Raw genomic sequence first — 57671 nt, forward strand, 5'->3', positions numbered from 1 at the left:
GTCCGGCCCGCGACCAGCGCCGAGGACAGGCGTCGCGATCTCGGTACCGGCGCCGTACGCCCGGAATCCCGTTCCGCCGACCCGGGGCAAGGCTCCGCACAGGAGCCTGCGCGGGGCTCCGTAGGACAGGAGCAGTGGCCTGCTCAGGACGGCGTACGGCCTCGACCCGCCGCCGAGGACGCGGGGGCCGAGCCGGCCCCTGAGCGCGTACGGCCCCTGCCCGCCCCCGGCGGCGTACGGTCCCGGCCCGTCGCCGAGGACGCTCGCTCCCTTGCCGCCCCCGACGACGACCCGGCGGATCCCACCCCCGGGACCTCCCCCCGACCGTCCTCGATGTCGGACACCGGCAGCTTCCATCTGCCGCCGCCGCGACCCGCCACCACGGCCGGTTCCCCGCGGCGACCGCAGGCAGCGCATCCGCTCCAGCAGCCCCGGAACCCCCAGACGGGGCAACCCCAGCAGATGTGGCCGGAGGCCCAGGCTCCCACTCCCCCCGTCCCGGTCCCGCTCCCCCCGCCGACGGCCGCCCCGTTCTCCCGGGCGCCTTTCGACCCGACCCCGACGCCCACTCCCCCTACCGCGCCCCTTCCCGCGCAGGGGCCCTCCCAGCATCGGCCCCCGGCCCCGATCCCGTCCGCCGCGATGCCACAGCACGCGTACGCCCCGACCGCTTCGTACACCGCTCGATCCGTTCAGCTTCCGCCCCGGACGGCGGCGGTTCCGGAACGCCGAGGACGACGCGCACGGCCGCGTCCGGGGCCGCCCGCCAAGGTCGCGGTGCCGATGCTGCTGCTCGCCCTGGCCTGTTTCGCGGTGGGGTTCTGGGCCCTGACCCGGACCTGACGGGACGAACGGGCCCGACCCGTGGTCCGAGCGGGGAGCGTTACCAGCCCTGTGGAGCCCCGTGCTCCCAAGATGCCGGTGCCGACGTCGGCGGCGGCGCGGGAAGCGAGGCCGGGGCCGTGTCCGCGTCCTCCGGGGCCGGCCCCGGAGTCCGCACCGCACGACGGCGCGCGAGCAGGGTCCACACTCCGAGGATCACCATCAGCAGGCTTCCCGCGCCGATGCCGCCCGCGGCGACCAGCTTCATGGTTCCCCTTCGGCCGGCGCCGCCGCCGTCCCCGGTGCCCGACGCGCCGTCGTCGGCCGCGTTGCCGGAGTTCCCCACCGGGACCGCGAACACGTCCCGGGGCGTCGCCCGCCCCGCGTAGGCGGGCCCCGTCCGCGCCGCTCCGGCCACGCGCACGCGCAGTGTCAGCCCGAACGGCCCCTCGCCGAAGCGGTCGGCGACCTGCGCGGCGAGATGGACCACGAGGTAGTAGGAGCCGGCGAACCGCATGCCGCTCACGCGGTCGTTGAGGGCGTAGCGGTTCTCGTAGGCGACGGGGGGAAGGGGGTCGAGCGCGGCGGAGCGCTGGCTGCCGTCGTATCCGGAGCCGACGCCGTCGACGAAGCCGCGTACGGGGTTGTAGAGGGACATGACCAGAGCGGTGCCCATATAGCCCTCGCCACGGCTCGCGCTGCCCAGGTCCGCGGTGGCGTAGAACCGCTGTCCCCAGTCGACCGGAACCTTGTAGAACCGGGTCTGCCCCGGGCTGATGTCGTCCTTCCAGACTCCCTGCCCGAGCGGGACGGCGACGCTGAACCCGGCGCCCCCCGCGCGGTGCTTCGGGGTCCCCACGAGGGCGTCGGGCGACGCGGAGTTCCAGACGTCCGGTGCACTCGTCGGACCGGACGCCGTCTTCAGACCGGGCTCCGAGACATAACTGAGCTCCAGGTCCCACGGGCGGGACGAGGAAGCCGGCGTGCCGGCCGAACCCGTCGTACCGCCCGTGGTCCCCGCCGCTCCGGTGCGTTCGACGACCACGTAGTACGTTCCCGCCGACTGGCAGGCGTACTGCTTGCCGCTCGTTTCACGGGACGCCCAGGCGGCGACGGGGTGCGGGCTCTGGGTGGCGCCGAAGTGGACGGTGCCGGAGAACGAGCAGTTGCGGCCGTTGTCGTCCTGCAGGGAGACCTTGAGGCCGTCCGAGTAGGAGACCGTCGCGCCGCGCCGGGGGACGGCGGTGGCGGCGACGTACGCGTTGGAGACGGCATCGAGTTCGAGGCGGTAGTAAAGCCTGCCGTCCCTCCCCGCAACTCCTACGGAACTCTTGTACGTGCGGCCCGGCTCCAGTCGTACCGCGTCCGTCGAGTCGCTCGTGCCCGTGACGGTGGTGGCGTCCTCGGCGAAGGCGTACGGCGCGGGCGTCCCGTCGGCGGCCGCCCTCGCGTCTTCGGCGGAGGTCCGCGCATCGGCGGCCCCGGGATCGGCCGCGACGGCCCGGCCCGCGGGTGCGAGGGCCACACAGAGCGCGGCCGCCGCTGCCGTGGCCGCGAGCATCCGGCCGTGCCACGAACTCGCGCACCGGCCCCCGCCCCGCCGGCCCTCCGTGCGCCGCCCCATCACGCGCCACCCCTCGTCGTAGCCCCCTGGCGCGGACCATCCTGCCCCGTCGGCCACGGCGACACCCGGGCTACCAGTGGGAGCGGCCGAAAGGGAGCGGCCGCAAGTCCATGCTTTTTGCCCGTGCAACGGATTCGCTTGCTTTCGTGAAGCGACAGGGCTCCGGGAAACACAAAACCCCGACCGCGAGGCGGCCGGGGTCTGCTCCGAGACTGTTGTCTGTACTCACGAACCCGTGGGCACGGAGTCAGTCGCCTCCGTCCACAGATCCTGCTCGGCGCGATCCGCCTGGATCTGGCGGTACACGAGGAGCCCGCCGATGGCGGCCAGTGCGACCAGGAGAAGCTTCTTCACCGCGCGACCTCGTCTTTCGTTGACGTAGGGGACTTCTGGCGCCCGACTATACACACCGACCGATATCGATCGGTGACCTGGATCAGCCCTCAACTGCGGCCCCACGCACAGCGATAGAACGGGATGCGACCGCTCCGATCGCAGGGTGATCACACATCACAGAAAGTGACTTTCGAGGGCATCTACGTATTTTCCTGGTCGTTTGCGGCCATCCGGGTGGTGTTCATCTGAACATCAACGCGCCACGGGTGCAGGTCCACCACTTCACGGCCCGCATACACATCATGAGGAAAGTACGCAAATCGCCCGACCCGAAAGTGAGGGGCCGTGACCCAGAACAAGGTCATGAAGCTGTGGACCGCGATCGTCACCGCCTTCCTGGCGCTGTGCACGACGCTCGGATTCGTCACGACCACCGCGGCCGCCGCGGTACCGCAGGCCGGCCCGGCCCGCAACGCCGAGACCTCGGTGACCGCCCCGGCGATCGCCCCGGCGACGGCCTTCTGGGCCTGGTCCTACAGTCGGGCCCTGCCCCCCACGATGAAGCAACGGATCCGGGCCGAGGCACACGGCTCCTCGCCGAGCTGCCGCCACCGCGCACCGGCCGGCGACGACACGGCGGACGCCGCCGCTCCCGGCAGCCTGGAAGGCCTCGCAGACCCCGGCACCTGTTCCGGGCCCGAGACCCTCGTGGCGCCCGGCACGCAGCCCGTGGAGGCCCTCACGCCCGCGGTACCGCTCCAGCGCCGAGAAGCCCGCTGAGACGAGCGGGAGCACCGCACGAGGAGTCGGTACGGACGGACGTCGATACGGCAGATGTCGGTACGGACGGAAGCCGGAAGTCGGTACGGACGGAAGTCGGTACGGACGGACAGCACGGGACACCGTCCCCAGACACTTCTCAGGTCTCCCGGCCCCGGGCTCCATGAACCCCGCGGCCCTTTGCCCCTCCTCGCGTCTCGCGGCTTCCTGCCCTCCTTGAACCCCGCGGCCTCCGGCCGTTCTGCCCGCAACCCCTCACAGACACCCTGACGTAGCGGCGAACTTGCGTACAAAGCACCCAGGGCAAAGGCCCGGCGACTCGGAAGAGTCGCCGGGCCTTCGACATTGCGCCGCCGTGAGCCCTCCTGCGCACATCGCGTACCGGCTCCTTCGGCCAGGACGCAGGCGTCACGATCACCGGTGGGTCACCAGGCCGATGTCCAGGATCGGAATCTCCGTGCGGCAGGACCGATCACATGCGCCCGCGGAAGAACCCCATCCGGCTTTCAGGGCTCAAAGGAACCGTCGACGTGGCGGTGACTTCCGTCGGACGGCCAAAGGACCGCTTCGGCCCCCAGCCCCTCGTGAAGGCCCCCGCACGGAATACGCAAAGGCCCCCGACCGTGAACGGTCGAGGGCCTTCATGCTGTGGGGCTAACAGGATTTGAACCTGTGGCCTCATCCTTATCAGGGATGCGCTCTAACCAACTGAGCTATAGCCCCGCCGCGCTCTGCGGAGTGTGTCCCGCGCGCTGACCTCTGAAGATTAGCGCACGACGCGGCCAGTCCCAAAATCGATAGTCAGAGGGCGTTTGAACGGACCCTCACTCGTCCTCTGCGAGGGTCAGCTCGACGCCGCCGACGAAGCCGGCGGAGAGGTTGTAGATGAACGCTGCGAGGGTCGCCAGGGCGGTCGCGAGCACCACGTCGATGACCGCGATGATCGACGTGAACAGCAGGACGTGCGGGAGCGAGAGGAACGACTGGAGGTCGAAGCCGTTGGACTCGTTCGAGCCCGTCGCCTCCGAGATCGTGCCGCCGACGGTCGAGAAGACGCCCATCGCGTCCATGACCATCCACAGCACCGCGGCCGCCACGATCGTGCAGATACCGAGCGCGATGGAGAGCAGGAAACTGACCTTCATCACCGACCACGGGTCGGCCTTGGCCACCCGCAGCCGCGCCTTGCGCGTGCGCGGCGTCGTCCGCGCCCCGGTGCGCGGCCGGCGGACCGCGCCCGAAGGCGGCTGCGCCGGGTACGCCTGCGGCGGATGATACGGCTGCGCGGGCTGCTGCCCCTGCCGCTCGCCCGGCAGCGGAGATGCCGCCGGGGGCGATACCGGCGGCGCGCTCGGGGTCACGGGCGCCCCGACCGGGGCCGCCTGCCCGCCCGCGTACTGCTGGGCCTGCTGGCCTCGGGTATCCGTCACAGTTCCCCCCTGGGATCCATGAGAGTCATGGGAGTCGGTCTCATCCATGGCGGTGCCACGGCCGCCGTCCGTTTCCGTACCGGTCGATCCGGCGCCCGTGGCTCCGCTCACGACGACTCACTCCTCGCGCTACTCGGCCGAGGACGGCTCGCCCTCTTCCGTACCGATGGCCTCGACGCCTTCGACGGTCTCGTCCACGGCGTCGTCGCCGTCGACTTCCTCCGCCTCACGACCGGCCTCGGCGTTACGAGCGATGCCGACCACGGCATCGCGCTTGCCCAGGTTGATCAGTTGGACGCCCATGGTGTCACGGCCCGTCTCCCTGACCTCGTTGACTCGCGTACGAATCACACCACCGGACAGTGTGATGGCGAGGATCTCGTCGGTCTCCTCGACCACCAGCGCGCCGACGAGGGAGCCGCGGTCCTCGACGATCTTGGCGGCCTTGATACCGAGGCCGCCGCGACCCTGGACGCGGTACTCGTCGACGGCGGTCCGCTTCGCGTACCCACCGTCTGTGGCAGTGAACACGAACGTACCGGGTCGAACAACATTCATCGAGAGCAGCTCGTCGCTCTCGCGGAAGCTCATACCCTTGACGCCCGAGGTCGCACGGCCCATCGGTCGCAAAGCGTCATCCGTCGCGGTGAACCTGATCGACTGCGCCTTCTTGCTGATCAGGAGCAGATCGTCCTCGGCGGATACGAGTTCGGCTCCGATCAGTTCGTCGTCGGATCCGTCCTCCGTCTCACGAAGGTTGATCGCGATGACGCCGCCCGCGCGGGGCGAATCGTAATCCTTGAGCGGCGTCTTCTTGACCAGTCCGCCCTTCGTGGCCAGCACCAGATAGGGCGCCGCCTCGTAGTCGCGGATCGCGAGGATCTCGGCGATCGCCTCGTCCGGCTGGAAGGCCAGCAGGTTGGCGACGTGCTGGCCACGCGCGTCACGGCCGGCGTCCGGGAGCTCGTACGCCTTGGCGCGGTAGACCCGGCCCTTGTTCGTGAAGAACAGCAGCCAGTGGTGCGTCGTCGACACGAAGAAGTGGTCGACGATGTCGTCCTGCTTCAGCTTCGTGCCGCGGACACCCTTGCCGCCCCGCTTCTGCGAGCGGTAGTCCTCCGTCTTGGTGCGCTTGATGTAGCCACCGCGCGTGATGGTGACGACGATGTCCTCTTCGGCGATCAGGTCCTCGATGGACATGTCACCGTCGAAGGGCACCAGCTTGGAGCGGCGGTCGTCGCCGAACTTCTCGACGATCGCGGCGAGCTCCTCGCTGATGATGCCGCGCTGACGCACCGGCGAGGCCAGGATCTCGTTGTACTCGCGGATCTTGGCCTGGAGCTCGTCGTGCTCCTGGACGATCTTCTGGCGCTCCAGAGCGGCCAGTCGGCGCAGCTGCATCTCGAGGATCGCGTTGGCCTGGATCTCGTCGATCTCCAGGAGGCCCATCAGGCCCTCTCGCGCGATCTCCACCGTGTCACTGCGCCGGATGAGCGCGATGACCTCGTCGATGGCGTCCAGGGCCTTCAGGAGGCCGCGCAGGATGTGCGCGCGCTCCTCGGCCTTGCGCAGCCGGAACTTCGTCCGGCGGACGATGACCTCGATCTGGTGCGTCACCCAATGGCGGATGAACGCGTCCAAGGAGAGGGTGCGCGGCACACCGTCGACGAGCGCCAGCATGTTCGCGCCGAAGTTCGTCTGCAGGTCGGTGTGCTTGTAGAGGTTGTTCAGGACGACCTTGGCGACGGCGTCCCGCTTGAGGACGATCACGAGCCGCTGGCCGGTACGGGAGCTGGTCTCGTCCCGTACGTCGGCGATGCCGCCGACCTTGCCGTCCTTGACCAGGTCGGCGATCTTCTGGGCGAGGTTGTCGGGGTTGACCTGGTACGGGAGTTCGGTCACCACCAGGCACTGGCGGTTCTGGATCTCCTCGACGTCGACGACCGCGCGCATCGTGATGGAGCCACGGCCCGTGCGGTACGCCTCCTCGATGCCCTTGCGGCCCACCACCAGGGCGCCGCTCGGGAAGTCGGGGCCCTTGATGCGCTCGATCAGGGCGTCCAGGAGCTCCTCGTGGGAGGCCTCGGGGTTCTCCAGGTACCACTGGGCACCGGCCGCGACCTCGCGCAGGTTGTGCGGCGGGATGTTGGTGGCCATACCGACCGCGATGCCCGCCGAGCCGTTGATCAGCAGGTTCGGGAAGCGGGCCGGCAGGACCGTCGGCTCCTGGTTGCGGCCGTCGTAGTTGTCCGTGAAATCGACGGTCTCCTCGTCGATGTCGCGGACCATCTCCATGGACAGCGGCTTCAGCTTGCACTCGGTGTACCGCATGGCGGCGGCCGGGTCGTTGCCGGGAGAGCCGAAGTTGCCGTTGGAGTCCACCAGCGGCATCCGCATCGACCACGGCTGCGCGAGACGGACCAGCGCGTCGTAGATCGAGGAGTCGCCGTGCGGGTGGTAGGTGCCCATGACGTCGCCGACGACGCGGGCGCACTTGTAGAAGCCCTTCTCGGGCCGGTAGCCGCCGTCGTACATCGCGTACAGGACGCGGCGGTGGACGGGCTTGAGACCGTCCCGCACGTCGGGCAGCGCGCGCGACACGATGACGGACATCGCGTAGTCGAGGTACGAGCGCTGCATCTCGGTCTCGAGCCCGACGGGCTCGATACGCATGGCGATGTCGCCCGCTTCAGGATTGCTCGGTGTGTTCTCGTCGGTCATTGCTGGTGAAGATCCTTTCTGACGCGGTCAGCTGAGACCGACTCAGATGTCGAGGAAGCGGACGTCCTTGGCATTGCGCTGGATGAACGCGCGGCGCGCCTCGACGTCCTCGCCCATGAGGACCGAGAACAGGTCGTCGGCCTGGGCGGCGTCGTCGAGCGTGACCTGGCCGAGCACGCGGTGCTCCTGGTCCATGGTCGTGATGCGCAGTTCCTCGGCGTTCATCTCACCGAGACCCTTGAAGCGCTGGATCGAGTCCTCGCGGACCCGCTTGCCCGCCTGGCGACCGAGCTCGATCAGCGCGTCGCGCTCGCGGTCCGAGTACGCGTACTCGAAGTCGTCCCGGCCCCACTTGATCTTGTAGAGCGGCGGACGGGACAGGAACACGTGCCCGGCCTCGACCAGCGGCCGCATGAAGCGGAACAGGAAGGTCAGCAGCAGGGTGTTGATGTGCTGGCCGTCGACGTCGGCGTCCGCCATCAGAATGATCTTGTGATAGCGGAGCTTCGCGATGTCGAAGTCCTCGTGGACTCCGGTGCCGAAGGCGGAGATCAGCGCCTGGATCTCCTGGTTCTGCAGGATCTTGTCGATCCGCGCCTTCTCGACGTTGAGGATCTTTCCGCGGATCGGGAGGATCGCCTGGTACTGCGGGTTCCGGCCCGACTTGGCCGAGCCGCCGGCGGAGTCACCCTCGACGATGAAGATCTCGCACTTGATGGGGTCGTTCGACTGGCAGTCGGAGAGCTTGCCCGGCAGGGACGCGGACTCCAGGAGGCCCTTGCGGCGGGTGAGGTCGCGCGCCTTGCGGGCCGCCACGCGCGCGGTGGCCGCCTGGATGGACTTGCGGATGATGTCCGCGGCCTCGACCGGATTGCGGTCCAGCCAGTCGTTGAGGTGCTCGTAGACCGCCTTCTGGACGAAGGTCTTCGCCTCCGTGTTGCCCAGCTTGGTCTTGGTCTGGCCCTCGAACTGAGGCTCGCTCAGCTTGACCGAGATGATCGCGGTCAGACCCTCGCGGATGTCGTCGCCCGTGAGGTTGTCGTCCTTCTCGCGAAGCAGCTTCTTGTCGCGCGCGTACTTGTTGATGAGCGAGGTCAGCGCCGCACGGAAGCCCTCCTCGTGCGTACCGCCCTCGTGGGTGTGGATGATGTTGGCGAAGGAGTACACGCCCTCGCTGTAGCCGCTGTTCCACTGCATCGCGACCTCGAGGGACAGGCTCTTGTCCTTGTCCTCCGCTTCGAGGTCGATGACGGTGGGGTGAACCGCCTCTCCCTTGCGGGAGTTGAGGTACTTCACGAAGTCGACGATGCCGCCTTCGTAGTGGTACGTGACGGTCTTGACCTCGTCCTTCTCGTCGGCGCCCGCCTCGTCCGCCCCGGCAACGGCCTTCGCCGAATCGCGCTCATCAGTGAGTTTGATCGTCAAACCCTTGTTGAGGAACGCCATCTCCTGGAAGCGCCGCGAGAGCGTCTCGAAGGAGTACTCCGTGGTCTCGAAGATGTCCGCGTCGGCCCAGAAGGTGACCGACGTTCCGGTCTCGTGCGTGGCCTCGTGCTTGGACAGTGGAGCCGTCGGGACGCCCAGCTTGTATTCCTGCGTCCACCGGTGGCCGTCCGTCTTGACCTCGACGGAGATCTTGCTCGACAGGGCGTTCACCACGGAGACGCCTACGCCGTGCAGACCACCGGAGACCGCGTAGCCGCCGCCGCCGAACTTGCCGCCCGCGTGCAGGACGGTCAGCACGACCTCGAGGGCCGGCTTGCCCTCGGACGCGACGATGCCCACCGGGATGCCGCGGCCGTTGTCGACGACGCGTACGCCGCCGTCCGGAAGGATCGTGATGTCGATCGTGTCCGCGTGGCCGGCGAGCGCCTCGTCGACCGAGTTGTCCACCACCTCGTACACGAGGTGGTGGAGTCCACGCTCACCGGTCGAACCGATGTACATGCCGGGTCGCTTGCGGACCGCGTCCAGACCCTCGAGGACGGTGATGGCACTGGCGTCGTACGAGGCTGTGACCTCGCCGTTTACGCCGATGTCGGTGGACGGGATGTTCTCGTTGGGGTTGCCGGAATCGGCCACGAAGCGCCCTTTCTGGCACAGCACAAGCCGAACTCCCGGCGGGTGGCCGGAGCGGCTGCGGCGTGTTGCGGTGGTAAGCCTTGGTCAGCGTTGCTCGGTGCGTCCCACTAGTGGGGCGGGATTAGCTTCCAGTCTACCGGTAGCGCCGACAGTGATGGGGGTTTGCCGGTACCTGAGTCCGCATGTGCCGCCCTGAACCGGTCTCGCCCGACTCCCCATATACGGACCCGGGCCCAAAGAGGCTTACAGCGGCACTCAGCGCTTCGAGGTGTCAACCCTTGGCTACTGACGAGTCAGGTCGATGTCCGCCATGGCGTTCGGTTGCCCGCGGCGGTCGGACGGAGCCCGTGGAGGGGCGTCCTTCCGGACGGTCGCGGTGCGCTCCGGTCCGCCTCTGATACGCCGCTGACCAGCGACGATCGATGGTTTGTCAGATCAGCCGACAGGGGTGGCGGGGCGCGGCGCCCGGCGGCGGCCGCCGCCACGGCGGATCCGGGAGGACAGCGAGTCACTCGCGAGCGGGGTCGGCGGAGGACCTGAGCGCGAGGCACGGGGCAGCCGCATCCGACGTACGGCGACCGCGCGCATGCCGATCGGGGGCGCACCGTGGCCCGGCCGCGCCGCGGGCGACGGCTCGAATTCGTTCGCTGTCAGCCGGATCCGCGGCCCGGCGTGGTGACGATCACCGGCGGCCCGAGGCCGGAGCGGCCGACCTGGCGCCGACCGGCGCCGCCCGAGCCTGCCGCGCCGGACGATCCGCCGCGATGGTGCTCGGTCGCGCGCCGGAACAGCCGCAGTCGGGAGCGGACGGGTCCGGCGGCCCGGAATCCGTCACGATCAGCGGCGGTCGAAGGACAGGGCGACGTTCTCGGCGATGTCCGCAGGTACCACGCCGCCGGTCACCGCCTCGGGTGAGCGGCGTCAGGACGCGTGGCTGCCCTTCGCGGACCTGCCCGCCGCCGTCCGCCGGTCATCCGTAGGTGTCGCCGGGCCCCGTACTGCCCGGGGCGCGCAGCGGCCCGTACCGGCGCGGGGGGCCCGTCGGCCCCTGCACCTTGAGCAGGCGCACGGTGCCGTGGCCGAGGTCCTGGTTCAGCCGCGCGACCAACTGCGGTGCCAGCAGGCGCAGCTGGGTCGCCCAGGCCGTCGAGTCGCACTGCACCGTCAGCACCCGTTCGGCCGGGTCGTCGTCGTAACGCAGCGGCACGCAGTGGTTGGCCAGGTCGTCACCGACGATCTGCGGCCAGCGGCCCATCACACCGCCCACCGCGGCCGGGGCCTCCCAGCCGCGCTCGCTGAGCAGCCGGTTGATGGCGGCGCCGAGCGCCATGGGGTCGCGTCCGTCGGCACCCGAGCCGGAGCGCAGACCACCACCGCGCCGCGCCTGCTTCTTCTGCTGGGCCGCGTCCCCACGCGCGCGTGCCTGCTCCTTCGCGGCGCGCAGCGCCACGCGCGCGAGGTCGACACCGGACGGCTCGGGGGTCTGCTTGCGGGGTGCGGCGCCGGACGCGCCCTCGGCACCCGTTCCCGATGTGTTCTCCGTCATACGCGCTCCACCGTGCCCTCGGACACGGCGTACCGCGTCCCGGCCAGAACATGCGGCACGTCGTCGTCCACGGCCGCCGTCACGAGGACCTGCTCGCCGGGTGCGACAAGTTCCGCCAGGCGCTCGCGCCTGCGGCTGTCCAGCTCCGCGAACACGTCGTCGAGGATCAGCACCGGCTCGTTGCCCTCGGCCCTGAGCAGGTCGTACGAGGCCAGGCGCAGCGCCAGCGCGTACGACCAGGACTCTCCGTGGGAGGCGTATCCCTTGGCGGGCAGCTGACCGAGTTTGAGGACCAGATCGTCCCGATGGGGTCCTACGAGGGTCACGCCGCGTTCGATCTCCGGCTTGCGTGCCTCTTCCATGGCTGTCATGAGCTGGGCGTAGAGCTCCTCGCGGGCGTGGCCCACGATGCCGGGCGAGGACGCCTTGTACTCCAGGGCGACGGGCCCGCCGCCCGGCGCCAGCTGCTCGTAGGCCTTGTCGGCCAGCGGCTGGAGCGTGGCGACCAGGTCGAGCCGCTGGGCCAGCAGCTCGGCGCCCACGCGCGCGAGGTGCTGGTCCCACACTTCGAGCGTGGACAGGTCCATGGTGCGGCCGCCGTGCCGGCGGGCCAGCGCGGCCGACTTCAGGAGGGTGTTGCGCTGCTTGAGGACCCGGTCATAGTCGGACCGGACGCCCGCCATGCGCGGGGAGCGGGCGGTGATCAGCTCGTCGAGGAACCGGCGTCGCTCTCCGGGGTCGCCCTTGACGAGGGCAAGGTCCTCGGGCGCGAACAGGACGGTTCGTACGATGCCGAGTACGTCACGGGGTCTGACCTGCGAGGACCTGTTGATGCGGGCGCGGTTGGCCTTGCCGGGGTTCAGCTCCAGCTCGATGAGCTGCTGGCGCTCTCCCTGGCGGACGTTGGCCCGGATGAACGCCCGGTCGGCGCCCATGCGGACGAGCGGCGCGTCGGAGGAGACGCGGTGGCTGCCGAGGGTCGCGAGATAGCCGACCGCCTCGACCAGGTTCGTCTTGCCCTGTCCGTTGGGACCCACGAACGCGGTGACGCCCGGATCGAGCGGGACCTCGACCCGGGCGTACGAGCGGTAGTCGGCCAGCGACAGATGCGTGACGTGCATGGTCGTTCGCCGACCTCCCCCAGCGTGGTGTTTCGGTTGGTCCCCGGGGTCCGGGCCGGACCCCGGTTCTCGGGTTTCGTCCCCGGCTGTGGACAACCGGGTCACCCCGGGTGCGGAGAACCCGGGGCGTCGATCAGGCCTTCTCGACGGCGTGGCCGCCGAACTGGTTGCGCAGCGCCGCGATCATCTTCATCTGCGGCGAGTCGTCCTGCCGCGAGGCGAAGCGGGCGAAGAGCGACGCGGTGATCGCGGGGAGCGGCACCGCGTGGTCGATGGCTGCCTCCACGGTCCACCGGCCCTCGCCGGAGTCCTGTGCGTAGCCCTTGAGCTTCTCCAGGTGCTCGTCCTCGTCCAGCGCGTTGACGGCGAGGTCGAGCAGCCAGGAGCGGATGACCGTGCCTTCCTGCCAGGAGCGGAAGACCTCACGCACGTCCGTGACGGAGTCGGCCTTCTCCAGGAGCTCCCAGCCTTCGGCGTAGGCCTGCATCATGGCGTACTCGATGCCGTTGTGGACCATCTTCGCGAAGTGGCCCGCGCCGACCTTGCCCGCGTGCACCGCTCCGAAGTCGCCCTCGGGCTTCAGCGCGTCGAAGACCGGCTGGACCTTGGCGACGTGTTCGGCGTGGCCGCCGTACATCAGCGCGTAGCCGTTCTCCAGACCCCAGACACCGCCGGAGACGCCGCAGTCGACGAAACCGATGCCCTTGATGCCCAGCTCGACGGCGTGCTTCTCGTCGTCCGTCCAGCGCGAGTTGCCGCCGTCCACGACGATGTCGCCGGGCTCCAGCAGGGCGGCCAGCTCGTCGACGGTGGACTGGGTGGCGGCGCCGGCCGGGACCATGACCCACACCACGCGCGGCCCCTTGAGCTTGCCCACCAGCTCTTCCAGGCTGTGGACATCGGCGAGGTCCGGGTTGCGGTCGTATCCGATGACGGTGTGACCTGCGCGGCGGATCCGCTCGCGCATGTTGCCGCCCATCTTGCCGAGGCCGACGAGACCGAGCTCCATCAGTTGTTCCTTAGGGGTATGCGACGTGACGTGAGGGCACTCTCGTACCTGGTCCGAGCCTAGACCTGGGGGTACCACCCACGCCTTTCGGGCACCGGGGGACCTCACGCACATCTGTGGGCATAGCCGCTCAGACGTATGCCCCACGCGTGGTGCGGCCCGCCGGGCCCGTGGGGACCGGCGGGCTCCGGGGTCAGCCGGACAGACGCACCGGCATGATCAGGTACTTGTATGCCTCGTCCGCCTCGGCGTCCAGGGCGGGCCTGCCGCTCAGCAGGGCGGGCTTCGTGGACGTCGTGAAGGAGAGCTGGGCCACCGGCGAGTCGATGGCGCTCAGGCCGTCGAGCAGGAACGTCGGGTTGAAGGCGATCGAGACGTCGTCGCCCTCCAGCTGGGCGTCGACCCTTTCCACAGCCTGTGCGTCGTCGCTGGAGCCGGCCTCCAGGATCAGCACGCCCTGCTCGAAGCTGAGTCGCACCGGGGTGTTCCGCTCGGCGACCAGGGCCACACGCTTGACGGCCTCCACGAAGGGGGCGGTCTCGATGACGGCGATGGAGTTGAACTCCGTCGGGAACAGCGAGCGGTACTTCGGGAGGTCGCCTTCGAGCAGACGGGTGGTCGTACGCCGCCCGGCACCCTCGAAGCCGATCAGGCCCTCGCCGGAGCCGGAGCCGGACAGCGCCAGGATCACGCTGTCGCCGCCCGTGAGGGCCTTGGCGGTGTCCAGGAGCGTCTTGGCGGGCACCAGGGCGACCGCGGACGCCTCCGGGTTCTCCGGCTTCCACAGGAACTCGCGGACCGCGAAGCGGTAGCGGTCGGTGGACGCCAGGGTGACCTTGTCGCCCTCGATCTCGATGCGGACACCGGTGAGCACGGGGAGCGTGTCGTCCCGCCCGGCGGCGATGGCCACCTGGGCGGCGGCCGAGGCGAAGACCTCACCGGGAACGGTGCCGGTGGCCGACGGCATCTGGGGCAGTGCCGGGTACTCCTCCACAGGCAGGGTGTGGAGTGTGAACCGCGAGGAGCCGCAGACCACGGTCGCCCGTACACCGTCTGTGGAAATCTCCACCGGCCGGTTGGGAAGCGCCCGGCAGATGTCCGCGAGGAGGCGGCCGGAAACGAGGACCGTGCCCTCCTCGTCGATCTCCGCGTCCACCGAGACCCTCGCCGAGACCTCGTAGTCGAAGCTGGAGAGGCTCAGTGCGCCCTCCTCGGCCTTCAGAAGAAGGCCGGCGAGGACAGGCGCCGGCGGACGGGCCGGGAGGCTGCGTGCCGCCCAGGCCACTGCCTCCGCGAGTACGTCGCGTTCCACCCGGATCTTCACCGTTGCCGCCTCCGTCTGTTGCCGGCGCTCTCGCCCTGCTGGCCTTCGTCGTCTCACTCGGTGTCGCTCGGACCGCTGAGGGGAAGGACACCGGGGAACAGTCTGACGCACCGCGCTGACAGTCGGCGCCTCTCGGGGTCAAGTCGTGCCGAGCGGCACTTGAGCCTCCGACGGCGAGTTGTGCACAGCCCCCACTTCGAAACGGTTCTCAGGCTCTCTCTAGTTGGTCTTAGTAGTAGGGCCTGTGGAAACCGTGGATAACCCCGTTTTCGCAGCTCAGATGCGTTTTTTTGTCCACCGACCCTGTGGGCGGAGGCGGTGGACAACCGGGGGTGTCTGTGGACGGCGGAAAGTTCTGCACACTCGATCCACAGCTTGGGGTCACTTCTCCCCAGCGCCGTCCCCAGCTTTACCCACGTTCCCCACAGGCCAATCCGGCACCTCGGTGTGACGCCTTTCACTCGACGCGGTGAGATGGCGCGGCGCGTTGCCGAACAGTGGACAGAGGTGTGGAGAAGCTGGAGATCGCTGGGGACAACTGGCCCCGGCCTGTGGGTCACCGGTGGACAACTTCCCGCACAGCCTGTGGATCCGCTCTTCGTCCACAGCCTGTGGAGAGTCTTCGTCCACGAATCCACAGGCGGCTGACCTGGTCTGATGGTCTTTCAACAGTGCTACCTGTGGAAACGATCTGGACAACTTCCCAGTCCCCAGGATGTGGATGGAAGAAAGTCACCACATCTGTGGAGAGTGGCCGTAACCAGGCTCGGATTCGAACAGCAGGTGTCGGGCCGGTAGCGGTGAAATCGGGGCGGGAACCCTCGGAAACGGGGGTCGAACCCCTCAAGAGTCGTGAACGAAGCCTTCGGAGGGGGTGTTTGGACCTCGTCGAGCGCGCGGCTGGGCCGTTCCGGGAACGACCAAGGGCGCCCCGGGAGGATGTCCCTGGGCGCCCTTCGGCACGTACGACCGTGTGTCGGCCCGGCGGAGCAACTGCGACCGACCGCCGCCGGCCGCGCTCGCCGACCGCGACTGCGACTGCGGAGCCGGCGCGGGTGCCGGCCTCCGTCAGCCGTTCTTGATGCGGTTCGTGAGCTCGGTGACCTGGTTGTAGATGGAGCGGCGCTCGGCCATCAGCGCGCGGATCTTGCGGTCGGCGTGCATCACGGTCGTGTGGTCGCGGCCGCCGAACTGCGCGCCGATCTTCGGCAGCGACAGATCGGTGAGCTCACGGCACAGGTACATGGCGATCTGCCGCGCCGTCACCAGGACGCGGCTGCGCGAGGAGCCGCACAGGTCGTCCACCGTGAGCCCGAAGTAGTCGGCGGTGGCCGCCATGATCGCGGTCGCGGTGATCTCGGGGGCCGAGTCCTCGCCGCCCGGGATCAGGTCCTTGAGGACGATCTCCGTCAGACCGAGGTCCACCGGCTGCCGGTTGAGCGACGCGAACGCCGTCACCCGGATCAGCGCGCCCTCCAGCTCGCGGATGTTGCGCGAGATCCGGGACGCGATGAACTCGAGGACCTCCGGCGGGGCGTTGAGCTGCTCCTGCACGGCCTTCTTGCGAAGGATGGCGATACGGGTCTCCAGCTCGGGCGGCTGGACGTCGGTGATCAGACCCCACTCGAAGCGGTTCCGCAGCCGGTCCTCCAGGGTGACCAGCTGCTTGGGCGGCCGGTCGCTGGAGAGCACGATCTGCTTGTTCGCGTTGTGGAGCGTGTTGAAGGTGTGGAAGAACTCCTCCTGCGTCGACTCCTTGTCCGCGAGGAACTGGATGTCGTCGACGAGCAGGATGTCCATCTCCCGGTACCGCTTGCGGAAGCTGTCGCCCTTGCCGTCGCGGATGGAGTTGATGAACTCGTTGGTGAACTCCTCCGAGCTCACGTACCGCACCCGCGTACCCGGGTAGAGGCTGCGCGCGTAGTGCCCGATCGCGTGCAGCAGGTGCGTCTTGCCGAGTCCCGACTCCCCATAGATGAAGAGGGGGTTGTACGCCTTCGCCGGCGCCTCGGCGACGGCCACGGCCGCTGCGTGCGCGAACCGGTTCGAGGCGCCGATCACGAACGTGTCGAAGAGGTACTTCGGGTTCAGCCGCGCGGTGGGCTCGCCGGGACCGGAGGCCGGCGCGGGCTGCGCGGCCTTCGACCCGGGGGCACCGCCCGAGGAAGGCAGCGACGGGCCGCCCCTGCGTCCTTGGCCGCCGGAGGGGTCCTGCAGATCACGGCGGTCGGAACGCTGGTCGTAGTCCTGGCGCTGCTGCTCGTAGGGCGAGCGGTCCATCGACTGCGGCCGGTAGTCCTGGGGCGGCGAGGCGTAGGGGTCCCGCTCCGGGAAGCCGAGGCGCTGCTGCTGCCAGCCGTAGTCGTCCTGCGCGTGGCGCGGCCAGGCGCCCGGCTCCGGGCGCTGGTAGTCCGGGTACGCGGGACGGGCGGTCGGCAGCTGGTCTCCCGGGGCACCGGGCAGCGGTTCGGCGCGGCCGCCTCGGTGGTCGTCGGCGCGGTGGCGGCCGTACCCCTCGTACCCGTCGCGACGGGAGTCGTACGGACCGCGGTCGTCGCGCCCCTGCGGCTCGTACGTGTTGCGCTCGTCACGGCCCTGACCGCCGCCGTCGTAGCCGCCGCGGTCCTCGCGGCCCTGGCCGTCGTAGGCGCCGCGCTCGTCCCGTCCCTGGCCCTCGTAGGGGCTCCGGTCGTCGCGGTTCTGGCCGCCCTCGTACGTGCCGCGGTCGTCGCGGCCCTGACCGGCGTCGTAGGCGCCCCGGTCGTCGCGTCCCTGGTTCTCGTACGTGTCACGGCTCTGGCCCGACCCGCCGGGGAGCTCGGGCTCCTCGTAGCGGGGCGGGGCGGGCTCGCCCGCGGAGTCGTCGACCGTGATGGCGATTCGGATGGGTCGGCCGCACTCGCGGCTGAGCGTCTCGCTGACGATCGGGGCGAGACGGCCCTCCAGTACGTTCTTCGCGAACTCGTTGGGGACGGCGAGCAGGGCGGTGTCCGCGACCAGAGCCAGGGGCTGGCAGCGCTTGATCCAGTGCTCGTCCTTCGCCTCGACACCCTGCCCGCGGCCCTCGCCCAGAAGTTGTTCCAGTACGCGTGGCCACACTGCGGCAAGATCGGCAGGTACGTCAGCCACGGGGCACGCTCTCTCACGGGTCCCACGAACGTGTGGTTCTGGGAACAGGTTGGGAAATCAGTCGCTTGGGGCGGGGGATCAAAACCGCTGGGGCGGTGAGAAGGGAACGAATCGGAGTTCAGCCACGGTAGTCAGGGCGACCGGTGCGGTTCAAGTTGTTGTCCCCAGCCTGTGGATAGTGTCTCCTGTCAGGGACTGGTTTGACCGGATGGCGTAGCCGCGCGTACCGTAACCAGGTCGAGTTGTCGATGGCTGCTGCCGCCTGCCTCCGATGGGCACAGATCGCGAAGAGTGATCGGGAAGCGGTGCACTCGGGCGTAATGCGAGTTTCCTCGTGGGCGCACGGTGACAGCCAGGACGGCACCCCGCCACCACCGATTCTTTCTGGAGCCCCCTAGTGAGCAAGCGCACCTTCCAGCCGAACAACCGTCGTCGCGCCAAGACCCACGGCTTCCGCCTGCGGATGCGCACCCGTGCCGGCCGCGCGATTCTCGCGAACCGCCGTGGCAAGGGTCGCGCCAGCCTGTCCGCCTGATTACTTACAGGTCATGATCTCGTGCTGCCTACCGAGCATCGGCTGAGGCGGCGCGAAGACTTCGCGACCGCGGTACGCCGAGGACGCCGGGCCGGACGCCCGCTTCTCGTCGTCCATCTACGTAGCGGTGAACCGGACCCGCACGCGCCTGGGGAGAGCGCTCCCTCGACGCGTGCGGGTTTCGTCGTGAGCAAAGCCGTGGGCGGAGCGGTCGTACGCACCAAGGTGAAGCGCAGGCTTCGCCATCTGATGCGCGACCGAGTCGCCCTGTTGCCCCCCGGTAGCCTGGTAGTCGTACGAGCGCTGCCCGGTGCGGGTGACGCCGACCATGAACAGCTGGCCCGAGACCTGGATGCCGCCCTGCAGCGGCTGCTGGGAGGGGGCGCGCGATGAAGTACCCACTGCTTGCACTCATCAAGCTGTATCAGTGGACGATCAGCCCGTTGCTCGGGCCGGTCTGCAAGTACTACCCGTCGTGCTCCCGATACGGCTACACAGCCATCGACCGGCACGGTGCGATCAAGGGAACGGCACTTACCGCCTGGCGCATCCTCCGGTGCAATCCGTGGTCGCTGGGCGGTGTGGACCATGTTCCGCAACGCAAGCGTCCGCGGTGGCACGAACTGCTGCGTAACGCCTGGCGTGCACGCAAGGGCGGGACCTCCGCCGCCGAACCGGCCACCGGGGACACCACTGCCCCGGGCCCGGCCGCCGAGACCCCGTCCCATGCTCAAGGAGCTTGATTAGTGGACACGATTGCCAGTCTTTTCAGCTTCATCACGACACCTGTTTCCTGGGTCATCGTCCAGTTCCACGCCGTGTACGGGAAGATCTTCGGTCCTGACACGGGCTGGGCCTGGGGCTTGTCCATCGTGTCCCTGGTGGTCCTGATCCGTATCTGCCTGATCCCGCTCTTCGTGAAGCAGATCAAGGCCACCCGGGCCATGCAGACGCTGCAGCCCGAGATGAAGAAGATCCAGGAGCGCTACAAGAACGACAAGCAGCGCCAGTCCGAAGAGATGATGAAGCTGTACAAGGAGACGGGTACCAACCCGCTCTCCTCGTGCCTTCCCATCCTGGCGCAGTCGCCGTTCTTCTTCGCCCTGTACCACGTGCTCAACGGCATCGCGACGGGCAAGACGATCGGCGTCCTCGACGATCAGCTGCTCGCCAGCGCCCGTAAGGCACACATCTTCGGTGCCCCGCTCGCCGCGAAGTTCACGGACAGCGCCGAGACGGTCGCCCAGCTCGGCGCCACACTGACCGACGTCCGTGTCGTCACCGCGATCATGATCGTGCTGATGTCGGGCTCGCAGTTCTACACCCAGCGTCAGCTGATGACGAAGAACGTCGACACCACGGTGAAGACGCCCTTCATGCAGCAGCAGAAGATGCTGATGTACGTCTTCCCGGTGATGTTCGCCTTCTTCGGCATCCGGTTCCCCGTCGGTGTCCTCATCTACTGGCTGACCACCAACGTGTGGACCATGGGCCAGCAGATGTACGTCATCCGCAACAACCCGACCCCGGGTTCGAAGGCTCAGGCCGCTTACCTGGAGCGCCTGCAGAAGCACGTCACGAGCCACGGCAAGACGCGTCGCCGCAGCGAGAAGGCCATCGTCAAGGCCATCGTCGCCAAGGGCCGCGACCGCAACGAGTTCGAGCGCAAGTTCATCAACAGCCTGACCAAGGCGGGCCTCGTGGCCCAGCCCGACGGCCTTGTGGTGACCGGTGAGAACGCGGTCGTCATCGAGTCCGAGGACGGCACCACGACGACCACCGCGGCTGCCGCTCCCAAGCGTCAGCAGCCGAAGCGGCAGTCCAAGTCGCAGCGTCAGTCGGGCGCCGCTACCAGCAGCGGGCCGACGGACGAGCCGGAGCCGGAGCCGAAGACCTCGCTGAGCAAGTCCGACGAGCCGCAGGATGCCAAGCCCTCCGCCGCGAAGCCGGCCCCTGGAAGCGGTAACAAGCCCGGCTCCGGTACCCGCAGCAAGGCCCAGTCCGGACAGCGCAAGGGCCCGCAGCGGCCCAAGTCCCCGTCCAAGAAGTAAGAAGGAGTCCATCCCGTGACGGAAGGCACCACCTCCGCCGCCGCTGAGGGCGACACCCTGACCCGCCTCGAGCAGGAGGGCGAGATCGCGGCGGACTACCTCGAGGGTCTGCTCGACATCGCCGATCTCGACGGCGACATCGACATGGACGTCGAGGCCGACCGCGCCGCTGTCTCGATCATCAGCGACTCGGGCGGCCGAGACCTGCACAAGCTGGTCGGCCGGGACGGCGAGGTGCTGGAGGCGCTCCAGGAGCTCACGCGTCTGGCCGTGCACCGGGAGACCGGGGACCGCAGCCGGCTGATGCTGGACATCGCGGGGTTCCGGGCCAAGAAGCGCGAGGAGCTCTCCGAGCTGGGTGCCAAGGCCGCCGCCGAGGTCAAGAGCTCCGGTGAGCCGGTGAAGATGGACCCGATGACGCCCTTCGAGCGCAAGGTGGTGCACGACGCGGTCAAGGCCGCGGGCCTGCGCAGCGAGTCCGAGGGCGAGGAGCCGCAGCGCTTCGTCGTCGTGCTCCCCGCCTGATCGGTACGTACGTTCCTTCGGCCCCGTCTGTTGCGCAGGCGGGGCCGAACTTTGTCAGCCTGATAGTCCTGGTGATCAGCGCTCAGTGCGCTCAAGCGGTACGGAAGGACGGTCCCCCGTGACGGAGGCAGCGGAGCTTCCCCCCGCGCCCGAGCAGGCGCGCGAGGTATTCGGTGATCGCTTCGCGGACGCGGTCCGGTACGCGGAACTGCTGGCCGAGGCGGGAGTGCAGCGTGGGCTGATCGGCCCCCGTGAAGTGCCCCGGCTGTGGGAGCGGCACATCCTGAACTGCGCGGTGCTCTCCGAGGTCGTGCCCGAGGCCGTCACCGTGTGCGACGTCGGTTCCGGGGCCGGACTGCCCGGCATTCCTCTGGCGCTCGTCCGGGAAGATCTCAAGATCACGCTGCTGGAGCCCCTGCTGCGCCGGACGACCTTCCTCACCGAAGTCGTGGAAATGCTCGGTCTCGACCATGTGACCGTCGTGCGCGGCCGCGCCGAGGAGGTCATGGGGAAGCTGCAGCCGGTTCACGTGGTGACCGCCAGGGCGGTTGCCCCGCTCGACCGGCTGGCGGCCTGGGGCATCCCGCTGCTGCGCCCGTACGGAGAGATGCTGGCCCTCAAGGGCGACACCGCCGAGGAGGAGCTGAAGGCCTCCGCCACGGCACTGAGCAAGCTCGGTGCTGTCGAGACATCCATCCTGCATGTCGGTGAGGGCATCGTGGACCCGCTCTCCACCGTGGTGCGGGTCGAAGTGGGCGAGAGTCCCGGCGGTGTGCGGTTCGCGGCGAAGCGGGCCAAGGCCGCCAGGACGGGCCGGACGCGGCGCCGACGCTGATCCTGGACGCTGTGAGCATTCCTACTCCCGGTTCCCGCACGACGGAGCCGGGAGTTTCTCTGTTCAGGGCGGGAGTTGTTTCTCACTTCCACTGAGCCGGCCCTATCGATCGGGCGTACTCCACAAAAGCTGCCAAACCAGTAGGTATCGGAGTGTCGCGCCGCGATGATCCGGGCGGCTGGGCATCGTGTTTCACGTGAAACGTCGCTCATTGCTGCACGGCATCATCAGTCGGGGCCGCGCTGCGGCCGAACCTCGCGACCGGAGGCCTCTCGGATCACTCGGAGGTGGTCGTGAGTTGTCCACAGAGGTGGATTTCTCCACAGAACAACGGGCCTCGCTGGTTCACGACCCCGATGGCATGGGAGGCTCTGTTCATTGCGAGCCTGAAGTCGAGGAGAGTGAATCCTTGCGGTCCGACGCCAACATCGCGGGACCGATGACCGATCCGGTCCCCGGTCCCCGTACCGAGTCGATGGGGGAGGATGTTTCACGTGAAACACCGCCCCCAATGGACGACACTCCCATCGGTCGTGCTGCCCAGCTGGCTGTGGAGGCGCTAGGTCGCGCCGGTGAGGGCCTGCCACGGCCCGAGCAGACCCGAGTCATGGTGGTCGCCAACCAGAAGGGTGGGGTGGGTAAGACCACGACCACGGTCAACCTTGCCGCCTCGTTGGCCCTGCACGGTGGCCGGGTCCTGGTGATCGACCTCGACCCTCAGGGCAATGCCTCCACTGCACTGGGTATCGACCATCACGCCGAGGTCCCGTCGATCTATGACGTGCTGATCGACAGCAAGCCGCTCTCCGAGGTCGTACAACCGGTTCCTGATGTCGAGGGTCTCTTCTGCGCCCCCGCCACGATCGATCTCGCCGGTGCGGAGATCGAGCTGGTCTCTCTGGTGGCCCGTGAGAGCCGGCTGGAGCGAGCGATCCTGGCGTACGAGCAGCCGCTGGACTACATCCTCATCGACTGCCCGCCGTCGCTCGGTCTGCTGACGGTCAACGCGCTGGTCGCCGGAGCGGAAGTCCTCATCCCCATCCAGTGCGAGTACTACGCACTGGAAGGTCTGGGACAGCTCCTGCGCAACGTCGACCTGGTCCGGGGGCACCTCAACCCCGACCTCCACGTCTCGACGATTCTGCTCACCATGTACGACGGCCGGACGCGCCTCGCGTCCCAGGTCGCCGAGGAGGTGCGCAGCCACTTCGGCGAGGAGGTGCTGCGGACGAGCATTCCGCGCTCGGTCCGTATTTCGGAGGCCCCGAGCTATGGGCAGACGGTTCTGACTTACGATCCGGGTTCGAGCGGTGCTCTCTCGTATCTTGAGGCCGCGCGCGAAATCGCTCTCCGAGGAGTCGGGATGGCGTACGACGCGCAACATGCCCATGTGGGCGGACAGAACGATCAGAACATGGTGGAGGGGATCCAGTGAGCGAGCGACGACGAGGTCTGGGGCGGGGCCTTGGCGCACTGATCCCTGCGGCTCCGACAGGTGAGCGTCCGGGAGTTTCGGCGAGTGGGGCATCCTCCTCGCCGACCGCCGGTCCCGTACTCACAGCGGAGCGCGGGGTGGTGGCGGCGAAGGTGACCACGCTGCCGCCTGTTTCACATGAAACCGAGGAGCTGTCGCCGAACGGAGCCGTGGAGACGCTTCCGGCGCCCGTCGGTGCTCACTTCGCCGAACTGCCCCTGGACTACATCACGCCGAACCCGCGGCAGCCGCGTGAGGTCTTCGACGAGGACGCTCTCTCGGAGCTTGTCACCTCCATCAAGGAGGTCGGGCTTCTCCAGCCTGTCGTCGTCCGTCAGGTGGGTCCGACGCGCTACGAGCTCATCATGGGTGAGCGCCGCTTCCGGGCCTGCCGCGAGGCGGGGCTCGAGGCCATTCCGGCGATCGTGCGGGCCACGGAGGACGAGAAGCTCCTCCTGGACGCGCTCCTCGAAAACCTGCACAGGGCCCAGCTGAACCCGCTGGAAGAGGCGGCGGCCTACGACCAGCTGCTCAAGGACTTCAACTGCACGCACGACCAGCTCGCGGACCGGATCGGACGGTCGCGTCCGCAGGTCTCCAACACCCTGCGTCTGCTGAAGCTCTCGCCGTCGGTTCAGCGTCGTGTGGCCGCCGGGGTTCTTTCCGCGGGGCATGCAAGGGCGCTCCTTGCCGTCGACGACTCGGAGGAGCAGGACCGCCTGGCTCACCGCATCGTCGCCGAGGGGCTCTCGGTGCGAGCCGTGGAAGAGATCGTCACCCTCATGGGGTCGCGGCCGCAGACGGCTCAGCGCTCCAAGGGGCCGCGGGCCGGCGGTCGGGTCTCCCCGGCTCTGAGTGATCTGGCGACACGCCTCTCGGACCGCTTCGAGACACGTGTGAAGGTCGACCTGGGGCAGAAGAAGGGCAAGATCACTGTCGAGTTCGCTTCGATGGATGACCTTGAGCGCATCCTCGGCTCTCTCGCCCCGGGCGAGGGACCGGTCCTTCAGAAGAGCCTTCTGGACGACGACTCCGTCGACGCGGAAGACTGAGTCGGCGTTCTGGCGGACCGATGTCCGATCGGTCCATCAGGAGAGCGGACCGTGTCCGGTGTGTACCGGAACACGGCCCGCTCTTTGCTTTCTGGCGGTATCGATGGAATCGCATCGTCGATACGATGCGATTGGGTATGGCGCATCCACCTGGCAGCACCTTCATCGGGGAGGCGGGGGTCATGCAAACCGTGAGCCGTACCGGACTGGTGACCGCAGGCCTGGGCCTGGGAGCGGTCGGCGGATTCGTCGGCAGCCTGCTCAGAGAGCGGAGCCATCTGACAGCCGCCCGTGACGCCGCGGGCGAAGGAAGCGAGGAACATCCTTCATGGGGCGTCGGCTCGTACCGCTCACGCTGGACAACCTTCCGGACCTTCCCCAGCGTTGTCGTGCGTGTGTCTTCTGGGAACTGGACCCTGTCAGCAGCGAAGCCGCGGTAAAGGCAGGCACGCCCGCGCTGGAGAAGGAAGCGTGGATCTCCTCGGTTCTGCTGGACTGGGGATCCTGCGGCCGGGTTGCCTATGTGGACGACGTGCCGGTGGGCTTCGTGCTCTACGCGCCGCCGGCCTACGTACCCCGCTCCACCGCGTTCTCCACGAGCCCCGTGGCGGCGGACGCGGTGCAGCTCATGACCTCGTTCATCATGCCGGGCTATCAAGGACAGGGACTGGGCCGGGTGATGGTCCAGACGGTGGCCAAGGATCTGCTCCGTCGGGGAGTCAAGGCGATCGAGGCTTTCGGGGACGCCCGGTGGAAGGAGCCCGCCTGCGTGCTCCCTGCGGACCATCTGCTCGCCGTGGGCTTCAAGACCGTACGCCCTCACCCCAGGTACCCCCGTCTGCGGCTGGAACTGCGGACGACGCTCTCCTGGAAGGAAGACGTGGAGATGGCGCTGGACCGTCTCCTCGGAGCGGTACAGAAGGAGCCTGCGCTTCGACCCCTGTGACGGCCGCCTGACCCGCACGCGCGGAGCTTCGACCGGCGTCCTTGTCCCTCAGACAGATAAAGCGAATGGGCCAGCCCCAACGGGCTGGCCCATTCGTGTTTCACGTGAAACACGCGCCGCGTGTGCGGCGGTCAACGACTACTCGGAGATGAAGTCCTCGAGGTCGCGCACGATGGCGGCCTTGGGCTTCGCACCGACGATGGTCTTGGCGACCTCGCCACCCTGGTAGACGTTCAGGGTCGGGATCGACATGACGCCGTACTTGGCGGCCGTGGCCGGGTTCTCGTCGATGTTGAGCTTGACGATCTCGATCTTGTCACCGTGCTCGGCGGCGATCGCCTCCAGCGAAGGGGCGATCTGACGGCAGGGACCGCACCAGGCGGCCCAGAAGTCCACCAGGACGGGCTTGTCGCTCTTGAGGACGTCCTGCTCGAAGGAGTCGTCAGTCACGTTCTTGAGGGTGCCGGCCACGGCGGGCTCCTTAACTTGTTGGTGCGGTGGGAGGAGGGAGGGCGGATCAGACGGTGGCGGCCGCGGCGGCTGTCTCGCTGTCCGCAAGGGCGGCGAGGTAGCGCTCGGCATCGAGGGCGGCGGAGCAGCCGGTACCGGCCGCGGTGATCGCCTGGCGGTACGTGTGGTCGACTACGTCACCGGCGCCGAAGACACCGGTCAGGTTCGTACGGGTCGAAGGTGCGGCGACCTTCAGGTAGCCCTCGCCGTCCAGGTCGAGCTGGCCCTTGAAGAGCTCGGTGCGCGGGTCGTGACCGATCGCGATGAACAGACCGGTCACCGGCAGCTCCGAGGTCTCGCCGGTCTTGAGGTTGCGCAGTGTCAGACCGGCCAGCTTCGGGTCGCCCTTGATCGCGGCGACTTCGCTGTCCCAGATGAACTTGATCTTCGGGTCGGCGAAAGCACGCTCCTGCATCGCCTTGGAGGCGCGGAGGCTGTCCCGGCGGTGGACGATGGTCACGGACTTGGCGAAGCGCGAGAGGAAGGTGGCTTCCTCCATCGCGGTGTCGCCCCCGCCGATCACGGCGATGTCGTGGTCCTTGAAGAAGAAGCCGTCACACGTCGCGCACCAGGAGACGCCACGCCCGGAAAGCGTGTCCTCGTTGGGCAGTCCGAGCTTGCGGTGCTGCGAGCCCGTCGTGACGATCACGGCCTTGGCGCGGTGCACCGTGCCGGCGGTGTCCGTGACGGTCTTGATCTCGCCCGTCAGGTCGACGGCGACGACATCGTCCGGGACCAGCTCGGCACCGAAGCGCTCGGCCTGGGCGCGCATGTTCTCCATGAGCTCGGGGCCCATGATGCCGTCCTGGAAGCCGGGGAAGTTCTCCACCTCGGTGGTGTTCATCAGCGCACCGCCTGCGGTGACGGCGCCTTCGAACACCAGCGGCTTCAGCGACGCGCGCGCGGTGTAGAGCGCCGCCGTGTAGCCGGCGGGCCCAGACCCGATGATGATCACGTTACGGACGTCGCTCACGACTTGATTCCTCGTCTCTGGAGACTGCTGCGTACCGGTGGGAGCATCTCTCAGTACTCTCACCCCACCCAACGGATCCTAAGGGGCTTCAATTCCCGCTGTGTCAGGGCACACGGAGACGGGTTGCGGGACGGGGGATGCCAAGCGGCGTCTGGGCGGCACACTGCCAGGCTCCGAAGGATCAGGGCGCGCTGACGAGAGGCTCGGGACGGGGCCGGTGGATGGGCCCGGGAACCTGAAGCCGACGTTTTCAGGGCCGCGCGTACGACCGCGTCAGCAGGAGCTTCCCGGGCGACGGGGAAGCCTGCTTTTCGCAGGAGGAGTCGACGAGGTAGGCCGTGACCTTCGACTTGTCGGAGGCATCGGAGACCACGAGGAGATAGACGCCGGTCCCCTGGTACGAGCCCTCCTTGGCGGCGAGGAGGACCCCCGGGTCCCCGGTCCCCTGCTCGACGCACTGGGGCACGGCGGGGGTGGGGGTGATCAGGGTCTTGGGCCCGCCCGAATCGGTTCCGCCGTCCTGCGACTCGACACCCCAGGGCTTCGCACTGGCCGAGCTGTTACCCGACTTTGTGTTCTTCGCGAGAAGGCCCGATACCTCGCTCTTCAGCGTCTTGTCGGAGAAGGTGTAGCGCGCCCCCGGCTCCTGCTGCGTTGCTGTCTGGGAGGTCTTGCCGGAGCTGTCGCCGCCCAGCGTCTGTACAAGGATCGCGCCCAGCCCCAGGGCGGCGGCCGCGAAGGCGGTAGTGAGGAGGACCGTCCTGCGGCGCCCACGACGCGCTCGATGAGGACGACCGGGTCCGGTGGCCGCTCGAGGATGTCCCGAAGGAGCGCCGGCAGCCGACGTTTCACGTGAAACATGAGTGAGGTCGTCGTCCGCGGCAGAGGCCTCATCGGGCGCTGTGGCACTCAGCAGGGCTTCCGCGGCCAGAGCGGCATCGATACGCCCGGCCACGTCGTCGGGCATGCGCGAGGGAACAGGCAGAGCGCCGAGCAGGCCGCGGATCTCCTCCAGGGAGTCGTACACGTCGGCGCAGAGCACACATCCATCGAGATGCTCTCGTACGTCCTCGGTACGTGATGGCGAGAGCAGGCCCTCGGTGAGGTCGGAGATTTCCGCGACGTCCGGGTGCCCGGCCTTGTCCGTCGTGGATGTCACGCTCGCCCACCTCCGCCCTTCACAGCCGCTGAATCGCTTGGCCCTGCGTCGCGGGGTCCCGGCTCGTGCGGTCCCGCTGCGGGTGGGACGGATGTCCCCTGCGTCCGGTTCCGTCCGCCGCCCGACTTCTTGGTCCCCTCGTCACCGGCGTTCTCCGTGCGGAGATGGGTGAGCAGGGGAAGCAGTCTGGCTCTGCCCCGTGCACAGCGGCTCTTCACCGTGCCGGTCGGCACATCGAGGATGCGGGCGGCCTCGGCCACGGGGTAGCCCTGCATGTCCACCAGGACGAGGGCGGCGCGCTGGTCGGCCGGGAGAGTGCCCAGGGCCCCAATGAGTTCGCGGTGGAGGTCATTGCGCTCGGCCGGCGCGGACGCGGACTCGTGCGGTTCGAGGAGCTGTTCCAGGCGCTGGGTGTCATCGACCGGGGACGTCCTCCTGGAGGCCGCCTTACGGGCTCGGTCTAGACAGGCGTTCACCGTGATGCGGTGCAGCCAGGTCGTGACGGCCGACTGGCCCCGGAAGGTGTGGGCGGCCCGGTAGGCCGAGACGAGCGCGTCCTGGACCGCGTCAGCGGCTTCCTCGCGGTCTCCCAGCGTCCGCAGGGCCACCGCCCAGAGCCGGTCACGATGCCGCCGCACGATCTCACCGAAGGCGTCAGGATCGCCTTTGACATGGCGGGCCAGGAGGTCCTGATCGCTTGCTTCGCCATAAGCGGCTTCATCGGCCATCGGACCCCCTCCCCTCCGTCGACGAACGTCAGCCGGTGAACTTCACATCCGTGATGGCCTGCTTGTAGCCGGCGTTGCTGTACTGGTCACCGGACGCGTAGGGCATCGCCGTGATCCAGAGCAGCACGTACTGAGTCTTCGCCTTCTTGCTGACTGTGATCTTCGCGCTGGTCGCGTTCGTCGTGAGCGTCCCGATCTTCGTCATCGCATCCACTGATGTGGAGGAGCCCATCGAGTCGGTCGCGTAGAGGGTGATCGTGGTGTGATCACCGGGGTACCGGAGCCCTATGGAAGCCGCCGTGACCGTCTGCTGCGAACCGAGGTCGTAGACGATACCGACACCGGGCTTGTAGGACGGCTTCATGTCCGGACCGTCCAGGAAGCTCTTGCTCCGCCAGTATGTCGAGCTGTCATCGTCGAAGGTCTTGCCCACGTCACCGGATGCCTGCGCGCCGCCCTTCGCGACGTACTCCTGGGCGTCCTTGATGGCGATCGGCTTGACCGGCTCGGTCTGGTCGCCGCTCTTCTCGTTGCCGTCCGTCGTCTGGGTCTTCTTGGTGTCGTCGGACTTGCTGTGGTGCATCAGCGCGTCCGCGAGCTGCCAACTGCCCAGGCCCAGTGCGGCGATGAGAAGCGCCGAGACGGCCCACTTCAGGGCGGTGCCGGTACGGCTCTGCAGCGGGGGCGGCGGTGCGGGCACGGGCTGGGTGGTGCCCGGACGCGGCGACTGACGGCCGTACGTGCCCTGCTGGTACGTCGTGCGCTGGTACTCGGGCGGTGCGGTGAAAGCGGGCTCCGGCGGGCGGATGCGGGGCATCTCGCTGATCGCCTTCACGAGCTCCTCGGGCGTGGTGCACGGGGACTCGTGGCGGGAGGCGGTCGCACCGTCGTTGGCGAGCGCGCGCATCGCGAGCTCCGACAGGCCCCGGTGGACACCGGCCCGCACCTGGTCGGGTGCGATGAGACCGACGCCCTTGGGCAGCCCTGACAGGCCGTAGGCGTCGTTCTCGTACGGCCACCGCTGGGTGAGGGCGGCGTACAGGAGTGCGCCGATCGCCTCTGTGTCGGAGCGCTGTGGGGTGTCCGAACTGATGCCGCGCAGCGCCGCGTTCACGGCGAGCCCGCGGATGCGCCACTGGCCGGAGGACGTGCGCAGCACGGCCCCCGGGGTCAGCTTCAGATGGGCGAGGCCCTCGCGGTGCGCGGCGGCCATGGCCTGGGAGACCTGACTCACCATCTGGTAGGCCTCGTGCACCTCGAGGGGACCCGAGGCGAGGAGTGCGGTGAGCTCCGTGGCGTCCGGCAGCCACTCGTGTACCACGTAGACGAGATCGTTCTCCTCGACCGCGTCCAGGACCTGGACGAATCGGGGATCGCCCAGCAGGGCGGAGGAACGGGCCGCCGCCAGGACCGAGCGGGCCCGCGGATGATCGGCGGGCAGCAGATGCACCCCGACGGCACGGCGGAGCTTCTCGTCCATCGCGCGCCAACTGCTGAAACCGTCCAGACGGGTGACGCACTCTTCGAGGCGGTAACGCCTGGCGAGTTTGTGACCACTGTGCAGTTCGGGCGGTGAGGCCTTTCCGGGACTCTCGGTCCCGCCGCTCCCCTGTGCCTCTTCGCTGTCCGTTTCCTGCTCCCGGTTGTGGGCCACCCCGTCGGACGTGGTCTGGTCCGCCTTGGCGGTCAGCGGTTCGTCACCGCTGTTGTCTGCCACGTCGACGGCAGCCGTGCTCCGTTCCGCCACCGTCGTCCCTGCCTCCCCATCCATTGCGCGCTGTCCGACGCAGAAACCAATTGTGCCCACAGTCCGGCGCTATGCACGACACACGGCGACGGACGATGGTTGTGCGCGTACCCCCGCCTCAGCGACCCAGGCGCCCGCGGACCATTCCGACCATTGAGTTGAGTTCTTCGATGCGCATCTTGCGCGCGGCGACGTAGAAGACACCGAGCAGGGCGATCGATCCGGCGACGAGCGCGGCGATCGAACCGATCACACCGTGCCCGAGAACCTGGGTGATCGCGAAGCCTACGGCCCCGCCCACCACGGCGCCAGGGAGGGAGGCCAGGCAGAGACGCGCGTACGTGCGCAGCACGCGTGCCCCGTCCAGGTCGCCGCCCAGCCGCCTGCGCAGTCGCTGCCAGGCCACGCCGACGCCGACGGCGTACGCCAGTCCGTATGCGCCGGCCATGCCGACGACCGCCCACTGCGCGGGCAGCACCACGTAACAGAGGGCCGAGGCGGCGGCGTTGACGGCGGCCACGATGACCGTGTTGTAGAAGGGGGTGCGGGTGTCCTCGTAGGCGTAGAAGCCACGCAGGACCACGTACTGCACCGAGAACGGGATCAGACCGAGGGCGAAGGCCATGAGGACATAGCCCTGGGACTGTGCGGCCTCGATGCCGCTGGAACCGAAGAGCAGGGTGCACATGGGGATGCCCAGGGCCACGAACATGAAGGCCACCGGGACGATCGCCACCGCCGAGGTCCGCAGACCCTGCGAGATGTCGTCTCGGACGGCTCCCGGGTCACCGTCGTGGGCCGCTCGCGAGATCCGCGGAAGCATGGCCGCCATGACGGAGACCGTGATGATCGCCTGCGGCATGCCCCAGATCAGCTGGGCGTTGGCGTAGGCCAGGATGCCCGCTCCGTCCTTGCCCGAGGCCTTGCCCGCCGCTGTGGCCAGCTGTGTGACGACGAGGACGCCCGCCTGGTTGGCGAGAACGAAGAGCACGGTCCACTTGGCGAGCTTGACGGCCTTGCCGAGCCCGTGGCCCCGCCAGTCGAAGCGCGGACGGAACCGGAACCCGGCCTCGCGCAGATACGGAACCATGGCCGTGGCCTGCACGACCAGGCCGAGGAGGGTTCCGATGCCCAGCAGACGGATCCCGTCCGGCGGGATGTTGTTCACCGTCATGCCGGAGTGCCGGGCGCTGCCGTAGACCCAGAGGAACATGCCGAAGGTGAAGATCATGACGATGTTGTTCAGGACCGGAGTCCACATCATCGCGCCGAACTTCCCGCGGGCGTTGAGGATCTGGCCCATAACCACGTGCACACCCATGAAGAAGATCGTGGGCAGGCAGTACCGGGCGAAGGAGACGGCCACGTTGTTCGACGCCGGGTCGCTCGCGATGGAGTCCGACATCAGCTGAATCAGCAGCGGCGCGATGAAGACCGCCGCGGTGACGATCACACCGAGGGCGACCATGACGAGGGTCAGCAGGCGGTTGGCGTACGCCTCACCGCCGTCCTCGTCCTCCTTCATGGACCGCACGAGCTGGGGCACGAAGACCGAGTTGAGTCCGCCGCCGACGGTCAGGATGTAGATCATCGTCGGCAGGGTGTACGCGACGGTCCAGGCGTCGCCGAGCGTCGCCGCTCCCAGCGCGGCGGTGATGATCATGGTGCGTACGAAGCCGGTGAGACGGGACACCAGCGTGCCCGCCGCCATGACGGCGCTGGACTTCAGCAAGCCGGAGGCGCGACCGCCGGACTTCGCCGGAGCGGCTGCGGGAGGCTGAGGTGCGGCCGGAGCCGGCTCGGGCGCCGGTGCCGGGACCGCGGGGGAGGCATAGGCGTGACGGACGCCGCCCTGTTGCTGATCGCGGAAGAGATGCGCGAAGGCGTCGGGCTCGGGCTGCTCCTCGCCGGCCTGGGTGACCAGGTCGTCCACCCCCACGAACTGGGTGGTCCGGGCGTCGTCCCCGTACGGCAGGTGGCGCGTCGGCCCGGCCGGCTCCGGAGGGGGCGTCTGGGCCCACACCCGAGGGTCGGGCGCGTACTGCGACGCCGGCGGCTGGGCGTAGAGCGGCTGCTGGGGGGCGTACGTTCCGGGCGCCGGCGGAGGGTGCGCGGCACGGTCGTAGAGCGCCTCCGCCACCGGGTCCTGGGCCGAGAGGTCCTGCGCCCGGTAGGGATCCTGGTCGTAGGCGTCCTGGAGGTACATGTCCGCGGGAGACCCCGGCGGCATCTGACCGGCCTCCGGCGTGCCCTCGGGGTAACCGGAGCGGCCCGCGTGCTGGTCCGGGTAGTCCTCGGGGTAGCCCGAGGAGCCCGCACCCTGGCCGCGGTCACCGTCGTACGGCGCGTTCATGGTTGCCCCACCTCATCGTCCCCGGGCCCACCGGCCACGACATCGCTCAACGGTCCACTCTCTCACCCGTGCCGGACGGGTCGGCGCTTTCCGGTGCGGTGTCCGGTGTTGGGTCACTCGGGTGCTCCGGGTCGTCTGCCCCGGACTCCGAGTCAAAAGCCCGTTCGGGACCGGCCTCGGAGTCTGCGGTGGTGTCAGTGTCCACGGTGCCGTCCGTGTCCTTGCTCTCGCCCCCTGCATCGAGGCCGTTCTCCGCGTCCTCCTCGGCCTGCCGGGCCGCGGCGCGCTTACGCTGCGTGTACATCCGGAAACCGGCGAGCACGAGAAGCAGGACTCCACCGCCGATGACGAGCATCACGGTAGAGGTGATCTCGGTGACCTTCACCTCGAAGGGAACCGGGTCGCCGTACGGCTGCCCGTCCTCCGTGTACAGCTGGGCGACGACCTGCACCGGGCCGTTGGCCTTGGTGGACGTCGTGAACTTGACCGACTGACTGTGCTCGCCGGAGACCTGGATCGGCTGCTCGTCGTACGGGCCGTTGCCGATCTTGAGACGGGTGGGCTGTTGCGACGTGAGGCGCAGCACCAGATGGCCGACGCCCTGCACGAGATTGTTCTGGACGGTCACGGGGATCGTGGCGCTGCGGCCGGAGAGCTTCGCGTCCGACTTCTTGATGAGATGCACCAGGCCCATGAGCCCGTCGAGGTACGTCTCCACGCCCTGCCGGAAGTCCGCCGCCTCAGTGGTGCGACCGCGCCAGGAAGCCGACATCCCCCGGTCTATGGCCCGCCCGAACGGGGTGACCACACGGGACTCGTCGGTCAGGATCATCCGGAACTTGTCGAGCTTGGCCTGTGTCTCCTGGATCCGCTCGAAGGCCGCGCGCGGCAGTTCCCGCTTGCGCAGTGCCGAGGGGTACGAGGACGCGGAGGGCACCTTCGTGGTGGCGCCGGGGTCGGGCTTGGCCTTGGCGGCCTCGATCAGCCCCTGGGACTCCGACCAGTTCCCCTGCTGCAGCGCCCGCAGCCCCTCGGCCATGGACTGCGCCTGGCTCGCGGTGGGCATGCGCTGCGGAGCGACGACGATACTGCGCGCGTCCTTCGGCTCCTGCAGGTTGATCATCAGGCTCTGCGCGAGGAACTTCTGGACGGCGAGAGTCGAGTTGTCCGCCTTCATCATGTCGCCCTCGAACGCGGTCGACAGCCGCTCGTCCGCGACCACCGCCGTCGTTCCGCCGCCGATGGGACGGGCGGCGCTGGGCGTGTACGACAGACCGCCCGTCTCCCGCAGGCTGTCGCTGCGCGCGATCACCTTGTCCGCGCCGGCCGACGTGGCCACCTTGACGATCGACGGGTCCACCGCGCCGTCCGCGGGCCAGGCGAACTCGGTGCTCGGCTTCACGTGGACGATCGTCTCCACCGTGCCGGCCGCCACGTCGGTGGCGTCCTTGAGGTGACTCAGGGAACCGGTGACGTCCTTGCCGTGGTGGGCCAGCGACGCGAGGTCGGGGTCGGCGAAGGGGAGCGCGACGACGCTCCGGTCCTGGACCGTCTTCTCCAGCTTGTCGAGCCAGGCGCTGGCCACCGCCTGGTTCCTCCCGGCGATGGTCGTGCCGTCCTCCTGCTGGATCCGGTAGCCGCCCCTCATCGCGTCGACGGAGGCCAGCAGGTCCGGGTCGAGCACCCAGGTGACATCGAGCTCGCTGCCCAGCGACAGGAGCTGGTCCAGGCGTCCGCCGGGGGCGATCTCCTTGGCCAGGTCGTCGTTCTTGAAGACAGGCGTCTGCTGCGCGTCCGAACCGGTCTCCGCCGTGAGGTGGACGGTGGAGATGAGCGGCCAGAGGTACGTCGTCTTCGTCTTCGTGTCCGCGGCGGAGGACTGCCAGGGAAGGAACGTCCGTTTGATGCCGAGAACCTGGTCCCACGGCTGTGCGGTGGTCCGGCCCGTCAGCGATACGCCGAGCTGGTAGACCCCGTCGGAGCCGAGGTCGAGGTCCTTGACGGGCACCGAGATGCTGAAGTTCTGCGAGCTGCCCGCGGTGAGCTTGGTGACCTTCGCGACGTACTTGCCCCCGACCTCCAGCGCGTCGAGGCCCGGCTGGAAGCTGGTGCGCTTCGCGGCGGTGTCGATGGCGGAGCGGGTGTTCAGCGACGGTCCCACACGGATACCCACATGGCCGTCCGTGACCGTCTGCTTGCTCGTGTTGGTGACCGAGCCCGAGACCGTGATCGTGTCGCCGTCGGTGGGGGCGCTGGGGCTCAGCGAGTCGAGGCTGACGTCCACAGGGCCGGACGAACCCGCGGCAGTGGCCACAGCGGCTCTCTCAGAGGCCTGAGAGGGCGTGCTGAGGGGCAGCTGGAGCAGCCCGGCCAGCAGCGGCGCCCCGGCCAGCAGTGCACCGCCGCGCCGGAGCCACCGGCGGGCAGGTGAGGGACTCGTCCCTTGGAAGTCTGCCGCCTCGGCCACGCGCTCGCCCGTCCCTCGTCGTCGTCAGTGGTCGTCGGAATGTGCGTCCACGCATGGTAACGAGGTGCGCTGAGAGTAAGTGCCACGGAGTGGTCCACAAGATCGGCAAAGGATGCCGACTGTCCTGTATGTGCGCCTATTCTGCCCGCGAAAAGAAGTGGGGCGCGGGTGTGGGATTTATCCGGGCGCTCCCGGGGGCCTCGGCCACGTACCCTTTTCTGTTGTGCCGAACGCCAACGAAGACAATTCCAGTGCCCTGAGCCAGGTGCAGCGCCGCGCGGTGAGTGAACTGCTGCGGGTGTCTCCTGTCGCCGACGAGCTCGCCCGCCGTTTCCAGGAGGCCGGGTTCTCGCTCGCCCTGGTCGGCGGCTCGGTCCGGGACGCGCTCCTCGGTCGGCTCGGCAACGACCTGGACTTCACGACGGACGCCCGACCCGAGGACGTGCTGAAGATCGTCCGGCCCTGGGCGGACGCGGTGTGGGAGGTCGGGATCGCCTTCGGCACGGTGGGGGCCCAGAAGGACGCTCGCGTGGGTGATGGGGAGCAGTCGTTCCAGATCGAGATCACGACCTACCGCTCCGAGGCGTACGACCGGACCTCGCGCAAGCCCGAGGTGTCCTACGGCGACTCCATCGAGGAAGACCTCGTGCGCCGCGACTTCACGGTGAACGCGATGGCCGTCGCGCTGCCGGAGAAGGAGTTCATCGACCCGTACGGCGGTCTGGACGACCTGTCCGCTCGCGTTCTGCGTACCCCGGGCACCCCGGAGGCGTCCTTCTCCGACGATCCGCTGCGGATGATGCGCGCCGCACGGTTCGCGGCACAGCTCGACTTCGAGGTGGCGCCTGAGGTCGTTGCCGCCATGACGGACATGGCCGGACGTATCGAGATCGTCTCGGCGGAGCGGGTACGGGACGAGCTGAACAAGCTGATCCGGTCCGCCCACCCGCGCAAGGGCCTGACGCTGCTCGTGGACACAGGGCTCGCGGACCACGTGCTCCCCGAGCTTCCCGCGTTGCGGCTGGAGAGTGACGAGCACCACCGGCACAAGGACGTCTACGAGCACACGCTGATCGTTCTGGAACAGGCGATGGCCTTGGAGGAGAACGGGCCCGATCTGGTTCTCAGGCTCGCCGCGCTGCTCCATGACATCGGCAAGCCGCGTACGCGCCGCTTCGAGCAGGACGGGCGGGTCTCGTTCCACCACCACGAAATGGTGGGCGCCAAGATGACCAAGAAGAGGATGACGGCGCTCAAATACTCGAATGACCTCGTGAAGGATGTCTCACGTCTGGTCGAACTGCATCTGCGCTTCCACGGGTACGGCACCGGTGAGTGGACGGACTCCGCGGTTCGTCGCTACGTCCGTGACGCGGGTCCCCTCCTCGACCGTCTCCACAAGCTGACACGTTCCGACTGCACCACGCGCAACAAGCGCAGGGCGGCCGCGCTCTCCCGCGCCTACGACGGGCTGGAGGATCGCATCGCCCAGCTCAAGGAGCAGGAAGAGCTCGACGCGATCCGCCCCGACCTCGACGGCAACGAGATCATGGAGATCCTGGGCATCGGTCCGGGTCCCGCGATCGGGCAGGCGTACAAGTTCCTGCTGGAGCTGCGACTGGAGAACGGCCCGATGGAGCATGACGACGCCGTGGCGGCGCTCAAGGAGTGGTGGGCCGAGCAGGGCTGAGGAGTGGCCGCCGGGTCATGTTTCACGTGAAACATGACCCGGGCGACGGGAAGGGGCGGTGTTTCACGTGAAACACCGCCCCTTCCCGTCCCATACAGGAGCTACTTGGCGGCGAGCTCCGACAGGCAGAGGGTGAAGTCGCTGCTGCCGCCCGTCTCGGTGTACTCGGCGTACTTGGTGCGGTCGCAGCCAGAGTTGTCGCTCTTCTTCTCTGCAACCTTGAACTTCGCCTTGGAGTTGCCGCAATCTACGACCTTCAGGCCCGGGTCCGTGGTGCTGTCGGGGTTGCTGATGCTCATGCAGTCGCCGACCTTGGCGGTGTCCGGGTCGTGCCGGCTCGCCAGGTAGCCCACGCCGGCGGCTATGACGGCGCAGACCACGATGCCGATGCGCAGGTACTGCCGGAAGCCGCGCTTCGGACGCTGCGGCGGGACCGGGGCGAAACCGGCGTTCGGCTGCTGCGGGAACCCCGGCTGGCCAGGCTGCTGCGGGTAGGCCTGCGGGGGCTGCTGGCCGTACGGAGCCTGTCCCTGAGGCGGCGGGCCGTAGGACGGCTGGCCCTGGGCGAATGGGTTCTGGCCCTGGGGTGGCGGAGTTGTCACTGGGGTCCCCCTAGAACTTAGGCGCGTGATGCAAAGTAAGACGCACGTAAGTTATCGGGGCCCTCTGACAGCGCAGTAGTCAGAAGTGACTCTGTGGCACTGATGTGACACTTACTGAAGTTCAAAGCGCCCCATAGCGACCGCAATTGATGCGTAGACCGTCGCCACGGTGACGACGAGGGACACCGACCGTCCGTCAGAAGGCAGCATCAGAGCGGCTACTGCGGCGGCTCCGACGAAAGCGACGTTGAACAGGACGTCGTAGACGGAGAAGATCCGGCCGCGGAAGCCGTCGTCCACGGCGGACTGCACGATCGTGTCCGTGGCGATCTTCGCGCCCTGCGTGGTCACGCCCAGCATGAATGCGGCGACCAGAGTGGGTGCGGGGGTGAACGGGAGGCAGAGCGGGGGCACCACAATCGCGGCTGCGCCGGCACAGACGGCGATCCAACGGCCCGGGCCCAGTTGTCCGGCCGCCCAGGGGGTCACCACGGCCGCGACGAAGAAGCCGGCTCCGGAGACGCCCACAGCCAGTCCCAGGAGCGCGAGCCCGTCGTCCGAGCCGGATGCCCACGCGTAGCGGCAGAGCATCAGCACCATGACCGTCAGTGCGCCGTAGCAGAAGCGCATCAGGGTCATCGTCATGAGAGCCCAGGCCGCCTCTCGCCGTGGGCGTTCCGCGAGATGGCGTACGCCCGCGGCAAGTCCTCGTGCGGTGCCGGCGAGGACCGTGGCCAGGTGTGGGTGGGCCAGGGCCCGGTCGGGCCCGAGGAGTTCCGGGGCGATACGGAGCGAGGCGAGAGCCGCGCACAGGTACAGCGCCGCTCCTACGAGCACCACCGCCGCGTCGGAGTCGGCGACACCCAGCCGTACGGCGAACGCGAGAGCTCCGCCCATGGTCGCCGCGAGCGTTCCGGCGGTCGGTGAGAGCGAGTTGGCCAGCACCAGCCGGTCTATGTCGACGACACGGGGCAGCGCGGCCGACAACCCGGCCAGGACGAAGCGGTTGACCGCGGTGACACAGAGCGCGGAGGCGTAGAAGAGCCAGTCGGGTACGTGGCTCAGCATGAGAACGGCCGTCACGCACGCCAGTGCCGTGCGCAGCAGATTGCCGTACAGAAAAACCTGCCGACGCCGCCAGCGGTCCAGCAGCACCCCAGCGAAGGGGCCGATGAGGGAGTACGGGAGGAGCAGTACCGCCATCGCGGAGGCGATCGAGGCCGCCGAGGTCTGCTTCTCCGGTGAGAAGACCACGTAGGTGGCCAGCGCGACCTGATAGACGCCGTCGGCGCCCTGGGACAGCAGTCGTACACCGAGCAGGCGTCTGAACCCCTGGAAGCGCAGGAGGACGCGCAGGTCACGCACGACGGCCATGGGGCACAGCCTCACATACGAGGAGGGTCCCCGGGCAAGAAGCCCGGGGACCCTCAACAGCGAGCACAAAACTGTGCTTTAGCGCTCGACCTCGCCCTTGATGAACTTCTCGACGTTGGCGAAGGCCTCGTCGTCGAAGTACTGGACCGGCGGGGACTTCATGAAGTAGCTCGACGCGGAGAGGATCGGGCCGCCGATACCGCGGTCCTTGGCGATCTTCGCGGCGCGCAGGGCGTCGATGATGACACCGGCCGAGTTCGGGGAGTCCCAGACCTCGAGCTTGTACTCCAGGTTCAGCGGGACGTCGCCGAAGGCACGGCCCTCGAGGCGGACGTACGCCCACTTGCGGTCGTCGAGCCAGGCCACGTAGTCCGAGGGACCGATGTGGACGTTCTTCTCGCCCATGTCGCGGTCGGGGATCTGCGAGGTGACGGCCTGCGTCTTCGAGATCTTCTTGGACTCGAGGCGGTCGCGCTCCAGCATGTTCTTGAAGTCCATGTTGCCGCCGACGTTGAGCTGCATGGTGCGCTCAAGACGGACACCACGGTCCTCGAACAGCTTCGCCATCACGCGGTGCGTGATGGTCGCGCCGACCTGCGACTTGATGTCGTCGCCGACGATCGGGACGCCCGCCTCGGTGAACTTGTCCGCCCACTCCTTGGTGCCGGCGATGAAGACCGGGAGGGCGTTGACGAAGGCGACCTTGGCGTCGATGGCGCACTGGGCGTAGAACTTCGCCGCGGCCTCGGAACCGACGGGCAGGTAGCAGATGAGGACGTCGACCTGCTTGTCCTTCAGGACCTGGACCACGTCGACCGGCGCCTCGGCGGACTCCTCGATGGTCATGCGGTAGTACTTACCGAGACCGTCCAGGGTGTGACCGCGCTGGACCGTGACGCCCTTGCTCGGGACGTCGCAGATCTTGATGGTGTTGTTCTCGCTGGCACCGATGGCGTCGGAGAGGTCGAGGCCGACCTTCTTCGCGTCGACGTCGAACGCGGCGACGAACTCGACGTCACCGACGTGGTAGTCGCCGAACTGGACGTGCATCAGGCCGGGTACCTTGGCCGCCGGATCGGCGTCCTTGTAGTACTCGACGCCCTGAACCAGCGAGGCGGCGCAGTTGCCCACGCCGACGATGGCTACGCGAACCGAACCCATTCCGGTTGCTCCCTGTGTATATCGGTGAAACCCCGAATGGGTCTCACGTGGCGGTGTCGTCGGACGGATCCGGCCGGGTGCTGTCCCGGTTCCGGGGCAGGCCGCCCGTCTCTCCAGATGTGTTGTCCTGTTGAGCGGAGCCTTCGGTGGCGAGACGCTTGACGTCCCGTCCGGCCCGCTCGCTCTCGATGAGCTCGTTCAGCCAGCGCACTTCGCGCTCCACGGACTCCATTCCGTGGCGCTGGAGCTCAAGCGTGTAGTCGTCGAGGCGCTCCCGGGTGCGCGCCAGCGAGGCGCGCATCTTCTCGAGGCGCTCCTCCAGGCGGCTGCGGCGGCCCTCCAGTACGCGCATGCGTACGTCGCGTGACGTCTGCCCGAAGAAGGCGAAGCGAGCGGCGAAGTGCTCGTCCTCGTACGCGTCGGGACCCGTCTGCGCGAGAAGTTCCTCGAAGTGATCCTTACCTTCAGCCGTCAATCGGTAGACGATCTTGGCGCGACGTCCCGCGAGCGTTGCTGTCAGGGCATCTTCGGGTGTGGATCCTGATTCCTCGATCAACCAGCCGTTGGCGACCAGCGTCTTGAGGCAGGGGTAGAGCGTTCCGTAGCTGAAGGCACGGAACACGCCTAGTGACGTATTGAGCCGTTTGCGCAGCTCATAGCCGTGCATCGGGGACTCGCGGAGCAGGCCGAGTACGGCGAACTCGAGGATCCCGGAACGCCGGCTCATCGTCGCCTCCTCCCTGTCGCTGCCTCGTCGCACGGTCTTTATGCCGTGCTGATGTATCGACTCGATACATCAGCACGATAGAACGACCTTGAGGATGCGACAAGCGGGAGCAGAGTGAACGGCGTCACATCACCGATTCATACGAAGCAAGTTGCCTGGTTTGGGGTGAACTTCGGCGCTAGGTGGGTTTTGACGGTGCGTAGTCTGTGCGGCATGGACACCACCGGGAACCGAGTGACGTCTGAGAACGTCAACGTCTTTGGTGCAGTACGGGTGAATGCACGATCGACCGCATCCGTACTTCGGGGGGACCGGAAACCAGCCGCCGTTTCCAGGCGCGCAAAGGTGCGCCTGCCCGAGGAGTAGTCGTTCGATGAGCGAGCACCGTCGCAAACCGCCGCAGCCGCAGGGCGGCGGACGTGCCGCGGCCCGGCGCGGCCAGCCACAGTCCGGCCCGTCCGCAGACCGCCGCGAGGCACCGCGAGACGCCACCGGGTCTCCTTCCGATTCGTATGACTCGGGGGGTGGAGAGAGCCCGTTCGGCAGCCGTGCCGAGGCACGGCGGGCCACACAGCGAGGAAACAACGGAGGCCGGCGCAGAGCCGCCGACGGCGCGGGACCCGGTGGCCCCGGAGGAGGGGGCGGCCGACGCGGTGGTCCCCCGGGCCCCGGTGGGCCAGGACGCGGCCGAGGCCGCGCTCCGGAGCCTGCCAGAAAACGAATCCTCGACTACCCGCGCGCCGGCAAGTACGGTGCCGCGCGCTGGGTGCCGTCCTGGAAGCTCGTGACGGGTCTGTTCATCGGCTTCTGCGGCAGCATGGTCGCCGCAGCCGGCGTCGCGTACGCGTTGGTGGGTATCCCGGACATCGGCAAGACCGCCAAGGCGCAGAACAACGTCTACTTCTATGCCGACGGCAGCGAGATGGTCGCCACGGGTGGTGAGGCCAACCGCCAGATCATCGGCTACGCGCAGATCCCCAAGGAGATGCGCTGGGCGGTCATGTCGGCCGAGAACAAGACGTTCGAGACCGACAGCGGCGTCGACCCGATGGGTATCGCCCGTGCCTTCGTGAACATGGCCAAGGGCGGTCAGACGCAGGGTGGTTCCACCATCACCCAGCAGTACGTGAAGAACGCGATGCTTCAGGACCAGTCGCAGACGATCTCCCGCAAGCTCAGGGAGCTGTTCGTCTCGATCAAGGTCGGGGCCAAGGTGCCCAAGGAAGACATCATGGCCGGCTACCTGAACTCCGCGTACTACGGGCGCAACGCCTACGGCATCCAGGCCGCGGCGCATGCCTACTTCAACAAGGACGCCACGGAGCTCGACCCGAGCCAGTGCGCCTTCCTGGCGGCGGTGCTCAAGGGCGCCACCTACTACGACCCCGCAGGCGCCCCGGGCATCGACCCGGCCGCCACCGCTGAGGCCAACCGCAAGCGTGCTGAGGCCCGCTGGGGATGGATCCTCGACCAGGAGGTCAAGGACGGCCGTCTGAGCGCGGCGCGGCGGGCCGAGTTCAAGACGTTCCCGAAGATCCAGCAGCCCCGGTCCAACGCCGCGCTGGGCGGGCAGGTCGGCTATCTGGTCGACCTGGCCAACACGTACCTGATCAAGAACAGCGACAAGACCGGGATCACCGAGACCAAGCTCCGGCAGGGTGGCTACCAGATCCACACGACCTTCGACAAGGCCAAGGTCAACGCGCTCGAGGCCGCGGTGAAGAAGGTGCAGAAGGCCAACATCAAGCCCAAGCTGCGTCCGAAAAATGACAAGTTCGTCCAGTTCGGCGGGGCGTCCGTCAACCCGGACAGCGGTGCGATCGAGGCCATCTACGGCGGTGTGAACGCGACCCAGCACTTCACCGACAACGCCGACCAGACCGGTGCTCAGGTGGGTTCGACCTTCAAGCCCTTCGTGCTGGCGGCTGCCATGACCTGGGGTGCCAGGGATCCCAAGGGTCACTCGGAACAGGCGCAGGACGAACGCACCATCGTGTCGCCGAAGAGCCTGTACAGCAGCAAGAACGGGCTCAAGATCAAGGACTACAACGGAACGGACTGGACGGACGACAAGGGCAAGGAGTGGCTGCAGCAGAACGACGGCCATCAGTCCCTCAACCCGCCCTCCTACAAGATCGACCTGCGTGAGGCGATGCGCGAGTCCGTCAACTCCGCCTACGTCCAGCTGGGCATGGATGTCGGCCTGGACAAGGTGAAGGACGCGGTCCTGAGCGCGGGCATCAAGGAATCGAGCCTCGCCAGCGCCAGGTTCCCGTCGTTCTCCCTGGGTACCTCCTCCCCGAGTGCGATCCGTATGGCCGGGGCGTACGCCACCTTCGCGGCCAGCGGCAAGCAGCGGGACCCGTACTCGGTCGACAAGGTGACCAACAAGGACGGCACCGTCTTCCAGCACGACCGTGTCGCGAAGACCGTCGAGGCGTTCACCCCGGCGGTCGCCGACAATGTCACCGACGTCCTGAAGACCGTGGTCGAGAAGGGCACAGGTACCAACGCCCAGCTGACGGGCCGCGAGGTGGCCGGCAAGACCGGTACGACCGACGGCAACAAGTCCGCCTGGTTCGTCGGCTACACCCCGCAGTTGTCCACGGCGATCGGCATGTACCGCCTGGACGACGACGAGACCAACAAGAACCGCGAGTTCCTGCCGATGTACGGCACGGGTGGCGAGCAGACCATCCACGGTGCATCGTTCCCGTCCCAGATCTTCCGGGACTACATGGAGGTCGCGCTCAAGGGGCAGAAGGTGGAGACCTTCCCGGTGCCCGAGGACATCGGTGTGGTCCTCAACGACACTCCGAGCCCGTCGCCGACCCCCTCGGCCACGGTGAGCGAGTCGCCGAGCCCGTCTCCGACGCCGACCCCCAGCGAGACCTTGACGTCTCCCTCGCCCTCGGCGAGCGAGACCTGCAGGAAGTTCGACTTCACCTGCAACAACACTGGTGGGACCGATACAGGTGGCACCAGCACAGGTGGCGCCGACGGTGGAGTGAGCGCCTCACCATCGGAATCCACCAGCAGCTCGACCACTAGAGGCAATACGAATGGCAATGGCGGCGGAGGCCTCTTCGGAGTGTCGAACGGATAGCCGCCTCCGTGTGTGTTTCACGTGAAACACACCGTTTCACGTGAAACGAGGGCCGCCGCACCGACAAGGTGGGGCGGCCCTCGGCCTATTCCTAGACACGTACGGCAGGATGTGCGGCATGCCCAGTGCAGAGACGACGCGAGTGAGCGTGCACGAGCCGGAGCTGGTGCGGCCGACCAGGGAGGACGAGGTCGCCGCCAGCGGTAGTGAGCTGATCGGCGGCCCTATCGGGCGGCGGGCCCTGCTCGGGACGTCCTGGTGGACGCCCGTGCGGGTCGTCGCGCTGGTGGCGATCGGCATGTTCGTCCTCGGTATGGTCCAGAAGCTGCCGTGCTACGACGGCGGCTGGTTCTTCGGAGCCAGTTCGCAGTACACGCATGCGTGCTACTCGGACATCCCGCACCTCTATCAGGGGCGGGGTTTCGCCGACGGCCTTGTGCCGTACTTCGACAAGATCCCCGGCGACATGGACTACCTCGAATACCCGGTGCTGACCGGCGTGTTCATGGAAGTCGCGGCCTGGCTCACTCCGGGCAGCGGGAGCATCCAGCACCAGGAGCAGGTCTACTGGATGGTCAATGCGGGGATGCTGATGGTGTGCGCGGCGGTCATCGCCGTATGCACAGCGCGCACCCACCGGCGTCGCCCCTGGGACGGCCTTCTGGTCGCTCTGGCGCCCGCCTTCGCGCTCACGGCCACGATCAACTGGGATCTCCTCGCCGTGGCCCTGCTGGCCGCCGCGATGCTCATGTGGTCGCGGGGGCGCCCGCTCGCCTTCGGTGTTCTGATCGGGCTCGCCACGGCCGCCAAGTTCTACCCGTTCCTGGTCCTCGGGCCGCTCTTCCTGCTGTGCTGGCGGGCCGGCAAGTGGCGCGAGTTCGGTACGGCGTTGCTCGGTGCCGTCGGCGCCTGGCTGGCCGTGAACCTTCCGGTCATGTACCTCGCCCCCGAGGGCTGGGCGAAGTTCTACACCTTCAGCCATGACCGCGGCGTCGACTTCGGTTCGGTCTTCCTGTTCATCTCACAGTGGCTGAAGATCGCGATCACGCCCGACACGGCCAACACCTGGGCGCTGATCATGATGCTGATCATCTGCGCGGGTCTGAGCGCCGTCGCGCTCACCGCCCCCCGCCGCCCCCGCTTCGCCCAGCTCGCCTTCCTGATCGTCGCGGCCTTCATCCTCACGAACAAGGTCTACTCGCCGCAGTACGTGCTGTGGCTCGTCCCGCTCGCTGTGCTTGCTCGGCCGCGCTGGCGGGACTTCCTGATCTGGCAGGCGTGCGAGGTCGCGTACTTCCTGGGTATCTGGATGTATCTCGCGTACACGACCAGCGGGGACGCCCATAAGGGCCTGCCGACCGACGGATACCAAGTCGCTATCGCCGTCCACCTGTTGGGGACGCTGTACCTGTGCGCGGTGGTCGTGCGGGACATCTTCATGCCGGATCGCGACGTGGTGCGCCGAGCCGGGGAGGACGACCCGTCGGGCGGGCTGCTGGACGGCGCCGAGGACGTCTTCGTTCTCGGCGCGGCCGCCCATCCGGCGCGGCACGCCGCACACTTCGACGGGTTCGCCGAGGTCGAGTGGGGCGGGGACACGGCACCCGGAGACCGTTCGCTCTGAGCGAACAGGCCGGGGAGAAGGCCACGGAAGAACCAAGCAAAAGGCCGTACACGGTGTCCGTGTACGGCCTTTCCGCTGTGCTGGAGCGCGTCGAACCCGGGGTCAGCGCTCGACGACGCGGTCGTACTGCGTGGTGGTGTGCCGCAGATGGGCCACCAGCTCGTCCCCGACCTTCGGCTCCGAGGCGTCGGAGGGCACGAAGAGGATCGAGACCTGCATGTGCGGCGGCTCGGCGAACCAGCGCTGCTTGCCGGCCCAGACGAACGGAGAAAGGTTCCGGTTGACCGTCGCGAGGCCGGCGCGTGCGACACCCTTGGCCCGCGGCATGACGCCGTGCAGCGCCTTGGGGGCCTCCAGACCCACCCCGTGCGACGTACCGCCCGCCACGACGACGAGCCAGCCGTCCGAGGCCGCCTTCTGCTGCCGGTAGCCGAAGCGGTCGCCCTTGGAGACGCGGGTGACGTCGAGGACGGCCCCGCGGTACTCGGTGGCCTCGTGGTCCCCCAGCCACAGCCGCGTGCCGATACGGGCGCGGAAGTGGGTCTGCGGGAACTGCTGCTGAAGTCGCGCGAGTTCCTCGGCCTTGAGGTGGCTGACGAACATCGTGTGCAGGGGCAGGCGGGCCGCGCGGAGTCGGTCCATCCAGCCGATGACCTCCTCGACGGCGTCCGAGCCGTCGGTGCGGTCCAGCGGCAGGTGGATCGCGAAGCCCTCCAGCCGGACGTTCTCGATGGCGGAGTGCAGATGCGGCAGATCCTGCTCGCTCACGCCGTGCCGCTTCATCGAGGACATCACCTCGATGACGACACGGGCGCCCACAAGGCCGTACACGCCGTCGATGGACGACACGGAGCGGATGACGCGGTCGGGCAGCGGTACGGGCTCCTCGCCGCGCCTGAACGGCGTCAGGACCAGCAGGTCGCCGCCGAACCAGTCCTTGATCCGGGCGGCCTCGTACGTGGTGCCGACGGCGAGGATGTCCGAGCCCAGGCGGGTCGCCTCGTCCGCGAGCCGTTCGTGGCCGAAGCCGTAGCCGTTGCCCTTGCAGACGGGGACGAGCCCCGGAAACTGCTCGGACACCTGCTTGTGGTGTGCCCGCCAGCGCGCGGTGTCGACGTAGAGCGTGAGCGCCATGGCCGGTCCCGGAACCTTTCTCGTGGCTGCCGTGTATCAGAGGTATGAAATGGAATTGTCGCTGATTCGCCGGGCCGATGGGGCGATGCCGGGCTGGTTCAGCGGCCCGGCATGCGATTCGGGGTGGCTCAGCGGCGTGACATGTAGATGTCGAGCGCCTTGTGGAGCAGCTTGTTGAGCGGGAAGTCCCACTCGCCGAGGTACTCGGCGGCCTCTCCGCCCGTGCCCACCTTGAACTGGATCAGGCCGAAGAGGTGATCGGTCTCGTCCAGCGAGTCGGAGATGCCCCGCAGGTCGTAGACCGTGGCTCCCAGGGCGTAGGAGTCGCGCAGCATGCGCCACTGCATCGCGTTCGAGGGCCGGACCTCGCGCCCGATGTTGTCCGAGGCGCCGTAGGAGTACCAGACGTGTCCACCGACGACCAGCATCGTCGCGGCCGACAGGTTCACTCCGTCGTGACGCGCGAAGTAGAGCCGCATGCGGTTGGGGTCCTCGGTGTTGAGGGCCGTCCACATGCGCTGGAAGTACGACAGCGGGCGGGGCCGGAAGTGGTCGCGCAGCGCGGTGATCTCGTACAGCCGCTGCCACTCCTCCAGGTCCTGGTAGCCGCCCTGGACGACCTCGACGCCCGCCTTCTCGGCCTTCTTGATGTTGCGGCGCCACAGCTGGTTGAAGTTCCGGTGGACCTCTTCGAGGGAACGGTTGGCCAGCGGCACCTGGAAGACGTAGCGGGGCTGGACGTCGCCGAAGCCGGCCCCGCCGTCCTCGCCCTGCTGCCAGCCCATGCGGCGCAGCTTGTCGGCGACCTCGAAGGCGCGCGGTTCGATGAAGTCGGCCTCGATGTCGCGCAGGCGCTTCACGTCCGGGTTCTGGATGCCGCCCTTGATGGACGTGGCTTCCCAGCGCCGGATGATCACCGGCGGGCCCATCTTCACGGAGAAGGCGCCCTGGTGCTTGAGGTGCGCCAGCATCGGCTGCAGCCAGTCGTCGAGGTTCGGTGCGAACCAGTTGATGACCGGACCCTCGGGCAGATAGGCGAGATAGCGCTTGATCTTGGGCAGCTGGCGGTACAGCACCAGGCCCGCGCCGACCATCTGGCCGGTCCTCTCGTCGAACCATCCGAGGTTCTCGGAGCGCCACTCGGCCTTTACGTCTGCCCAGGCGGGGACCTGCATGTGACTGGCCGCGGGCAGGCTCTGGATGTATGCCAGATGCTGCTCTCGGCTGATGGTCCTCAGGGTCAGGCTCATTCGGGGCGCTCCTCGGGCTGGTGTGTCCCCATGGGTACAGGGGCTCCGGCTCTCGCGCCGAAGCCTACTGCGCCCTGTGAGCGCCCCGACTGGCCGTATGCAACCTGGACCCCGGGGACGCGGTGTGAGGCGTTCCGAGGTCAGGGGAAAACGGACGTTCGACTCAGATCACACCACCGAAGAGGCCGCCGTGGGCCAGGCCGAGGTAGAAGCCGACGCCCGAGAGACCGAGTCCCACGACCAGTCCGAAGCGCTCGCGGGTCGTCTCCGAGACGAACTGGCCGTAGGCACCGGCGAGGATCCCGGCGAGGCCGGCCCAGGAGCTGAGCAGATGGAGGCTGTGGAACATCGACGTGACGAAGGCCAGGACTCCGCACACCAGGGTCACCACGAGCAAGGTGTCCTGGAGCGGATGAGGCTTGCCGTCCGTGGCGAAGAGTGAGCCGGTGGTGCTGGGTCGCAATACCTGTGCCATAAGGCACCTCCTGCGGAAGCGGCGCATCGTAGCGCCATACACACCCGATGTGTACAGATTGACGGCCAACCCGGCAGGATTTCAACCGGAAGCCGGAGTGCAGGTACTCTGTACCCTCTGCACCGGTGTCTGCCCAGGCTCAAGCCAGGTCACGACAGGGATTGCCGCTCGGTTCGCCGATCGGCGAACCGATTGTCAGTGGCGGCCGATACCGTTGCGTACGCATCACAACCCTCCTGCCACGGAACGACCGTGGCCGTTGAGTCCAAAGGAGGTGGGTTCCACATGCGTCACTACGAAGTGATGGTCATCCTCGACCCCGATCTGGAAGAGCGCGCTGTCGCCCCCCTGATCGAGAACTTCCTCTCCGTCGTCCGTGAGGGCAGCGGAAAGGTCGAAAAGGTCGACACCTGGGGCCGTCGTCGTCTCTCGTACGAGATCAAGAAGAAGCCCGAGGGCATCTACTCGGTCATCGACCTGCAGGCCGAGCCTGCGGTCGTCAAGGAGCTCGACCGCCAGATGAACCTGAACGAGTCGGTCCTCCGGACCAAGGTCCTCCGCCCCGAGACCCACTGAGCTCTCCAGCTCAGCTGATTTCGGGCATCGAGTAGCAGCACCAGCAGCCAGCAGCAAACCCGCCGAGAGGTTCCCCCATGGCAGGCGAGACCGTCATCACGGTCGTCGGCAATCTTGTCGACGACCCCGAGCTGCGCTTCACCCCTTCCGGTGCGGCGGTCGCGAAGTTCCGTGTCGCGTCCACCCCCCGCACCTTCGACCGTCAGACCAATGAGTGGAAGGACGGCGAGAGCCTGTTCCTGACCTGCTCGGTCTGGCGTCAGGCGGCGGAGAACGTCGCCGAGTCGCTCCAGCGCGGCATGCGCGTCGTCGTGCAGGGCCGCTTGAAGCAGCGGTCCTACGAGGACAACCAGGGCGTCAAGCGCACGGTCTACGAGCTGGACGTAGAGGAAGTCGGCGCCAGCCTGAAGAACGCCACGGCCAAGGTCACCAAGACCACGGGCCGAGGTGGCCAGGGTGGCCAGGGCGGTTACGGCGGCGGTGGCGGCCAGCAGGGCGGCAGCTGGGGCGGAAGCTCCGGTGGCGCTCCGCAGGGCGGCGGCGCTCCGGCCGACGACCCCTGGGCAACCGGCGCTCCCGCCGGTGGCAACCAGGGCGGTGGCGGTGGCGGCTGGGGCGGAAGCTCCGGCGGCTCCTCCGGCGGCTCTGGCGGCGGCTACTCGGACGAGCCCCCCTTCTAGGCCTCAGGGCCGAGGGTGGGCCGTACTCCCACTTCTTGATCACACAGGAGATACACCATGGCGAAGCCGCCTGTGCGCAAGCCGAAGAAGAAGGTCTGCGCGTTCTGCAAGGACAAGGTCACGTACGTGGACTACAAGGACACGAACATGCTGCGGAAGTTCATTTCCGACCGCGGCAAGATCCGTGCCCGCCGCGTGACCGGCAACTGCACGCAGCACCAGCGTGACGTCGCCACGGCTGTGAAGAACAGCCGTGAGATGGCGCTGCTGCCCTACACGTCCACCGCGCGATAAAGGAAGGGTGACCGACACATGAAGATCATCCTTACCCACGAGGTCTCCGGCCTCGGTGCCGCGGGCGACGTCGTTGACGTCAAGGACGGTTACGCTCGCAACTACCTGATCCCGCGGAACTTTGCGATCCGCTGGACCAAGGGTGGCGAGAAGGACGTCGAGCAGATTCGTCGTGCTCGCAAGATCCACGAGATCGCGACCATCGAGCAGGCCAACGAGATCAAGGCCCGCCTCGAAGGCGTGAAGGTCCGTCTGGCCGTTCGCTCCGGCGACGCCGGTCGTCTCTTCGGCTCCGTCACCCCGGCTGACGTCGCTTCGGCGATCAAGGCTTCCGGTGGCCCCGAGGTCGACAAGCGCCGCATCGAGCTGGGCTCGCCCATCAAGACCCTGGGCGCCCACGAGACGTCCGTGCGTCTGCACCCCGAGGTTGCCGCCAAGGTCAACATCGAGGTTGTCGCTGCCTGAGTGCAGCGCTCGGCATAGCTGAGAGAAAGGCCGCACCCCTTGGGGTGCGGCCTTTCTGCCTTTCCTGAGCCGGCTTCTCCTGAACGTGGCGGCGTAGGTCCCCGTGGATGCCGGGCAACGTTGTTTCACGTGAAACCCTCGTTTCACGTGAAACGGTCGGTGTACGTCAGCGCGTCGCGCCCGTGACGATCCAGCGACCCGACCGAGAACGCAGCCACAAGGTCACCAGCCGCATCGTCATCATCAGGGTCATCGCTCCCCAGAGCGCGGTCAGCCCGCCCCCGAGAAGGGGAACGAGCAGGGCCACGGGGGCGAAGACCGCCAGCGTGAGCAGCATCGCCCAGGCCAGGTACGGCCCGTCCCCCGCTCCCATCAGCACGCCGTCCAGGACGAAGACGATCCCGCAGACCGGCTGGGAGACGGCAACCATCACCAGAGCGGGTAGCGCCGCGTCCCGTACCCCCGGGTCACCGCTGAACAGGGGAAGGAACAAGGGGCGAGCCACGATGACCAGGAGACCGAGTACGACTCCGGTGACGAGCCCCCACTGCACCATGCGGCGGCAGGCCTCACGGGCTCCCTGTGCGTCGTCCGCGCCGAGGTAGCGCCCGATGATCGCCTGTCCCGCGATGGCGATGGCGTCGAGCGCGAAGGCGAGCAGGCTCCACAGGGACAGGATGATCTGGTGCGCCGCCATATCGGCGTCCCCGAGCCGGGCGGCGACAGCCGTGGCGATCAGAAGGATCGCGCGGAGCGACAACGTACGGACGAGTAGCGGGGTGCCGGCTTGGGCGCAGGCCCGTATCCCGGTGGCGTCCGGCCGCAGGGAAGCGCCGTGCTGCCGGGCTCCGCGGATGACGACGTACAGATAGACGGCGGCCATGCCGCACTGAGCGATGACCGTGCCCCAGGCGGAGCCGGCGATACCGAGGCCGACGCCGTAGACCAGGACGACGTTCAGGACCGCGTTGGCGACGAAGCCTCCGACGGCGACGTACAGCGGAGTCTTCGTGTCCTGGAGTCCGCGCAGTATTCCGGTGGCGGCCAGCACGACGAGCATGGCGGGGATGCCGAATGCCGAGATCCGCAGATAGGTCGTCGCGTAGGGAGCGGCGGTGTCGGAGGCGCCGAACAAGTCCATGAGGGAGGGGGCGGTGGGCAGCGCGGCGGCGATCACGGCCGCGCCGATGAGCAGGGCGAGCCAGATGCCGTCCATGCCCTGGCGGATCGCGGCCCGTAGATCGCCGGCGCCCACTCGGCGGGCGACTGCGGCCGTAGTGGCATAGGCGAGGAAGACGAAGACTCCGACGGCTGTCATGAGAAGGGCCGAGGCGACGCCGAGTCCGGCCAGTTGCGCGGTACCGAGATGGCCGACGATGGCACTGTCGGCCAGCACGAAGAGAGGCTCGGCGACGAGCGCGCCGAAGGCCGGAACGGCCAGCGCGACGATCTCTCGGTCGTGCCGGCGTCGGGCGGCTCTGGGTGCCGCGGAAGCCTGTGTCATGAGCATCAATCTAATCTTCCACAGGTAAGAGATGCAAAGGGCGAAGGACCCTTACTCTCTGTCGTGTCGGGTGTGTCGTGACGCACTGTTTGCAGCGATCTTGATCCGGGTGGGGAAGTTTTTCTTCTGCACAGCCGGTGGATGGGAAAGTGCCAGGTCAGAGCGGGTCCTCTCGAAGGGTTGAGGGCTTGTTCACAGGGCTGTCCACCGGGTCGTGCACAGGTTTCGTGGAGTTCTCCACAGCATCGGGGCCGTCGTCCACATGGCCTGTGGATAACCAGATTGGCTGACGGTGCCCGCGGGCCTAACGTGGTGCGGCGCCCCTTCTCTCTTCCGTCCTCGGAAAGCACGCAAAACCGACGCGTGAGAACCGGAGTTGGGCAGTTCACTTGTCAGTGCCGTGCCGTAGAAATTAAAGGCACTGCTAGGTCCGCTCTGCGGACGGGAGGAGGTGGCTCGGTGACTATTTCCGAGCCCTTGGACGACCCCTGGGCGGACAGTGGTCCCAGTGATCGTCTGCCCTCGTCCCGTCGCCGTGGAAACGGTGGGCGAGGCCGCGACGAACAGCACGACCGGGACAACGGGTCATGGGAAAACAGCGGATCGTCCTTCGAACGGGTACCGCCGCAGGACCTCGACGCCGAGCAGTCCGTCCTCGGTGGCATGCTCCTGTCGAAGGACGCCATCGCCGACGTCGTCGAGGTGCTCAAGGGCCACGACTTCTACCGGCCGGCGCACGAGACCATCTACGGAGCGATCCTCGACCTGTACGCGAAGGGTGAGCCGGCCGACCCCATCACGGTCGCTGCCGAGCTCACCAAGCGCGGCGAGATCACCAAGGTCGGCGGCGCACCGTATCTGCACACGCTGGTCCAGACGGTCCCGACCGCGGCGAACGCCGAGTACTACGCGGAGATCGTGCACGAGCGCGCGGTTCTTCGCCGCCTGGTCGAGGCGGGCACGCGCATCACGCAGATGGGGTACGCGGCCGACGGCGACGTCGACGAGATCGTCAACAGCGCCCAGGCAGAGATCTACGCCGTCACCGAACAGCGGACCACCGAGGACTACCTGCCGCTCGGCGACATCATGGAGGGCGCGCTCGACGAGATCGAGGCGATCGGATCGCGCTCGGGGGAGATGACCGGTGTCCCGACCGGGTTCACCGACCTCGACTCGCTGACCAACGGTCTGCACCCCGGGCAGATGATCATCATCGCGGCCCGTCCCGCCATGGGTAAGTCGACGCTGGCCCTGGACTTCGCCCGGGCCTGTTCGATCAAGCACAACATGCCCAGCGTGATCTTCTCGCTCGAAATGGGCCGTAACGAGATCGCGATGCGCCTGCTGTCCGCCGAGGCACGTGTAGCCCTGCATCACATGCGGTCCGGCACCATGACCGACGAGGACTGGACCCGGCTCGCCCGCCGTATGCCGGACGTCTCGGCCGCCCCCCTCTACATCGACGACTCCCCGAACCTGTCGATGATGGAGATTCGCGCCAAATGCCGCCGCCTCAAGCAGCGCGCCGATCTGAAGCTCGTCGTCATCGACTATCTGCAGCTGATGCAGTCGGGCGGCAAGCGGTCCGAGAGCCGCCAGCAGGAGGTCTCCGACATGTCACGAAACCTGAAGCTGCTGGCCAAGGAGCTGGAACTGCCGGTGATCGCGCTGTCGCAGCTCAACCGTGGCCCCGAGCAGCGCACGGACAAGAAGCCCATGGTCTCCGACCTGCGTGAGTCCGGGTCGATCGAGCAGGACGCGGACATGGTCATCCTGCTCCACCGTGAGGACGCGTACGAGAAGGAGTCCCCCCGCGCCGGCGAGGCCGACATCATCGTCGGCAAGCACCGTAACGGTCCGACGGCCACGATCACGGTGGCCTTCCAGGGCCACTACTCGCGCTTCGTGGACATGGCACAGACCTGATCCGGCGCCTTGTGGGGTCTCGCGGCTGATGTCGTCATCTCACGGGCCGTGTCGTACCGATGTCGTATGCGGCATCACCGTGGGACTAGCGCGTGGGTGCTGCTGCTCAGCGCCTCGTCTCGTACCTGGTCAGGACCACGCCGCCGGGAAGCGTCCGTGTCTCCACCAGGTTCAGGTTCACCCAGCCGTCCAGCGCGGTGAAGAACGGCGTGCCGCCGCCCACCAGGACCGGATGGGCGGCGATCACGTACTCGTCGATCAGCCCCGCGCGCATGGCCGCCCCGGCGAGCGTTGCGCCGCCGATGTTCATTGGGCCGCCGTCCTCGGCCTTGAGACGGGTGATCTCGGCGATCGCGTCGCCGGTGACCAGGCGGGTGTTCCAGTCGACCTTGTCGATCGTGGAGGAGAACACCACCTTCGGCGTGTCCCGCCAGTTCCGCGCGAACTCGATCTCCGCCGGGGTGGCGTTGGGCTGCTGGTCGCCGGTCGGCCAGTAGGAGCTCATCGCCTCCCACAGCTTGCGCCCGTACAGCGACAGGCCACTCGCCTGCTCGTGGTCGAGCCACCACTGGAACAGCTCGTCACTCGGCGGTCCGCTCCAGCCGATGTCGTCGCCGGCCGCGGCGATGTAGCCGTCCAGGGTCAGGTTCATGCCGTAGATCAGTTTCCGCATGGCCCAGCCTTCCGTCCGTGGGTGTCCGGCGTATAGACCAGCGCGGCGCGGGAAACTCATCGGTGCGCGATCTGGGCTCGCCGGTAGCCCTCGTGCTCGGGGCTCAGCCTGGTGCACTCGGCCGACACGGGCAAGCCGCCTGATCTCGACCTCGCCCTCGCGAGGAATGCCACGGATTGGAGACCGATCATGCGTGACAAGGCCGTGAGACAGCCAAGAACGCCCAGGTCGCGCAAGATCGACATGTCACGAGCGGCGAGACCCTACAGGCGCTCTGCCGGCCCGCTTCGGGGCAATCCGCTCGACGTCCGGCGCCGGGGCGGGTGGACTGGTGCCATGACGACACCCCACGATGATCTGCTTCCCGGCACGCGCCGGGCCCTGCTGCACCGGATTGCCGTCGCGCAGAGCGAGGGGCGAGCTCCGTCGCTCGTCGCGACGGTGGTCCGGGGCGGGAGAGCGGTATGGAACGGGGCGCGGACCTCGGTGGACGGTCACGGACCGGACGAGAACGTCCAGTACCGGATCGGCTCCATCACCAAGACCTTCACCGCCGTTCTCGTGCTGCGGCTGCGCGACGAAGGCGTCCTGGACCTCGGCGACCCGCTGGAGAAGCATGTGCCCGGCACCGGCGCGGGGGAGGTCACCATCTCCCAACTGCTCGCGCACACCGGAGGGCTGGCCGCCGAGTCACCCGCGCCCTGGTGGGAGCGCACACCCGGATCGCTGCGTCCCGAACTGACCGATGTACTGGGCGAGCAGCCCTTCCGGCATCCGGTCGGCCGCCGGCACCACTACTCGAACCCCGGCTACACGTTGCTCGGAGCGCTCGTCGAGGAACTGCGCGGCGCACCCTGGGAGGAAGTGCTGCGCCGCGAGGTTCTCGAACCGCTCGGCCTGCACCGTACGAGTGGCAGCCCGCAGGCGCCGCACGCGGGCGGATGGGCGGTTCATCCCTGGGCGGACGCGATGATGCCCGAGCCCGCGGAGGACCTCGGGCGCATGGCTCCGGCCGGGCAACTGTGGTCCACCACAGGGGACTTGGCCCGCTTCGCCGTCTTTCTCGCCCAGGGCGACGACCGGGTGCTGAGCGCGGCATCGGTCCGGGAGATGCGTGCGCCTGCCGCGCCGCCCGAGACCGCGGAGCTGGCCTCGGGGTCCTCCTATGGACTCGCCCTGCAGATCGTGCACCGTGACGGCCGGACCCTCGTGGGGCACTCCGGTTCCCTGCCGGGCTTCCTCGCCGGATTGGTGATCAGCGTGGAGGACGACGTGGCGGCAGTGGTGCTGTCCAACTGCACCTCGGGGCCACCCGTGTTCACCGTGGCCGCCGATCTGGTGCGGATCGTCGCGGAGGCGGAGCCGCGGATCCCCGAGCCTTGGCGCCCGATGGGCGAAGTCGACCATGACGTGTTGGAGTTGGCGGGTCAGTGGTATTGGGGGACCCAGGCCTTCGGGCTGCGGTTGCCGGCCGATGGGGGGCTGGTGCTGGGCGCGCTCTCGGGTGTCGGCCGGGGTGCCCGCTTCCGGGCGAACGGCGACGGGACGTGGACGGGGCTCGACGGCTACTACGCGGGTGAGCTTCTGCGGCCCGTACGACGGCCTGATGGCTCCGTGAGTCATCTGGACCTCGGGTCGTTCGTCTTCACGCGGCAGCCGTACGACGAGACCGCTCCTGTGCCGGGTGGAGTGGACCCGGAGGGCTGGCGAGGAGTGGAGTAGGCGCCACCGGACCGGAGGCGGCCATGGAGACGGTCTGTTTCACGTGAAACAGACCGCCTCCCGCTGTGCGGAGTCGACGCGGCAGGCAGGGCCGCCCCGTCAGAGCTGGAGCTTGAAGCCGACGTGCGAGGCCTCGAAGCCGAGCCGCTCGTAGAAGCGATGGGCGTCGGTGCGGGAGGCGTCTGAGGTCAGCTGGACCAACTGGCAGTCCTGGCGGCGGGATTCCTTGACCGCCCATTCGATGAGCTCCGTCCCGAGACCACTGCCGCGCTCGTCCGCGTGAATGCGTACGGCCTCGATGATGGAGCGCGTCGCTCCTCTGCGGGACAGGCCGGGAATCACGGTGAGCTGCAGGGTGCCGACAACGCGGCCCTCGCGGACGGCGACGACCAGATGCTGGTTCGGGTCACGGCTCAGACGTTCCAGGGCGCCCAGGTACGGGGTCAGATCGTCGGGCGATTCCCGTCGGGCACCCAGCGGGTCGTCGGCCAGCATCGCGACAAGGGTCGGCACGTCGTCGGCGACCGCGGCTCGTATCTCAAGATCTGCCATGAGCGAACCCTATGAGGAAACGCTCACCGAGGGCACGGGGTGCACCGGCACGCTCGCCGACTCCACGGCCCGGACCAGGGGCACCAGCTCCGGGTTCTCGGCCGCGTCGTCGAGGGCCTCGCGCAGGGCGGCGTCGTTGGTGGGCCGCGCCTCGGCGAGGAGCTTCAATCCTGCCTCGCTGACATTCGTGTAGATCCCTCGGCGGTCGGTCGGGCAGAGATAGCGGGCGAGCAGCCCTCGGTCCTCGAGCCGGGTGACGAGCCGCGTGGTGGCGCTCTGGCTGAGTACGACGGCGTCCGCGACCTGCTTCATCTGGAGATGACCACCGTCGCCGTCGTGCTGTCGGCTGAGGACGTCGAGGAGGGAGTACTCGCGCACGCTGAGCCCGTGCTCGGACTGGAGGGCTCGTTCGATATGGGCCTCGATCCTCCCGTGCAGCAAGGAGAGGGCGCACCAGCCCTGAGCGAGGGCGGTGAGCGCGGGGTCCGTGGCTGTCATGGCGTCTTCCTCCGTCCCGGAGTGGCTGAGAACCAGGATAGAGCACAGGCGCAATAGCCAGCTGTTGCAGATAGCCCGCGTCTGCAACTATTGTGAACGCAGGCAAAGCGCTCATGCAATCTTCTGGAAGGGGTGCCCCATCATGCCTCTCGCGCTACTGGCCCTCGCGATCGGGGCCTTCGGGATCGGAACGACCGAGTTCGTGATCATGGGCGTCCTGCCCGAGGTCGCCGGAGACTTCGGGGTCTCCATCCCCACGGCCGGACTGCTGGTGACCGGCTACGCCCTGGGTGTGGTGATCGGCGCGCCGATCATGACCGCGCTCGGCACCAAGGTGTCCCGCAAGCGGATGCTCA

The 57671-nt window shown here is 68.1% G+C and carries 49 protein-coding genes and 1 tRNA gene (2 of these 50 cut by a window edge); 21 read left to right on the plus strand and 29 right to left on the minus strand.

Features of this window, described 5'->3' with window-relative positions:
• A protein-coding gene (locus ACIQRL_RS09030) for a protein kinase (RefSeq protein WP_401329047.1) crosses the window boundary here: on the plus strand, positions 1-843 show its end. The gene continues 1101 nt to the left of window position 1, outside the view; the window shows 843 of its 1944 coding nt (coding positions 1102-1944); its start codon lies off the left edge, out of view; its stop codon occupies positions 841-843.
• A 40-nt stretch (positions 844-883) separates the two neighbouring features.
• On the opposite strand, the gene ACIQRL_RS09035 is transcribed toward ACIQRL_RS09030, so the two are convergent.
• Positions 884-2446, minus strand: a complete 1563-nt coding sequence (locus tag ACIQRL_RS09035) for a hypothetical protein (RefSeq protein WP_401329050.1) — start codon at positions 2444-2446, stop codon at positions 884-886.
• A gap of 225 nt (positions 2447-2671) precedes the next feature.
• Positions 2672-2800 (minus strand): DLW-39 family protein, encoded by a 129-nt coding sequence (locus ACIQRL_RS09040; RefSeq protein ID WP_003999697.1) that lies wholly within the window; start codon positions 2798-2800, stop codon positions 2672-2674.
• 327 nt (positions 2801-3127) lie between these two features.
• On the opposite strand from ACIQRL_RS09040, the gene ACIQRL_RS09045 reads away from it, so the two are divergent.
• Complete coding sequence (locus ACIQRL_RS09045; protein WP_401329053.1) at positions 3128-3562, plus strand: DUF6344 domain-containing protein; 435 nt, start codon at positions 3128-3130, stop codon at positions 3560-3562.
• Positions 3563-4211: 649 nt separating this feature from the next.
• Here ACIQRL_RS09045 and ACIQRL_RS09050 read toward each other — a convergent pair.
• The 9 genes from ACIQRL_RS09050 to dnaA all read right to left on the minus strand — a co-directional run bounded on the left by ACIQRL_RS09050 (position 4212) and on the right by dnaA (position 17924).
• Positions 4212-4285, minus strand: a tRNA-Ile gene (locus ACIQRL_RS09050).
• A 101-nt stretch (positions 4286-4386) separates the two neighbouring features.
• Positions 4387-5103, minus strand: coding sequence for a DUF3566 domain-containing protein (locus ACIQRL_RS09055; RefSeq protein WP_401329055.1), 717 nt, complete (start codon positions 5101-5103; stop codon positions 4387-4389).
• An 18-nt stretch (positions 5104-5121) separates the two neighbouring features.
• Positions 5122-7713: a DNA gyrase subunit A gene (gyrA, locus tag ACIQRL_RS09060; RefSeq protein ID WP_401329057.1), complete on the minus strand. Its 2592-nt coding sequence runs from the start codon at positions 7711-7713 to the stop codon at positions 5122-5124.
• A 42-nt stretch (positions 7714-7755) separates the two neighbouring features.
• Positions 7756-9819 (minus strand): DNA topoisomerase (ATP-hydrolyzing) subunit B, encoded by a 2064-nt coding sequence (gene gyrB / locus ACIQRL_RS09065; RefSeq protein WP_401329060.1) that lies wholly within the window; start codon positions 9817-9819, stop codon positions 7756-7758.
• Positions 9820-10765: 946 nt separating this feature from the next.
• The gene (locus tag ACIQRL_RS09070; protein ID WP_401329063.1) at positions 10766-11341 is read right to left on the minus strand and encodes a DUF721 domain-containing protein; all 576 of its coding nucleotides are present in this window, start codon (positions 11339-11341) and stop codon (positions 10766-10768) included.
• Complete coding sequence (gene recF / locus ACIQRL_RS09075; protein ID WP_401329066.1) at positions 11338-12462, minus strand: DNA replication/repair protein RecF; 1125 nt, start codon at positions 12460-12462, stop codon at positions 11338-11340. The genes ACIQRL_RS09070 and recF overlap by 4 nt, the downstream gene beginning before the upstream one ends.
• Positions 12463-12595: 133 nt before the next feature.
• A complete protein-coding gene (gnd, locus tag ACIQRL_RS09080; protein WP_401329068.1) occupies positions 12596-13471 on the minus strand; it encodes a phosphogluconate dehydrogenase (NAD(+)-dependent, decarboxylating) in 876 nt (291 codons plus the stop codon).
• 193 nt (positions 13472-13664) lie between these two features.
• Positions 13665-14795, minus strand: coding sequence for a DNA polymerase III subunit beta (dnaN, locus tag ACIQRL_RS09085; protein ID WP_401329071.1), 1131 nt, complete (start codon positions 14793-14795; stop codon positions 13665-13667).
• Between the two features lie 1068 nt (positions 14796-15863).
• A complete protein-coding gene (gene dnaA / locus ACIQRL_RS09090) occupies positions 15864-17924 on the minus strand; it encodes a chromosomal replication initiator protein DnaA (RefSeq protein WP_401329074.1) in 2061 nt (686 codons plus the stop codon).
• A gap of 397 nt (positions 17925-18321) precedes the next feature.
• On the opposite strand from dnaA, the gene rpmH reads away from it, so the two are divergent.
• The 9 genes from rpmH (at position 18322) to ACIQRL_RS09135 (ending at position 25342) form a co-directional block, all read left to right on the plus strand.
• The gene (rpmH, locus tag ACIQRL_RS09095) at positions 18322-18459 is read left to right on the plus strand and encodes a 50S ribosomal protein L34 (RefSeq protein ID WP_006381191.1); all 138 of its coding nucleotides are present in this window, start codon (positions 18322-18324) and stop codon (positions 18457-18459) included.
• Between the two features lie 21 nt (positions 18460-18480).
• A complete protein-coding gene (gene rnpA / locus ACIQRL_RS09100) occupies positions 18481-18852 on the plus strand; it encodes a ribonuclease P protein component (protein ID WP_401329077.1) in 372 nt (123 codons plus the stop codon).
• Positions 18849-19202 carry a membrane protein insertion efficiency factor YidD gene (yidD, locus tag ACIQRL_RS09105; RefSeq protein WP_261703725.1) on the plus strand — a complete coding sequence of 118 codons (354 nt, stop codon included), beginning with the start codon at positions 18849-18851 and terminating at the stop codon, positions 19200-19202. Before rnpA ends, yidD begins: the two co-directional genes overlap by 4 nt.
• A gap of 3 nt (positions 19203-19205) precedes the next feature.
• Positions 19206-20510 carry a membrane protein insertase YidC gene (yidC, locus tag ACIQRL_RS09110; protein ID WP_401329079.1) on the plus strand — a complete coding sequence of 435 codons (1305 nt, stop codon included), beginning with the start codon at positions 19206-19208 and terminating at the stop codon, positions 20508-20510.
• Positions 20511-20525: 15 nt separating this feature from the next.
• Positions 20526-21035 carry a R3H domain-containing nucleic acid-binding protein gene (locus tag ACIQRL_RS09115; RefSeq protein ID WP_261703727.1) on the plus strand — a complete coding sequence of 170 codons (510 nt, stop codon included), beginning with the start codon at positions 20526-20528 and terminating at the stop codon, positions 21033-21035.
• Between the two features lie 118 nt (positions 21036-21153).
• Positions 21154-21870, plus strand: a complete 717-nt coding sequence (gene rsmG / locus ACIQRL_RS09120) for a 16S rRNA (guanine(527)-N(7))-methyltransferase RsmG (protein WP_401329082.1) — start codon at positions 21154-21156, stop codon at positions 21868-21870.
• Between the two features lie 361 nt (positions 21871-22231).
• Positions 22232-23305, plus strand: coding sequence for a ParA family protein (locus ACIQRL_RS09125; protein ID WP_355851700.1), 1074 nt, complete (start codon positions 22232-22234; stop codon positions 23303-23305).
• Entirely contained in the window at positions 23302-24396 is a 1095-nt protein-coding gene (locus ACIQRL_RS09130) for a ParB/RepB/Spo0J family partition protein (RefSeq protein WP_401329085.1), read from the plus strand. Before ACIQRL_RS09125 ends, ACIQRL_RS09130 begins: the two co-directional genes overlap by 4 nt.
• A 328-nt stretch (positions 24397-24724) precedes the next feature.
• Positions 24725-25342, plus strand: coding sequence for a GNAT family N-acetyltransferase (locus tag ACIQRL_RS09135; protein WP_401329087.1), 618 nt, complete (start codon positions 24725-24727; stop codon positions 25340-25342).
• Between the two features lie 138 nt (positions 25343-25480).
• On the opposite strand, the gene trxA is transcribed toward ACIQRL_RS09135, so the two are convergent.
• The 7 genes from trxA to ACIQRL_RS09170 form a co-directional block, all read right to left on the minus strand.
• A complete protein-coding gene (gene trxA / locus ACIQRL_RS09140; RefSeq protein WP_351869333.1) occupies positions 25481-25813 on the minus strand; it encodes a thioredoxin in 333 nt (110 codons plus the stop codon).
• A 46-nt stretch (positions 25814-25859) separates the two neighbouring features.
• Positions 25860-26825 carry a thioredoxin-disulfide reductase gene (gene trxB, locus ACIQRL_RS09145; protein WP_401329090.1) on the minus strand — a complete coding sequence of 322 codons (966 nt, stop codon included), beginning with the start codon at positions 26823-26825 and terminating at the stop codon, positions 25860-25862.
• 250 nt (positions 26826-27075) lie between these two features.
• Positions 27076-27984 (minus strand): anti-sigma factor family protein, encoded by a 909-nt coding sequence (locus ACIQRL_RS09150; RefSeq protein WP_401329093.1) that lies wholly within the window; start codon positions 27982-27984, stop codon positions 27076-27078.
• Positions 27981-28712 carry an RNA polymerase sigma factor SigM gene (gene sigM / locus ACIQRL_RS09155; RefSeq protein WP_401329095.1) on the minus strand — a complete coding sequence of 244 codons (732 nt, stop codon included), beginning with the start codon at positions 28710-28712 and terminating at the stop codon, positions 27981-27983. Before sigM ends, ACIQRL_RS09150 begins: the two co-directional genes overlap by 4 nt.
• A gap of 28 nt (positions 28713-28740) precedes the next feature.
• Positions 28741-30459, minus strand: a complete 1719-nt coding sequence (locus ACIQRL_RS09160) for a serine/threonine protein kinase (RefSeq protein ID WP_401329098.1) — start codon at positions 30457-30459, stop codon at positions 28741-28743.
• 118 nt (positions 30460-30577) lie between these two features.
• On the minus strand, positions 30578-32812 hold the full coding sequence (murJ, locus tag ACIQRL_RS09165) for a murein biosynthesis integral membrane protein MurJ (protein WP_401329101.1): 2235 nt from the start codon (positions 32810-32812) through the stop codon (positions 30578-30580).
• A gap of 46 nt (positions 32813-32858) precedes the next feature.
• Complete coding sequence (locus tag ACIQRL_RS09170; RefSeq protein WP_401329104.1) at positions 32859-35279, minus strand: DUF6049 family protein; 2421 nt, start codon at positions 35277-35279, stop codon at positions 32859-32861.
• Between the two features lie 223 nt (positions 35280-35502).
• Here ACIQRL_RS09170 and ACIQRL_RS09175 point away from each other — a divergent pair, with 223 nt between their 5' ends.
• A complete protein-coding gene (locus ACIQRL_RS09175) occupies positions 35503-36969 on the plus strand; it encodes a CCA tRNA nucleotidyltransferase (protein ID WP_401329107.1) in 1467 nt (488 codons plus the stop codon).
• Between the two features lie 101 nt (positions 36970-37070).
• Here the strand turns inward: ACIQRL_RS09175 and ACIQRL_RS09180 are convergent, their stop codons facing one another.
• The 4 genes from ACIQRL_RS09180 to ACIQRL_RS09195 form a co-directional block, all read right to left on the minus strand.
• Positions 37071-37571 (minus strand): hypothetical protein, encoded by a 501-nt coding sequence (locus ACIQRL_RS09180; protein ID WP_401329109.1) that lies wholly within the window; start codon positions 37569-37571, stop codon positions 37071-37073.
• A 111-nt stretch (positions 37572-37682) separates the two neighbouring features.
• Entirely contained in the window at positions 37683-38945 is a 1263-nt protein-coding gene (locus tag ACIQRL_RS09185) for an MFS transporter (RefSeq protein ID WP_401329112.1), read from the minus strand.
• Positions 38946-39023: 78 nt separating this feature from the next.
• Positions 39024-40106, minus strand: coding sequence for an inositol-3-phosphate synthase (locus ACIQRL_RS09190; protein ID WP_386882813.1), 1083 nt, complete (start codon positions 40104-40106; stop codon positions 39024-39026).
• Positions 40107-40149: 43 nt separating this feature from the next.
• A complete protein-coding gene (locus tag ACIQRL_RS09195; RefSeq protein WP_401329113.1) occupies positions 40150-40833 on the minus strand; it encodes a helix-turn-helix transcriptional regulator in 684 nt (227 codons plus the stop codon).
• 373 nt (positions 40834-41206) lie between these two features.
• On the opposite strand from ACIQRL_RS09195, the gene ACIQRL_RS09200 reads away from it, so the two are divergent.
• Complete coding sequence (locus ACIQRL_RS09200) at positions 41207-43939, plus strand: transglycosylase domain-containing protein (protein WP_401329116.1); 2733 nt, start codon at positions 41207-41209, stop codon at positions 43937-43939.
• 118 nt (positions 43940-44057) lie between these two features.
• On the plus strand, positions 44058-45563 hold the full coding sequence (locus ACIQRL_RS09205) for a glycosyltransferase family 87 protein (protein ID WP_401329119.1): 1506 nt from the start codon (positions 44058-44060) through the stop codon (positions 45561-45563).
• 102 nt (positions 45564-45665) lie between these two features.
• Here ACIQRL_RS09205 and ACIQRL_RS09210 read toward each other — a convergent pair whose 3' ends face one another.
• The 3 genes from ACIQRL_RS09210 to ACIQRL_RS09220 form a co-directional block, all read right to left on the minus strand.
• Positions 45666-46697, minus strand: a complete 1032-nt coding sequence (locus ACIQRL_RS09210) for an alanine racemase (protein WP_355848134.1) — start codon at positions 46695-46697, stop codon at positions 45666-45668.
• A gap of 128 nt (positions 46698-46825) precedes the next feature.
• The gene (femX, locus tag ACIQRL_RS09215; RefSeq protein ID WP_401329122.1) at positions 46826-47947 is read right to left on the minus strand and encodes a peptidoglycan bridge formation glycyltransferase FemX; all 1122 of its coding nucleotides are present in this window, start codon (positions 47945-47947) and stop codon (positions 46826-46828) included.
• Positions 47948-48110: 163 nt separating this feature from the next.
• A complete protein-coding gene (locus ACIQRL_RS09220) occupies positions 48111-48422 on the minus strand; it encodes a hypothetical protein (RefSeq protein ID WP_401329125.1) in 312 nt (103 codons plus the stop codon).
• Between the two features lie 285 nt (positions 48423-48707).
• Here ACIQRL_RS09220 and rpsF point away from each other — a divergent pair, with 285 nt between their 5' ends.
• The 4 genes from rpsF (at position 48708) to rplI (ending at position 50437) form a co-directional block, all read left to right on the plus strand.
• Entirely contained in the window at positions 48708-48998 is a 291-nt protein-coding gene (rpsF, locus tag ACIQRL_RS09225) for a 30S ribosomal protein S6 (RefSeq protein ID WP_261703747.1), read from the plus strand.
• 77 nt (positions 48999-49075) lie between these two features.
• On the plus strand, positions 49076-49678 hold the full coding sequence (locus tag ACIQRL_RS09230; RefSeq protein ID WP_401329128.1) for a single-stranded DNA-binding protein: 603 nt from the start codon (positions 49076-49078) through the stop codon (positions 49676-49678).
• Positions 49679-49735: 57 nt separating this feature from the next.
• Entirely contained in the window at positions 49736-49972 is a 237-nt protein-coding gene (gene rpsR, locus ACIQRL_RS09235; RefSeq protein ID WP_003949403.1) for a 30S ribosomal protein S18, read from the plus strand.
• A gap of 18 nt (positions 49973-49990) precedes the next feature.
• Positions 49991-50437, plus strand: a complete 447-nt coding sequence (gene rplI, locus ACIQRL_RS09240; RefSeq protein ID WP_217457141.1) for a 50S ribosomal protein L9 — start codon at positions 49991-49993, stop codon at positions 50435-50437.
• A gap of 166 nt (positions 50438-50603) precedes the next feature.
• Here the strand turns inward: rplI and ACIQRL_RS09245 are convergent, their stop codons facing one another.
• Positions 50604-51941 (minus strand): MATE family efflux transporter, encoded by a 1338-nt coding sequence (locus tag ACIQRL_RS09245; protein WP_401329131.1) that lies wholly within the window; start codon positions 51939-51941, stop codon positions 50604-50606.
• Between the two features lie 459 nt (positions 51942-52400).
• Between ACIQRL_RS09245 and dnaB the strand changes: the two genes are divergently transcribed.
• A complete protein-coding gene (gene dnaB, locus ACIQRL_RS09250) occupies positions 52401-53870 on the plus strand; it encodes a replicative DNA helicase (protein WP_401329134.1) in 1470 nt (489 codons plus the stop codon).
• 106 nt (positions 53871-53976) lie between these two features.
• Here the strand turns inward: dnaB and ACIQRL_RS09255 are convergent, their stop codons facing one another.
• Complete coding sequence (locus ACIQRL_RS09255) at positions 53977-54543, minus strand: dihydrofolate reductase family protein (protein WP_401329137.1); 567 nt, start codon at positions 54541-54543, stop codon at positions 53977-53979.
• Positions 54544-54879: 336 nt separating this feature from the next.
• Here ACIQRL_RS09255 and ACIQRL_RS09260 point away from each other — a divergent pair, with 336 nt between their 5' ends.
• Entirely contained in the window at positions 54880-56265 is a 1386-nt protein-coding gene (locus tag ACIQRL_RS09260; protein ID WP_401329139.1) for a serine hydrolase domain-containing protein, read from the plus strand.
• A gap of 99 nt (positions 56266-56364) precedes the next feature.
• Here the strand turns inward: ACIQRL_RS09260 and ACIQRL_RS09265 are convergent, their stop codons facing one another.
• Together ACIQRL_RS09265 and ACIQRL_RS09270 are read right to left on the minus strand one after the other, a co-directional pair.
• Entirely contained in the window at positions 56365-56817 is a 453-nt protein-coding gene (locus tag ACIQRL_RS09265; protein WP_401329142.1) for a GNAT family N-acetyltransferase, read from the minus strand.
• A 9-nt stretch (positions 56818-56826) separates the two neighbouring features.
• The gene (locus ACIQRL_RS09270) at positions 56827-57315 is read right to left on the minus strand and encodes a MarR family winged helix-turn-helix transcriptional regulator (protein WP_401329144.1); all 489 of its coding nucleotides are present in this window, start codon (positions 57313-57315) and stop codon (positions 56827-56829) included.
• Between the two features lie 142 nt (positions 57316-57457).
• Here ACIQRL_RS09270 and ACIQRL_RS09275 point away from each other — a divergent pair, with 142 nt between their 5' ends.
• Positions 57458-57671: the beginning of an MFS transporter gene (locus ACIQRL_RS09275; RefSeq protein ID WP_401329147.1), read on the plus strand. Its footprint extends 995 nt past the window's final position; the window shows 214 of its 1209 coding nt (coding positions 1-214); the start codon lies at positions 57458-57460; its stop codon lies beyond the right edge, outside the window.

This window comes from Streptomyces sp. NPDC091209 (assembly GCF_044757755.1).
Classification (GTDB): Bacteria; Actinomycetota; Actinomycetes; order Streptomycetales; family Streptomycetaceae; genus Streptomyces.

What these genes read in the sequence shown, in the direction of transcription:
- ACIQRL_RS09035 (WP_401329050.1), bottom strand. Translation starts at nt 2,446, where the DNA reads ATGGGGCGGCGCACGGAGGGCCGGCGGGGCGGGGGCCGGTGCGCGAGT.
- gyrA (WP_401329057.1), bottom strand. Translation starts at nt 7,713, where the DNA reads ATGACCGACGAGAACACACCGAGCAATCCTGAAGCGGGCGACATCGCC.
- ACIQRL_RS09070 (WP_401329063.1), bottom strand. Translation starts at nt 11,341, where the DNA reads ATGACGGAGAACACATCGGGAACGGGTGCCGAGGGCGCGTCCGGCGCC.
- recF (WP_401329066.1), bottom strand. Translation starts at nt 12,462, where the DNA reads ATGCACGTCACGCATCTGTCGCTGGCCGACTACCGCTCGTACGCCCGG.
- gnd (WP_401329068.1), bottom strand. Translation starts at nt 13,471, where the DNA reads ATGGAGCTCGGTCTCGTCGGCCTCGGCAAGATGGGCGGCAACATGCGC.
- yidD (WP_261703725.1), top strand. Translation starts at nt 18,849, where the DNA reads ATGAAGTACCCACTGCTTGCACTCATCAAGCTGTATCAGTGGACGATC.
- ACIQRL_RS09125 (WP_355851700.1), top strand. Translation starts at nt 22,232, where the DNA reads ATGGGAGGCTCTGTTCATTGCGAGCCTGAAGTCGAGGAGAGTGAATCC.
- ACIQRL_RS09135 (WP_401329087.1), top strand. Translation starts at nt 24,725, where the DNA reads ATGGGGCGTCGGCTCGTACCGCTCACGCTGGACAACCTTCCGGACCTT.
- sigM (WP_401329095.1), bottom strand. Translation starts at nt 28,712, where the DNA reads ATGGCCGATGAAGCCGCTTATGGCGAAGCAAGCGATCAGGACCTCCTG.
- murJ (WP_401329101.1), bottom strand. Translation starts at nt 32,812, where the DNA reads ATGAACGCGCCGTACGACGGTGACCGCGGCCAGGGTGCGGGCTCCTCG.
- ACIQRL_RS09185 (WP_401329112.1), bottom strand. Translation starts at nt 38,945, where the DNA reads ATGGCCGTCGTGCGTGACCTGCGCGTCCTCCTGCGCTTCCAGGGGTTC.
- ACIQRL_RS09190 (WP_386882813.1), bottom strand. Translation starts at nt 40,106, where the DNA reads ATGGGTTCGGTTCGCGTAGCCATCGTCGGCGTGGGCAACTGCGCCGCC.
- ACIQRL_RS09195 (WP_401329113.1), bottom strand. Translation starts at nt 40,833, where the DNA reads ATGAGCCGGCGTTCCGGGATCCTCGAGTTCGCCGTACTCGGCCTGCTC.
- ACIQRL_RS09200 (WP_401329116.1), top strand. Translation starts at nt 41,207, where the DNA reads ATGAGCGAGCACCGTCGCAAACCGCCGCAGCCGCAGGGCGGCGGACGT.
- ACIQRL_RS09205 (WP_401329119.1), top strand. Translation starts at nt 44,058, where the DNA reads ATGCCCAGTGCAGAGACGACGCGAGTGAGCGTGCACGAGCCGGAGCTG.
- ACIQRL_RS09210 (WP_355848134.1), bottom strand. Translation starts at nt 46,697, where the DNA reads ATGGCGCTCACGCTCTACGTCGACACCGCGCGCTGGCGGGCACACCAC.
- femX (WP_401329122.1), bottom strand. Translation starts at nt 47,947, where the DNA reads ATGAGCCTGACCCTGAGGACCATCAGCCGAGAGCAGCATCTGGCATAC.
- ACIQRL_RS09220 (WP_401329125.1), bottom strand. Translation starts at nt 48,422, where the DNA reads ATGGCACAGGTATTGCGACCCAGCACCACCGGCTCACTCTTCGCCACG.
- rpsF (WP_261703747.1), top strand. Translation starts at nt 48,708, where the DNA reads ATGCGTCACTACGAAGTGATGGTCATCCTCGACCCCGATCTGGAAGAG.
- ACIQRL_RS09230 (WP_401329128.1), top strand. Translation starts at nt 49,076, where the DNA reads ATGGCAGGCGAGACCGTCATCACGGTCGTCGGCAATCTTGTCGACGAC.
- rpsR (WP_003949403.1), top strand. Translation starts at nt 49,736, where the DNA reads ATGGCGAAGCCGCCTGTGCGCAAGCCGAAGAAGAAGGTCTGCGCGTTC.
- rplI (WP_217457141.1), top strand. Translation starts at nt 49,991, where the DNA reads ATGAAGATCATCCTTACCCACGAGGTCTCCGGCCTCGGTGCCGCGGGC.
- ACIQRL_RS09245 (WP_401329131.1), bottom strand. Translation starts at nt 51,941, where the DNA reads ATGACACAGGCTTCCGCGGCACCCAGAGCCGCCCGACGCCGGCACGAC.
- ACIQRL_RS09255 (WP_401329137.1), bottom strand. Translation starts at nt 54,543, where the DNA reads ATGCGGAAACTGATCTACGGCATGAACCTGACCCTGGACGGCTACATC.
- ACIQRL_RS09260 (WP_401329139.1), top strand. Translation starts at nt 54,880, where the DNA reads ATGACGACACCCCACGATGATCTGCTTCCCGGCACGCGCCGGGCCCTG.
- ACIQRL_RS09265 (WP_401329142.1), bottom strand. Translation starts at nt 56,817, where the DNA reads ATGGCAGATCTTGAGATACGAGCCGCGGTCGCCGACGACGTGCCGACC.
- ACIQRL_RS09270 (WP_401329144.1), bottom strand. Translation starts at nt 57,315, where the DNA reads ATGACAGCCACGGACCCCGCGCTCACCGCCCTCGCTCAGGGCTGGTGC.